General features: G+C 74.1%; 48 protein-coding genes, 2 tRNA genes and 3 pseudogenes (1 of these 53 cut by a window edge). 22 read left to right on the forward strand and 31 right to left on the reverse strand.

Annotated features, from left to right (window positions below):
- Positions 1–938, forward strand: a 938-nt coding sequence (locus ACWDVG_RS18330) for a beta-galactosidase (protein ID WP_451700285.1), incomplete at its 5' end; no start/stop codon positions are given.
- A gap of 78 nt (positions 939–1,016) precedes the next feature.
- Here ACWDVG_RS18330 and ACWDVG_RS18335 read toward each other — a convergent pair.
- The 3 genes and pseudogenes from ACWDVG_RS18335 to ACWDVG_RS18345 form a co-directional block, all read right to left on the reverse strand.
- The gene (locus ACWDVG_RS18335; protein WP_451700286.1) at positions 1,017–1,463 is read right to left on the reverse strand and encodes an SSI family serine proteinase inhibitor; all 447 of its coding nucleotides are present in this window, start codon (positions 1,461–1,463) and stop codon (positions 1,017–1,019) included.
- A 278-nt stretch (positions 1,464–1,741) separates the two neighbouring features.
- Positions 1,742–3,112: pseudogene (locus tag ACWDVG_RS18340) on the reverse strand (DHA2 family efflux MFS transporter permease subunit); the annotation flags it as partial.
- Positions 3,113–3,328: 216 nt separating this feature from the next.
- The gene (locus tag ACWDVG_RS18345) at positions 3,329–3,799 is read right to left on the reverse strand and encodes a MarR family winged helix-turn-helix transcriptional regulator (protein WP_451700287.1); all 471 of its coding nucleotides are present in this window, start codon (positions 3,797–3,799) and stop codon (positions 3,329–3,331) included.
- Between the two features lie 153 nt (positions 3,800–3,952).
- Between ACWDVG_RS18345 and ACWDVG_RS18350 the strand changes: the two genes are divergently transcribed.
- The 3 genes from ACWDVG_RS18350 to ACWDVG_RS18360 are packed head-to-tail and all read left to right on the forward strand — an operon-like array spanning position 3,953 to position 6,839.
- Positions 3,953–4,708 (forward strand): (Fe-S)-binding protein, encoded by a 756-nt coding sequence (locus ACWDVG_RS18350; protein WP_451700288.1) that lies wholly within the window; start codon positions 3,953–3,955, stop codon positions 4,706–4,708.
- On the forward strand, positions 4,705–6,201 hold the full coding sequence (locus ACWDVG_RS18355; protein WP_451700289.1) for a lactate utilization protein B: 1,497 nt from the start codon (positions 4,705–4,707) through the stop codon (positions 6,199–6,201). The genes ACWDVG_RS18350 and ACWDVG_RS18355 overlap by 4 nt, the downstream gene beginning before the upstream one ends.
- Positions 6,198–6,839, forward strand: a complete 642-nt coding sequence (locus tag ACWDVG_RS18360) for a LutC/YkgG family protein (protein WP_451700290.1) — start codon at positions 6,198–6,200, stop codon at positions 6,837–6,839. Before ACWDVG_RS18355 ends, ACWDVG_RS18360 begins: the two co-directional genes overlap by 4 nt.
- A gap of 73 nt (positions 6,840–6,912) precedes the next feature.
- Here ACWDVG_RS18360 and ACWDVG_RS18365 read toward each other — a convergent pair whose 3' ends face one another.
- Positions 6,913–8,346: a serine/threonine-protein kinase gene (locus tag ACWDVG_RS18365; RefSeq protein WP_451700291.1), complete on the reverse strand. Its 1,434-nt coding sequence runs from the start codon at positions 8,344–8,346 to the stop codon at positions 6,913–6,915.
- A 251-nt stretch (positions 8,347–8,597) separates the two neighbouring features.
- Between ACWDVG_RS18365 and ACWDVG_RS18370 the strand changes: the two genes are divergently transcribed.
- Together ACWDVG_RS18370 and ACWDVG_RS18375 are read left to right on the forward strand one after the other, a co-directional pair.
- Positions 8,598–9,062: a DUF6003 family protein gene (locus ACWDVG_RS18370; RefSeq protein ID WP_451700292.1), complete on the forward strand. Its 465-nt coding sequence runs from the start codon at positions 8,598–8,600 to the stop codon at positions 9,060–9,062.
- Between the two features lie 11 nt (positions 9,063–9,073).
- Positions 9,074–9,247 (forward strand): hypothetical protein, encoded by a 174-nt coding sequence (locus ACWDVG_RS18375; RefSeq protein ID WP_451700293.1) that lies wholly within the window; start codon positions 9,074–9,076, stop codon positions 9,245–9,247.
- A 144-nt stretch (positions 9,248–9,391) separates the two neighbouring features.
- Here ACWDVG_RS18375 and ACWDVG_RS18380 read toward each other — a convergent pair whose 3' ends face one another.
- Complete coding sequence (locus tag ACWDVG_RS18380; protein WP_451700294.1) at positions 9,392–10,243, reverse strand: DUF72 domain-containing protein; 852 nt, start codon at positions 10,241–10,243, stop codon at positions 9,392–9,394.
- Positions 10,244–10,472: 229 nt separating this feature from the next.
- Positions 10,473–10,546: transfer RNA gene (locus ACWDVG_RS18385), tRNA-Pro, on the reverse strand.
- A 72-nt stretch (positions 10,547–10,618) separates the two neighbouring features.
- On the opposite strand from ACWDVG_RS18385, the gene ACWDVG_RS18390 reads away from it, so the two are divergent.
- Positions 10,619–11,191 carry a DUF309 domain-containing protein gene (locus tag ACWDVG_RS18390; protein ID WP_451700295.1) on the forward strand — a complete coding sequence of 191 codons (573 nt, stop codon included), beginning with the start codon at positions 10,619–10,621 and terminating at the stop codon, positions 11,189–11,191.
- Positions 11,192–11,215: 24 nt separating this feature from the next.
- Here ACWDVG_RS18390 and ACWDVG_RS18395 read toward each other — a convergent pair whose 3' ends face one another.
- Together ACWDVG_RS18395 and ACWDVG_RS18400 are read right to left on the reverse strand one after the other, a co-directional pair.
- The gene (locus tag ACWDVG_RS18395; protein ID WP_451700296.1) at positions 11,216–11,605 is read right to left on the reverse strand and encodes a DUF488 domain-containing protein; all 390 of its coding nucleotides are present in this window, start codon (positions 11,603–11,605) and stop codon (positions 11,216–11,218) included.
- Between the two features lie 29 nt (positions 11,606–11,634).
- Entirely contained in the window at positions 11,635–12,237 is a 603-nt protein-coding gene (locus ACWDVG_RS18400; protein ID WP_451700297.1) for a TetR/AcrR family transcriptional regulator, read from the reverse strand.
- Positions 12,238–12,412: 175 nt separating this feature from the next.
- Between ACWDVG_RS18400 and ACWDVG_RS18405 the strand changes: the two genes are divergently transcribed.
- The 6 genes from ACWDVG_RS18405 to ACWDVG_RS18430 all read left to right on the forward strand — a co-directional run bounded on the left by ACWDVG_RS18405 (position 12,413) and on the right by ACWDVG_RS18430 (position 21,950).
- Complete coding sequence (locus tag ACWDVG_RS18405; RefSeq protein WP_451700298.1) at positions 12,413–13,309, forward strand: phosphatase PAP2 family protein; 897 nt, start codon at positions 12,413–12,415, stop codon at positions 13,307–13,309.
- Positions 13,306–14,349 carry a DMT family transporter gene (locus tag ACWDVG_RS18410; RefSeq protein WP_451700299.1) on the forward strand — a complete coding sequence of 348 codons (1,044 nt, stop codon included), beginning with the start codon at positions 13,306–13,308 and terminating at the stop codon, positions 14,347–14,349. Before ACWDVG_RS18405 ends, ACWDVG_RS18410 begins: the two co-directional genes overlap by 4 nt.
- Before the next feature lie 100 nt (positions 14,350–14,449).
- Entirely contained in the window at positions 14,450–15,466 is a 1,017-nt protein-coding gene (locus tag ACWDVG_RS18415; protein ID WP_451700300.1) for an SPFH domain-containing protein, read from the forward strand.
- On the forward strand, positions 15,463–16,386 hold the full coding sequence (locus ACWDVG_RS18420) for a hypothetical protein (RefSeq protein WP_451700301.1): 924 nt from the start codon (positions 15,463–15,465) through the stop codon (positions 16,384–16,386). The genes ACWDVG_RS18415 and ACWDVG_RS18420 overlap by 4 nt, the downstream gene beginning before the upstream one ends.
- Positions 16,387–17,016: 630 nt before the next feature.
- Positions 17,017–18,714 carry a S8 family serine peptidase gene (locus tag ACWDVG_RS18425; protein ID WP_451700366.1) on the forward strand — a complete coding sequence of 566 codons (1,698 nt, stop codon included), beginning with the start codon at positions 17,017–17,019 and terminating at the stop codon, positions 18,712–18,714.
- Between the two features lie 212 nt (positions 18,715–18,926).
- Positions 18,927–21,950: an AAA family ATPase gene (locus ACWDVG_RS18430; RefSeq protein WP_451700303.1), complete on the forward strand. Its 3,024-nt coding sequence runs from the start codon at positions 18,927–18,929 to the stop codon at positions 21,948–21,950.
- 48 nt (positions 21,951–21,998) lie between these two features.
- On the opposite strand, the gene ACWDVG_RS18435 is transcribed toward ACWDVG_RS18430, so the two are convergent.
- Positions 21,999–22,817 (reverse strand): caspase family protein, encoded by an 819-nt coding sequence (locus ACWDVG_RS18435; RefSeq protein WP_451700304.1) that lies wholly within the window; start codon positions 22,815–22,817, stop codon positions 21,999–22,001.
- Between the two features lie 114 nt (positions 22,818–22,931).
- On the opposite strand from ACWDVG_RS18435, the gene ACWDVG_RS18440 reads away from it, so the two are divergent.
- The 3 genes from ACWDVG_RS18440 to ACWDVG_RS18450 all read left to right on the forward strand — a co-directional run bounded on the left by ACWDVG_RS18440 (position 22,932) and on the right by ACWDVG_RS18450 (position 30,754).
- On the forward strand, positions 22,932–23,891 hold the full coding sequence (locus ACWDVG_RS18440) for a DNA/RNA non-specific endonuclease (protein ID WP_451700305.1): 960 nt from the start codon (positions 22,932–22,934) through the stop codon (positions 23,889–23,891).
- A 231-nt stretch (positions 23,892–24,122) separates the two neighbouring features.
- Entirely contained in the window at positions 24,123–29,618 is a 5,496-nt protein-coding gene (locus ACWDVG_RS18445; RefSeq protein ID WP_451700307.1) for a trypsin-like peptidase domain-containing protein, read from the forward strand.
- A gap of 2 nt (positions 29,619–29,620) precedes the next feature.
- Positions 29,621–30,754 (forward strand): trypsin-like serine peptidase, encoded by a 1,134-nt coding sequence (locus ACWDVG_RS18450; protein ID WP_451700308.1) that lies wholly within the window; start codon positions 29,621–29,623, stop codon positions 30,752–30,754.
- Here ACWDVG_RS18450 and ACWDVG_RS18455 read toward each other — a convergent pair.
- From ACWDVG_RS18455 to ACWDVG_RS18465, 3 genes are all read right to left on the reverse strand, one after another.
- Positions 30,741–31,427, reverse strand: a complete 687-nt coding sequence (locus tag ACWDVG_RS18455) for a maltokinase N-terminal cap-like domain-containing protein (RefSeq protein WP_451700309.1) — start codon at positions 31,425–31,427, stop codon at positions 30,741–30,743. The two genes, ACWDVG_RS18450 and ACWDVG_RS18455, sit on opposite strands and share 14 nt — an antisense overlap.
- A gap of 150 nt (positions 31,428–31,577) precedes the next feature.
- On the reverse strand, positions 31,578–32,090 hold the full coding sequence (locus ACWDVG_RS18460) for an AMIN-like domain-containing (lipo)protein (RefSeq protein ID WP_451700310.1): 513 nt from the start codon (positions 32,088–32,090) through the stop codon (positions 31,578–31,580).
- Positions 32,091–32,525: 435 nt separating this feature from the next.
- Entirely contained in the window at positions 32,526–32,756 is a 231-nt protein-coding gene (locus ACWDVG_RS18465; protein ID WP_451700312.1) for a hypothetical protein, read from the reverse strand.
- Positions 32,757–33,124: 368 nt separating this feature from the next.
- Here ACWDVG_RS18465 and ACWDVG_RS18470 point away from each other — a divergent pair, with 368 nt between their 5' ends.
- On the forward strand, positions 33,125–33,937 hold the full coding sequence (locus ACWDVG_RS18470) for a hypothetical protein (protein ID WP_451700313.1): 813 nt from the start codon (positions 33,125–33,127) through the stop codon (positions 33,935–33,937).
- 30 nt (positions 33,938–33,967) lie between these two features.
- Here ACWDVG_RS18470 and ACWDVG_RS18475 read toward each other — a convergent pair whose 3' ends face one another.
- The 6 genes and pseudogenes from ACWDVG_RS18475 to ACWDVG_RS18500 form a co-directional block, all read right to left on the reverse strand.
- Positions 33,968–35,224 (reverse strand): vWA domain-containing protein, encoded by a 1,257-nt coding sequence (locus tag ACWDVG_RS18475; RefSeq protein WP_451700314.1) that lies wholly within the window; start codon positions 35,222–35,224, stop codon positions 33,968–33,970.
- Positions 35,225–35,238: 14 nt separating this feature from the next.
- Positions 35,239–36,456 (reverse strand): AAA family ATPase, encoded by a 1,218-nt coding sequence (locus tag ACWDVG_RS18480; RefSeq protein ID WP_451700316.1) that lies wholly within the window; start codon positions 36,454–36,456, stop codon positions 35,239–35,241.
- Positions 36,453–36,836, reverse strand: a complete 384-nt coding sequence (locus ACWDVG_RS18485) for a hypothetical protein (RefSeq protein ID WP_451700317.1) — start codon at positions 36,834–36,836, stop codon at positions 36,453–36,455. Before ACWDVG_RS18485 ends, ACWDVG_RS18480 begins: the two co-directional genes overlap by 4 nt.
- Before the next feature lie 71 nt (positions 36,837–36,907).
- Positions 36,908–38,356, reverse strand: coding sequence for an ankyrin repeat domain-containing protein (locus tag ACWDVG_RS18490; protein ID WP_451700318.1), 1,449 nt, complete (start codon positions 38,354–38,356; stop codon positions 36,908–36,910).
- The gene (locus ACWDVG_RS18495) at positions 38,353–39,522 is read right to left on the reverse strand and encodes a gala protein (RefSeq protein WP_451700319.1); all 1,170 of its coding nucleotides are present in this window, start codon (positions 39,520–39,522) and stop codon (positions 38,353–38,355) included. Before ACWDVG_RS18495 ends, ACWDVG_RS18490 begins: the two co-directional genes overlap by 4 nt.
- A 56-nt stretch (positions 39,523–39,578) precedes the next feature.
- Positions 39,579–39,651: pseudogene (locus tag ACWDVG_RS18500) on the reverse strand.
- Between the two features lie 119 nt (positions 39,652–39,770).
- Between ACWDVG_RS18500 and ACWDVG_RS18505 the strand changes: the two are divergent.
- Genes ACWDVG_RS18505 through ACWDVG_RS18515 form a run of 3 tightly spaced genes read left to right on the forward strand, consistent with a single transcriptional unit; the run spans position 39,771 to position 41,280 of the window.
- Positions 39,771–40,091, forward strand: a complete 321-nt coding sequence (locus tag ACWDVG_RS18505) for an ArsR/SmtB family transcription factor (RefSeq protein ID WP_451700320.1) — start codon at positions 39,771–39,773, stop codon at positions 40,089–40,091.
- Positions 40,088–40,474, forward strand: a complete 387-nt coding sequence (locus tag ACWDVG_RS18510) for a VOC family protein (RefSeq protein WP_451700321.1) — start codon at positions 40,088–40,090, stop codon at positions 40,472–40,474. The genes ACWDVG_RS18505 and ACWDVG_RS18510 overlap by 4 nt, the downstream gene beginning before the upstream one ends.
- Entirely contained in the window at positions 40,471–41,280 is an 810-nt protein-coding gene (locus ACWDVG_RS18515) for an NUDIX hydrolase (RefSeq protein WP_451700322.1), read from the forward strand. Before ACWDVG_RS18510 ends, ACWDVG_RS18515 begins: the two co-directional genes overlap by 4 nt.
- A 109-nt stretch (positions 41,281–41,389) precedes the next feature.
- Here the strand turns inward: ACWDVG_RS18515 and ACWDVG_RS18520 are convergent, their stop codons facing one another.
- Entirely contained in the window at positions 41,390–43,240 is a 1,851-nt protein-coding gene (locus ACWDVG_RS18520) for an ABC transporter ATP-binding protein (protein ID WP_451700323.1), read from the reverse strand.
- 132 nt (positions 43,241–43,372) lie between these two features.
- Here ACWDVG_RS18520 and ACWDVG_RS18525 point away from each other — a divergent pair, with 132 nt between their 5' ends.
- Positions 43,373–44,488 carry a hypothetical protein gene (locus ACWDVG_RS18525; RefSeq protein ID WP_451700324.1) on the forward strand — a complete coding sequence of 372 codons (1,116 nt, stop codon included), beginning with the start codon at positions 43,373–43,375 and terminating at the stop codon, positions 44,486–44,488.
- 104 nt (positions 44,489–44,592) lie between these two features.
- Here ACWDVG_RS18525 and ACWDVG_RS18530 read toward each other — a convergent pair whose 3' ends face one another.
- The 6 genes from ACWDVG_RS18530 to ACWDVG_RS18555 all read right to left on the reverse strand — a co-directional run bounded on the left by ACWDVG_RS18530 (position 44,593) and on the right by ACWDVG_RS18555 (position 49,302).
- Positions 44,593–46,185 carry a CAP domain-containing protein gene (locus ACWDVG_RS18530; protein ID WP_451700325.1) on the reverse strand — a complete coding sequence of 531 codons (1,593 nt, stop codon included), beginning with the start codon at positions 46,183–46,185 and terminating at the stop codon, positions 44,593–44,595.
- A gap of 148 nt (positions 46,186–46,333) precedes the next feature.
- Positions 46,334–47,056: an SAVMC3_10250 family protein gene (locus ACWDVG_RS18535; protein ID WP_451700326.1), complete on the reverse strand. Its 723-nt coding sequence runs from the start codon at positions 47,054–47,056 to the stop codon at positions 46,334–46,336.
- A 158-nt stretch (positions 47,057–47,214) separates the two neighbouring features.
- A complete protein-coding gene (locus tag ACWDVG_RS18540; RefSeq protein ID WP_451700327.1) occupies positions 47,215–47,886 on the reverse strand; it encodes a DUF3618 domain-containing protein in 672 nt (223 codons plus the stop codon).
- Complete coding sequence (locus ACWDVG_RS18545; protein WP_451700328.1) at positions 47,862–48,296, reverse strand: phage holin family protein; 435 nt, start codon at positions 48,294–48,296, stop codon at positions 47,862–47,864. The genes ACWDVG_RS18540 and ACWDVG_RS18545 overlap by 25 nt, the downstream gene beginning before the upstream one ends.
- 3 nt (positions 48,297–48,299) lie before the next feature.
- Complete coding sequence (locus ACWDVG_RS18550; RefSeq protein WP_451700329.1) at positions 48,300–49,034, reverse strand: hypothetical protein; 735 nt, start codon at positions 49,032–49,034, stop codon at positions 48,300–48,302.
- Between the two features lie 191 nt (positions 49,035–49,225).
- Positions 49,226–49,302: transfer RNA gene (locus ACWDVG_RS18555), tRNA-Pro, on the reverse strand.
- Positions 49,303–49,892: 590 nt separating this feature from the next.
- On the opposite strand from ACWDVG_RS18555, the gene ACWDVG_RS18560 reads away from it, so the two are divergent.
- Positions 49,893–51,101, forward strand: coding sequence for an acyl-CoA dehydrogenase family protein (locus ACWDVG_RS18560; RefSeq protein ID WP_451700330.1), 1,209 nt, complete (start codon positions 49,893–49,895; stop codon positions 51,099–51,101).
- 94 nt (positions 51,102–51,195) lie between these two features.
- On the opposite strand, the gene ACWDVG_RS18565 is transcribed toward ACWDVG_RS18560, so the two are convergent.
- The 6 genes and pseudogenes from ACWDVG_RS18565 to ACWDVG_RS18590 form a co-directional block, all read right to left on the reverse strand.
- Positions 51,196–51,768, reverse strand: coding sequence for a GAF domain-containing protein (locus ACWDVG_RS18565; RefSeq protein WP_451700331.1), 573 nt, complete (start codon positions 51,766–51,768; stop codon positions 51,196–51,198).
- Entirely contained in the window at positions 51,765–52,388 is a 624-nt protein-coding gene (locus ACWDVG_RS18570) for a GTP-binding protein (RefSeq protein WP_451700332.1), read from the reverse strand. Before ACWDVG_RS18570 ends, ACWDVG_RS18565 begins: the two co-directional genes overlap by 4 nt.
- The gene (locus ACWDVG_RS18575; RefSeq protein ID WP_451700333.1) at positions 52,366–52,743 is read right to left on the reverse strand and encodes a DUF742 domain-containing protein; all 378 of its coding nucleotides are present in this window, start codon (positions 52,741–52,743) and stop codon (positions 52,366–52,368) included. Before ACWDVG_RS18575 ends, ACWDVG_RS18570 begins: the two co-directional genes overlap by 23 nt.
- Positions 52,740–53,174, reverse strand: a complete 435-nt coding sequence (locus tag ACWDVG_RS18580; protein ID WP_451700334.1) for a roadblock/LC7 domain-containing protein — start codon at positions 53,172–53,174, stop codon at positions 52,740–52,742. Before ACWDVG_RS18580 ends, ACWDVG_RS18575 begins: the two co-directional genes overlap by 4 nt.
- 7 nt (positions 53,175–53,181) lie before the next feature.
- A complete protein-coding gene (locus tag ACWDVG_RS18585; RefSeq protein ID WP_451700335.1) occupies positions 53,182–55,107 on the reverse strand; it encodes an ATP-binding protein in 1,926 nt (641 codons plus the stop codon).
- A 414-nt stretch (positions 55,108–55,521) separates the two neighbouring features.
- Positions 55,522–55,897, reverse strand: a pseudogene (locus ACWDVG_RS18590) (MBL fold metallo-hydrolase); its annotated part runs 41 nt beyond the window's last position; the annotation flags it as partial.

Raw genomic sequence — 55,897 nt, forward strand, 5'->3', positions numbered from 1 at the left:
TCCACGGCGGCACCAACTTCGGCTTCACCAACGGCGCCAACGACAAACACACCTACCGCCCCACCATCACCTCCTACGACTACGACGCCCCCCTCGACGAAGCCGGCGACCCCACCGACAAATACACCGCCTTCCGCAACACCATCGCCACATACGCCCCCGTCCCCGACGAACCCGCCCCCGCACCCGCCCCGAAGCTCTCCCTCCCGCCCCTCCGCCTCACCCACAGCGCGAGCCTCCTCGACCACGCCGACCTCCTCGGCACTCCCGTCACCGCACAGCGCCCCCTGACCATGGAGGAACTCGGCCAGGACTTCGGCTTCGTCCTCTACGAGACGACCCTCCCCCTCCACGGCCCCTGCCACCTCGACATCGAGCACGTCCGCGACCGCGCCCAGGCCTTCGTCGACGGGCAGCCCGTCGGCACCCTCGAACGCGAGCACCACGAGCACGCCCTCGCCTTCACCAGCCCCCGCTCCGGCGCCACCCTCACCCTCCTCGTCGAGAACCAGGGCCGCGTCAACTACGGCCCCGGCATCCACGACCGCAAGGGCCTCCTCGGCACCATCCGCATCAACGGCACCCCACCCACCACCTGGACCAGCCGCCCCCTCCCCCTCACCGACCCCGACGTCCTCCCCTACACCCCCACGGTCACGCCCCCGACCGGGCCCACCTTCCACACCGCCACCCTCCACGTCGCCACTCCCGCCGACACCCACCTCCACCTCGACGGCTGGACCAAGGGCAACGCCTGGATCAACGGCTTCAACCTCGGCCGCTACTGGTCCCGCGGCCCCCAACGATCCCTCTACGTCCCCGCGCCGGTCCTCCGCCCCGGCGCCAACACCCTCACCCTCCTCGAACTCCACGCCGGCCCCCACACCCCCACCGTCACCCTCCACGGCACCCCCGACCTCGGCCCCACCGAGGAATAACCGGCCCCTGACACCCGTCGAAGAGCCGGGCTCGGGTGCACCTCCGTGCACCCGAGCCCGGCTCTCGCGTCCGCCTCGTCAGAACGCGAACACCGCGCCGTCCGCCGTCCGGGCCCGCAGTTCGCACGGGTTGCCGTAGGTCGCCGACCAGGTGACGCGTCGGCCCTGCCAGACGCCGTCTCCGGTGAGCGTGACCGGGTTCCACTCGCGCGTGCACGGGCGGCCCTGCCGTAAGTCCGTGAGGCTCGCGAAGTCACCGCCCGCGGCGGCGAGTTCCGCGCAGGCGGCCTCCGGCGCGGGGTGGCTGCCGGCCGGTGCGGGGGCGCAGGTCAGGGTGACGGCGCGGACGACGGCGGCCGTCTCCGGGTCCGTACCGTGCCCGAGGGTGAGCACGAGCGCGGAGGGGGCGTAGAGGCTCGCGGGCGCCGCCTCGGCGGTGCCGGTGCCGGTGAAGGCGGTGCCGACGAGCGCGAGACCGGTCGCGGTGGCGAGCGCGGTGGCGCCGAGGGTGCGGAAGTAGCGCACGGAGATGTCCTTTCACGGGGTGACAGGAGGGGAGCGGGCCGATCGGCCGCAGAACGGAGTCTTCTCGATGCGGAGGGTGATCGCACATGCGGTCGCACTTTTCCGGCCGCGCGGCTCGCGGGCCCCCTACCGATTGGTCGTTCGGCCCGCTGGGCGGCCGTCGACGGCCCTTCCGGGCGCCTCTCCGAGAACGGACTCCCCTGGCTCGTACAAGCTCGAACGACCCGCTGACCTGCGCCGCAGCGGAAATGGTTCACCCTTGGACCGCGCACAAGGCTTCATGATCGTCCGGAATCCGTGCGACGGCCGTGCTGGACGTGGCCGGGGGCCCGCCGGACGCCGATGACGGCCAGGACGGCACCTGCCACGCAGAGGACACCTGCGGTCAGGACGGCGGTGTGGACGCCGTTCGTGAAGGCGTGGTGACTGCCCTCGACGATCGCCGACGCGAGCTGCGCGGGTGTGCCGGTGGCGATGGGCGCGACGCCCATGGCCACCGCGTCCTTCGCCTCCAGCAGCGCGGTCGCCGCGGGGGCGGGCACGCCCGCCGAGGTGAGCTCGCCGGTGAGGGTGGTGCCGACGCGGCCGGCGATGAGGGAGACGAGGACCGAGGTGCCGAGGGCGCCTCCGATCTGGAGGGCCGTGGCCTGCAGGCCGCCGGCGACACCCGCGTCCCTGACGGGGGCGTTGCCGACGATGGCGTCGGACGAGGAGGCCATCACCGTGCCGACGCCCAGGCCGAGGGCGATGAAGGGCGGCCACATGAGGCCGTAGGCGCTGTCCGCCTCCCAGGTGAGCATGGCGAAGCACGCGACGGCCTGCAGCACCATGCCGAGGGGCATGGTGAGACGCGGTCCGAACCGGTCCGTGAGCGCGGCGCCGAGCGGGGAGGCGACGACGGAGGCGAGACTGAGGGGAAGGGTGCGGACGCCCGCCTCGACCGGGGTGAAGCCGCGGACGTTCTGCAGGTAGATCATGACGAAGAAGATCACGCCGAGCAGGACGAAGAAGTTCAGCGCGGTGATGACCGTGCCGATGGTGAGGGCCGGGTTGCGGAACAGGCGCATCGGCAGCAGGGGCGAGGGGACCCGGCTCTGCCACCGGCCGAAGAGCACCAGGATCAGCAGTCCGGCGCCGATGGAACCGAGGGTGCCGCCGGAGGTCCAGCCCCAGGTCTCGCCCTTGACCACGCCGAAGACGAGTGCGAGGAGCCCTGCGGCGAGCAGGACGACACCGAGGACGTCGAACCTCTCCTTCGCGGCGTGTTCGTTCCTGCTCTGCGGGAGCACGGCCGCGCTGAAGGCGAGGGCGGCGACGCCGATGGGGGCGTTGACGTAGAAGACGGACTCCCAGCTGACGTGCTGGACGAGGAAGCCGCCGACGATGGGGCCCAGAGCGGTGGAGACCGAGGAGACCATGGCCCAGACGCCGACGGCCATGCCGAACTTCTTCGGCGGGAAGACGGCGCGCAGGAGGCCGAGGGTGTTGGGCATCAGCAGGGCGCCGAAGAAGCCCTGGAGGGCACGGAACGCGATGACGCCCTCGATGGAGCCGGCCAGGCCGATGGCGACCGAGGCGAGGGTGAAGCCCGCGACGCCCACCAGGTAGAAGGTGCGGCGGCCGAAGCGGTCTCCGAGCTTGCCGCCGATCCGATGCGGCGGGAGGGGAGTGGGACGGTTCGGCCAGGGTGCCGGCGGAGGCCATGGGTGTGTGTTCTTTCGTCGGGAGGAAACGCCGAGCCGGCGCACGGCGTCGTCGGACGCTCGGCTGCGACGGGCGGGGAGGAAGGGGTACGCAGGCCCGGCAGGTTCATCGGGCACACCGAGGTGTGGGCCCGACGAACCTGCCGGGAACACCGAAGGGCTTCAGCGTGCGGTGTGCAGGTGCTCCGTGAGTGACTGGAGGGAGCCCAGGGCGGAGCCGAGGGCGTCGAGCTCGCCGTCGGTCATCGTCCGCAGGAAGTGCGCGGCGTGCTCTCCCATGAGCTGCGTGACCTCCCCGAGCCGCTGCCGCGCGGCCGGGGTGAGGTGCAGGTGGGCGATCCGCTTGTCGGCGCCGTCCTGGCGGCGTTCGAGGAGTCCCTGCTCGGTGAGCTGGGTGACCAGCGCGCTGACGTTGTTCGGCTTCATCCGCACCGCCGCGGCGGCCTCACGGACCGTGGTGCCGCCGTGGGTCTCGACGTACCGCAGCAGGGTGAGCTGGGCGTCGGAGGGCTTGGGATGAGGGTAGTGCCGGTCGACGTGCCGTTCGAGGGCCCGGGCCAGCGCGGGCAGGCAACCCGCGAGGCCGAGGGCCAGGCGGGTGATGTCCTGTTCGGACGCGGCGGACGACGGCATGCCCCCCACATTAGATATGCCGAGATACCTATGCCAAAAGACAGCGATGTCGCCTCGGCCCGGCCGCTGCCGCACTACACTCCCCGGGGCGACGGCGCCGCCCGGCCGGGACGCGGCCGCCGCCCGACTCGACCCCGCCCCGAGGAACTGCCGATGCGCGTCGCCCTCTTCGCCACCTGCGTCAACGACGCGGTGTACCCGTCCACGGCCGTCGCCACCGTCCGGCTCCTCGAACGGCTCGGCGTGGACGTCGACTTCCCCGCCGGGCAGACCTGCTGCGGCCAGCCGCAGTACAACACCGGCTACCGGCGGGAGACGGAACCCCTGGTGCGTCGTACGGCCCGGGTCTTCGAGGGCTACGACCACGTCGTCTCCCCCTCCGGCTCCTGCGTCGCCATGATCCGCGACGCCTACCCCCGGATCGGCGGCAAGGCCCGGGCCGAAGGACGCGGGGAGACCCTCACCCGGGCGTCCGAGTCCCTTGCGCCCAGGACGTACGAGCTGACGGAGTTCCTCGTCGACGTCCTCGGCGTGACGGACGTCGGCGCGTACTTTCCCCACACCGTGACCTACCACCCGTCCTGCCACGGCCTGCGCGTGCTCGGCCTCGGCGATCGCCCACGGCGGCTCCTGGCGGCGGTGAAGGGGTTGGAGCTGGTGGAGCTGCCGGGCGCGGAGGAGTGCTGCGGCTTCGGCGGCACCTTCGCGGTGAAGAACCCCGCCGTGTCGACCGCCATGGGCGCCGACAAGATCCGCAACTCCCTGGCCACCGGCGCCGAGGTGCTGTGCGGGGCGGACAACTCCTGCCTGATGCACCTCGGCGGGATGCTGCGCCGCCAGGACGCCCCGCAGCGCACCCTGCACCTCGCCGAGATCCTCGCGAGCACGGAAGAGGAGCCCTGCGCATGAGCAGGACCTTCATCGGCATGCCGGCCTTCCCGAAGGCCGCGCACGAGGCCGTACGGAACCACACCCTGCGGGCGAACCTGCGCCACGCCACCCACACCATCCGCGACAAGCGGGCGGTCGCCGTGGCCGAACTCGACGACTGGGCGGAGCTGCGCGAGGCGGGGAAGCAGATCAAGGACCGGACGCTCCGTCACCTCGACGCTCACCTGGTGCAGTTGGAAAGAGCGGTGACCGCGGCGGGCGGCAGCGTGCACTGGGCGGCGGACGCGGCCGAGGCCAACCGGATCGTCACCGAGCTGGTGCAGGCGACCGGCCGGAGCGAGGTCGTCAAGGTCAAGTCGATGGCCACGCAGGAGATCGGGCTCAACGAGCACCTGGAGGCCGAGGGCATCCGCGCCTACGAGACCGATCTCGCCGAGCTGATCGTGCAGTTGGGGGAAGACCGGCCCTCGCACATCCTCGTCCCCGCCATCCACCGCAACCGCGGCGAGATCCGCGACATCTTCCGCGACCGCATGGGGACATGGGGCCGCCCGGCCCCGGACGGACTCTCCGACTCCCCTGCCGAACTGGCGGAGGCGGCCCGGCTGCACCTGCGGGAGAAGTTCCTCCGCGCCAAGGTCGGCATCTCCGGCGCCAACTTCATGGTCGCCGAGACCGGCACCCTCGTCGTCGTCGAGTCCGAGGGCAACGGCCGCATGTGCCTCACCCTCCCCGACACGCTGATCTCCGTCGTCGGCATCGAGAAGGTGGTCCCCACCTGGCGGGACCTGGAGGTCTTCCTCCAGACCCTCCCCCGCTCCTCGACGGCCGAGCGGATGAACCCGTACACGAGCATGTGGACGGGGACGACGGACGGCGACGGTCCGAGCACCTTCCACCTGGTCCTCCTCGACAACGGGCGCACCGGCGCCCTCGCCGACGAGGTCGGCCGACAGGTGCTGCGCTGCATCCGCTGCTCCGCCTGCCTCAACGTCTGCCCGGTGTACGAGCGGGCGGGCGGCCACGCGTACGGCTCCGTCTACCCGGGCCCGATCGGTGCCGTCCTCACCCCCCAACTCCGCGGCGCGCAGAGCGAGATCGATGCCTCGCTGCCGTACGCCTCCTCCCTCTGCGGCGCCTGCTACGACGTCTGCCCCGTCGCCATCGACATCCCGGAAGTCCTCGTCCACCTCCGCGAGAAGGTCGCCGGCCAGGGCGGAAAGGGACACCTTCTGGAGAAGGCCGCCGTCAGGACGGCCACCTGGGTGCTCGACCACCCCGCCGCCCTCGCAGCGGCCGAGCGCGCGGTCTCGAAGACCCGTGCCCTCCACCCGAGGAAGCTGCCCGGTCCCGGTGCGCGGCAGTGGACGGAGAGCCGCGACCTGCCGGAGCTGCCCGCCGAACCGTTCCGCGACTGGTGGAGGAGGAACCGCACGGAAGGCCGTCCGGAAGGCCGTCCGGAAGGCCGCACAGAAGATCGCAGCAAAGGTCACACAGGGGATCCCGCATGAGCCAGAACTCCCGCGACCGGATTCTCGGCCGCATCCGGCACGCTCTCGCCGACGCGCCCCCGGCGGCGGAACCCGCGCGCGACTACCTCGTTTCCCACGTGTCCGACGACCCTGCCGCGCTCCTGGACCTGCTGCACGAGAATCTCACCGACTACCGCGCCACGGTGCACCGCACCACCGAGCCCGAACTCGCCGCCGTGCTTGCGCAGTTGCTCGACCGTCATGACGTTCGTACGCTCGCGGTCCCCCCGGGCCTGCCCGCGGACTGGCTGTCCGCGACGACGGCGGAGCAACGACCTTACGAGCACGCCGTCCTGACCCTGGACGAGCTCGACGCCACGGACGCCGTCGTCACCACCTGCGCTCTGGCGATCGCCGAAACGGGCACGATCGTTCTGGACGCCGGCCCCGGCCAGGGTCCCCGCGTCCTGACCCTCGTCCCGGACCTGCACATCTGTGTCGTCCGTGCCGACCAGGTCGTCGCCTCCGTCCCGCAGGCCGTGTCCCGGCTCGATCCCGTCCGTCCGCTCACCTGGATCTCGGGCCCGTCCGCCACGAGCGACATCGAACTCGACCGCGTCGAGGGCGTCCACGGCCCGAGACGACTGGATGTGGTGCTCGTCGGCCACGGGGAATGAACCGGCTGGTGCGGGTGCGGCGACGGTGATCGCGAGCCGGCAGGACGGCCGTTGTCCAGGGGCCGCGGCGGTGTCACCGCGCGTGTCTGCCCATGGGCGGCTTCTGCTTCCCTTTTCGCTCCTCACCCTTCCCGGGGGCCGGCCCTGCTGCTCCCGGACCGGTCGCCCGGTCGCGGTGCCGCTCCGCGAGGCCAGGAGCCGACGGTGCCCGGCTGTCGCCCGCCGCGCCCCTGGAGTCGGCGGTCCGCCGGTCCCCGGTGGACGCGGGGGACCGGGACGGGGTCGCGGCGGCGGCTTCGGTCGGCGGAGCGGGCGAGGCGGTCGCTCCGGTCGGGGAGGACGGCTGGGTCGTGGCGGGACGCGAGGGAACGGGCACGGCGTTCTCCGCCTCGGCGGACGGCCCGCCCACCGAACCGGACAGTCCGACGCCGAAGACGGTCAGTGCCGCACCGGCGGTCACCAGGATCCGGGCGGCCCGGCGTTGGGCGGGCCGGTCGGAAGCGGATCGCGCGGGCACCGGCTCACCGTGTGCGGGGACGGCGATGGCCCCCACAGCCGCGCCTGCCCCGTGCGACCGCAGCGTGTCCGCATCCCGTTCGTCGGCGCCGTCCTCGCCCGTCAGGGGCGGAGCCGCTCGTACGGAGGATCCCGCGGCCACGTCGACCTCTCTCGCGAAGTCCTCCGCCGCCAGGGCGGCCAGGGCACGCTCACAGGCCCGGGCGTCCGGTCGGCGGCTCTCGTCCGCGTCGGTCATGGCCGCCAGGAGTTCCACGACGGCCGCCGGTATGTCCGGCGGCATGACCGGGGGACGGTTCAGGCGAGCCATGGCGGCCTCCAGCGGCGCCCCGTCGTACTCCAGTTCACCCTTGATCGACTCGATGAGCACCAGCCCCAGGCTGTAGATGTCCGCGGCCGACCCGGCGCCCCGGCCCAGCACCTGCTCCGGGGCCATGTACGCGGCGGTGCCCACCAGCGCGCCCGTCACGGTCTGAGCCGTGGTGCCGAGCAGCCGGGAGATGCCGAAGTCCGTCAGGCGGGGGGCGCCCGCCTCGTCCAGCAGGATGTTGGCGGGCTTGACGTCCCGGTGGACGACTCCGGCCTCGTGCACATGGGCCAGCGCCGAGGCCAGCGCGGCTCCGATGCGGCACGCCTCGACGGGCGCCAGCGCGGCCGCCGCGATCCGTCGGCGCAGCGTCGTACCCCTGACCAGTTCCATCACCAGGTAGGGCGTTCCGTCGTCCCGGCCGCTGTCGTACACGGTGATCAGGCCGGGGTGCTGCAGCTGCGCCAGCAGTCGGCCCTCGCCGTCGAACCGCTCCTCCGTGTCGGCCGTACCGCCCGGGCGGAAGACCTTCACGGCGACCGGCCGCCGCAGCCGCAGGTCCACGCCCTCGTACACGTCGGCGGCGCCGCCGCGGCCGAGCAGGTCGTCGAGCCGGTAACGTCCCGCCACCACCTGGGCGGTGAGCCGGAGGTCCGGTCGGTTCGGCCACGAGCGGACTTTCATCACTGCGCTCCCTGCGTCCCGTTGTCACCCGCCGTCCTCCGCCCGCCCACGTGTGCGCTGCCGAGGGCACGCCCGACCGCGTGGTGGCGAGCACCAGGTGCACGTGTGCCCCCTCAGCCGCCGGTCATCCCCCGGTCCCGCACATGGGGTCGTGGACGGAGGGACGAACGCCGTTTCGGCCGTGATGGCTTGCGCAGGAGGGGGTAGGCGAGGTCGGACACACGACCATCGCGTCTGCGAAGGAGACGAACATGACCGACGACGCCTACCTGTTCCTCGTGGACGACCCGGCGACCCCGCTGGGCGCCCCCGTCACCGCGGTGGGTGACCTGGAGTGCCTGGAGACGCCCGCCGTACGGGCCTGGCTCGACGCGCACGGTGTCGCTGCCGCTTCCCCGGCCGTCCGACTGCTGCCGCCGGAGGAGACGGGCGCCATCCCCGAGGGGGCGGAGAAGGTGCCCGTCCCGTTGAGCGACGACGAGTTGAACCGGCTGCGCCACGCACTGATGCCGGGCGCCCTGGCCCGCGTGGAGGAGGAGCTGCTGGCCTACCGCGACTGCGCGGGCGAGCGGGACGCCCTCCTGGCGCGGGCCACGGCCGCCGGGGTCCCGCCGCACCGCATCGTCGAACTCACCGGCGAGGACGCCCGGACCGTGGCATCGGCGGCGGCCCAGGGGCAGGACCGTCCGTCGGGTCCCGGGCCGCGACAGCGGTGAGGGGGAGCAACATGACGACCGAGGAGACGCGCACGAAGCTCCAACAGCTGGAGAACCGGCTCACCGAGCGCACCCCGCCCCCGATCGAGGGCCAGACCCGCCTCCCCCTCCCCCCGTCCGCCCGGCCGGACGACCCCTGCGCCCACCAGCCCCGGACGCACGCAAGGCCGCCCTCTCACGGATGAGAGAACGGCCTCCGACCTGCGTTTCCGCCCAGTCGGGACGACAGGATGTGGAGCTGCGCCCCTTTGACCCCCGGATGTGCAGGTGACCCGGATTGTCCGGCGGTTCCGCAGGCAGCGTGCCCACCGCCGGGCCGGAGGCCCGCTTCAGGAACCCGCCAATAGACCGAGCAGCGTCTCGGAGGCTCGTACGGCGGCGTCTCCGCAGCAGTTGTTGAACAGCACGTGCACTTGCTCGGCCCGGTCCGCCAGGAAGCGTAGGCGCGGCAGCCATGCGGCCAGTTCCTCCCGCGTGTAGGTGTGGCGGAAGCGATCCTCCTTGCTTCCGGTCCCCCAGGCGGCGCTGCGACCATGAAAGCGGACCACGGCGAGCCTTGGGGACGTGACGGGGGTGACGCGGGGCATCGAGGTGGGCAGGCCTTGGGCAGTGTCCACGGCCACCGCGGTGGCGTCCAGGTCCCTCAACAGGGCGGCTGTTCGCTCCCGCCGGTCCTCGCGCCACCAGTCGGGATGGCGGAACTCCACGGCCATCGGCCAGTGGTACGCCCGTTTCCTGGTCGCATGGAGCACGTTCTCGGCCCGCGCGCCCGGCGCGAACCACGGAGGGAACTGAAACAGTACGGCGCCCAGTCGGCCGGTCTCGCGCAGCGGCCGCAGGGCCGCACCGAAACGGTGCCAGACCTCGTCGAGCAGCTCCGGGTCCCCGAGGTCGTGGCCGCGAAGGTCCGGGGGCAGGGCCTCCTTGCGAGTCGGATGGCCGGTGAGGAGGGAGAACGCCTTGACGTCGAACCGGAAACCCGGCGGCGTACGTTCGGTCCAGAGCACGCTGTTGCGCACGCTGGGGAGAGCGTAGTAGCCGGCATCGACCTCCACGACGGAGAAGCGCTCGGCGTAGTGCCGCAGCCTCCCCTCCGCATCACGCCGCCCGGCCGGATACCATCCGCTGGCGACCAGCGCCTTGTCCGTCCATGAACACGTCCCGATCAGCAGCTCGCCCATACCGGCCGTCCCTTCGTCACGGCCCGTTTACCCCATGAGCCGGGCTTGGCGCTCCACTGCGCCGGCTCCCCGAGGTTCCCGTCGGGACGAGTGCCCGTTCCTCTCATCGAGCAGCGGACCAGCCCCGGCCCGAACGTGCGACCACACTGCGACCACCACATCCCCGGACACACCAAAGGCCGCCCTCTCATTGTTGAGAGAACGGCCTCCGACCTGCGTTTCCGCACAGTCGGGACGACAGGATTTGAACCTGCGACCCCTTGACCCCCAGTCAAGTGCGCTACCAAGCTGCGCCACGTCCCGGTGCTCGTCCCCCTCCGGCGTCTCCCCCGGCGGCGGCGTGCAAGAGAACATTACCTCACTCCGCGGGCCGTCATGACACACGGGTTGTCACGCGTCGCAGGTGGTGGGCGTGCGGGTGGGGAGAATGGAGGGGTGGAGCGGACATCGAGGGAGAGCGGCAGGGATCGTGACGCGGAGGGGCGTGCGCGGAGCGCGCGGCCGCGGGACGGGTTGGGGCGGCCGTTGCCGTACGGGGCGGAGGGGGTGCCTCGACAGCCCGAGGGGGTCGTGCGCGGGCCCGGCGAGACGGTGCGGGAGGCGCAGCGGCTGCTGGACGCCGGGATGCCGTTCCACGCGCACGAGGTCTTCGAGGACGCCTGGAAGTCGGGACCCGGGGAGGAGCGGGACCTGTGGCAGGGGCTCGCGCAGCTGTGCGTCGGACTGACGCACGCCGCCCGGGGCAATGCCGGAGGCGGGGCGCGGTTGTTGCGGCGCGGGGCCGACCGGGTCGCGGGGCTGGGGGCCGGGGTCCCTTCGTACGGGATCGATGTCGACGGTCTCGTCGGGTGGGCGCGGCGGCTCGCGGAGCGGCTGGAGGTGCCGGGGGCCGAGGTGCCGGACGCGGCGGCGGAGGCCCCGCGGCTGCGCCCGGCGGGCGTCGGCTGAAGGTCCCCGAGGGCCCCGTCGGCCTCAGGAAAGTTCCCGCTCCAGTACGGAGGTGTGGCTGGCGGCCGGGTCCTTCGCGGCGGTCAGCAGGGTCACCGTGCCGCGGGCGGCGAGGGCGCGGAGGGCGTCGAGGGCCGCGGCGGCCTCCGGGGCGGCGAGCTCGGCCTCGTACCGGCGGCAGAACTCCTCGTACGCGCCCTCCGTGCCGTGGTACCAGCGGCGCAGCTCGGTGGAGGGGGTCAGCGCCTTGGGCCACTCGTCGACGCGGGCGTCGGTCTTCTTGAGGCCGCGCGGCCAGAGCCGGTCGACGAGGACGCGGACGCCGTCGTCAGGTGCGGGGTCGTCGTAGACGCGGCGGACGCGGACGCGGGAGGTGTCGGGGGTACCGGAGGTCCCGGTGGCGCGGGCGGACATGGTTCCAGGGTGCCGGACGGCGCCCGCGCTCACCCGTCGACGCGCAGCGCCGGCAGGAGGACGGCGTCGACGAAGGTGCGCATGGTGGAGGCCTCTGCGAAGCGTTCCTCGAAGAGGCGCTCGACGCGGAGCATCCCGAGGAAGCTGGGCGCGACGCAGGCGATGGCGGGGTTGTCGGCCTCCAGCTCGCCGCGCTCGACGGCGCGGGCGAGCACCGCGTCGATGGCGGCGACCTCGGGGGCGATGACGGTCTCGCGGAGCGCGGCCCGCAGGTCGGGGTGCTGGACGTACGCCTGCGCGACGGCCTCCATGAGTTCGGCGTCGGGCTCGCGGTGCGAGGCGGCGATGCGGGCGGCCTCCCGGAGGTCACCGGCGAGGCTGCCGGTGTCGATCCCGGCGAAGACGGTGCAGCGGCGGCTGGCCAGGGCGGCGGTGACGAGCTGCGGCTTGGTGCCCCACTGGCGGTAGAGGGTGGCCTTGCCGCACTTGGTGCGGGCGGCGACGCCCTCCATGGTCACGGAGTCGTAGCCACCCTCGCGGAGGAGGCGGATCACCGCGTCGTACAGCTCCGCCTCGCGCTCGGGCGTGATCTTGCTGCGACGGGCTGCGGCGGTCGCGGCCTGCGTGGACATCGATTCCTCCCGGTCACCCCGGACTCCGGACACCTCTGCACATACGAGAGTAGGGGGCGCACAATCGAGACGCAAACGTATCGAGACGTTTGCGTCTCGATGAATTCGGATCTACGCTTCCTCCGTTTGTTGCGATGTGACGGATTTACTGACGACGGATCAGAGGGGCCGCGCGATGGCTGCCGGGATACGCGGGATACGAGGACCACGTCCTGCAGGACCGGGGGCGACGGCTACCCCCGACGAGGGGGCGCCGGCCGAGCACGGGGATCCCGAGCCACCACCGGACGGGGGCGGGGCCGCTCGGCCGCCGCTCCTGCGCGAGCTGCTCCTCGTCACGGCCCTCTTCCTCGTCTACAAGCTCGGCCGGCTGTTCGCGAACGGCCACGAGGCCCGCGCCTTCGACAACGCCGACCACGTCTGGGCCGCCGAGCGCGCCGTGCGCCTGCCCGGCGAGGAGGCCGTGCAGCAGCTGCTGCTGCACGGCGAGCCGCTGATCCGCGCGGCGAACACGTACTACGCGGCCGTGCACTTTCCGGCCACCCTCGCCTTCCTCGCCTGGCTCTACTGGCGCCGCCCCGCCCATTACGTGTGGTCGCGCCGGGTCCTCGCCCTCCTCACCGGGGCCGCGCTCGCCCTGCACCTGCTGATGCCGCTCGCGCCGCCGCGGATGCTGGCCGCCACCGGTCTCGTCGACACGGCCCGCGTCTACGGCCCCTCCGTCTACGGGGCGACCCCCGAGACGGACTCGATGGCCAACCAGTTCGCGGCGATGCCGTCCCTGCACTTCGGCTGGGCGCTGATGGTCGCGATCGGCCTGATCGCCGCCACCCGCTCCCGGTGGCGGGTGCTCTGGCTGCTGCACCCGCTGGTCACCCTGCTCGTGATCGTGGGCACGGCCAACCACTACTGGTTCGACGCGCTGGCCGCCGCCGCCCTCCTCGGCCTCGCACTGCTCGCCGTCCGTGCTCCGCGCGACCACGCGACGGCTCCGGCCCGCGCCGCCGCCTCGGCTCTCCCTCAGGGACCTGCCCCGACCCCCGCCTTCGTCCCGACCGGAGCGCGGCGATGAGCCACACCGTCGGCACCCTGCTCGCGGTGCTGCTGTCCCTCGTCTCCGCCGCGGGGTACGCGCTCGCCGCCGTCGCCCAGTCCCGGCTCGCGGCCTCCGCCTCCTCGGCCTCCGCCACGCCGTCGCGCGACGGACGGGGAGCGCTGCGCGCGCTGCTCCGCCGCGGCCAGTGGTGGTGGGCGGTCGGCCTCAACGCCGCCGGAGCCCTGGCCCACGTCGCGGCCCTCCACTACGGGCCGCTGACGCTGGTCCAGCCGCTCGGCGCGCTGACGCTGGTGGCGGCCCTGCCGCTGGGCGCCGCCTCCGCGCGGCGGCGGGTGACGAGGACCGAGTGGCGCGGCGCCCTGCTCACGCTCGCCGGTCTCGTCGGCCTCGTCGCGGTGACCGGCCCGGCGGAGCCCGGCGAGGCGCTGACCCCGGCCGAGTCCCTGGTCGTCGCCGCGGTGACGGCGCTCCTGATCGCCGCCCTCGCCTCCGGGCGCGGCCACGCCCCCACCTCCGGGCTCGGTCACGCCACCGCATCCGGGATCGCGTCCGGGGTCGGATCGGCGCTGACGCAGACGCTCACGGCCGCCCTGGCGCTCACCCTGCCCGGCGGGCCGCCGACGTGGTGGCAGACCGCGCTGCTCGCGGTGCTGATCTCCGGCTTCGCGGTGGGCGGGCTGCTGCTGTCCCAGGCGGCGTACCGGGGCGGGCTCGCGGCCCCGCTGGCGGTCGTCAACCTCTCCAATCCGGCCGCCGCCGCGGTGATCGGCGTGGCCCTGCTCGGCGAGACCTTCCGCGCGGGCGCGTGGGGCTGGCTGGTGGCGGCCGCCGCCGCGCTGGTCGCGGCACGCGGGGTGGTGCTCCTGACGAAGGGGGGCGCGCCCGGTCCCGTACGGGAGGAGGCCTCCGCCGTACGGGACGCGGGAGGCGCCGGAGAGGGCCGGCAGGCCGCACGCGCACCGGCCACACGTCGGCAGGAGGAGGCGGTGCCGTTGGTGGCCGTGGCCCGCGTGGGCGACCTCGCGGCGGCGACGGAGGCGGAGCTCGTGCGCTGATCCCGGCCGCCCGGAGCACCCAGGGACCGGACCCATAGTGTCACCTTGACGAAAATACGCACCACCACCTAGTGTCAAGGTGACGACAAGGGGGTTCTCCATGGCCGACATCACCCGGCGGGCCGGCTGGCGCCATCTGCGTTCCGCGCCCACGGCCCACATCCGCCACCAGCGCCGCGGCAGGCTCGTCCACGACGGCGAGGGGCTCAGCTTCTGGTTCCGGCCGCTGACGGCCGCGCTGTCCGAGGTGCCGGTGAACGACCGGGAACTCGCCATGGCCTTCCACGCCAGGACCGCCGACTTCCAGGACGTGAGCGTCCAGTCCACCGTCACGTACCGGATCGGCGACCCGGCCGCCGCCGCCACCCGGCTCGACTTCTCCATCGACCCGGACACCGGCGCCTGGCGCGGCACCCCGCTGGAGCAGATCGCCACGCTGCTGACCGAGACCGCGCAGCAGCACGCCCTCGACGTCCTGGCCCGCACGGCGCTCGCCGCCGCGCTCGTCGACGGGGTGGCGGCCGTACGGGACCGGATCGCGGACGGCCTCGCCGCCGAACCGCGCCTGCCCGCCACCGGCATCGAGGTGGTCGCCGTCCGGGTCGTCGCCATCCGGCCCGAACCCGAGGTCGAGCGCGCGCTGCGGACCCCGGCCCGCGAGCAGATCCAGCAGGAGGCCGACCGGGCCACGTACGAGCGGCGGGCCGTCGCCGTCGAACGGGAACGCGCCATCGCCGAGAACGAGCTCGCCAGCAAGATCGAGCTCGCCCGCCAGGAGGAGCGGCTCGTCGAGCAGCGCGGCACCAACGCGCGCCGCGAGGCCGAGGAGTCCGCCGCGGCCGACGCCGTACGCGCCGAGGCCGAGGCCGTACGGAAGGTCCGCCTTGCGCGGGCCGAGGCGGAGGCGGCGCGGGAGATCGGCGCGGCGCGCGCCGGGGCTCAGACCGCGTGGCTGCAGGCCCATGCCGAGGCCGACCCGGCGGTCCTGCACGCCCTCGCGGTCACCCGCGCCGCGGAGAACCTGCCGCGCATCGAGCACCTCACCCTCACCCCCGACGTCCTGACCGGACTGCTCGCCAGGCTGGGCGGCGGCGAGGGCGGCGGGGCCCGGCCGTGAGCCTCGCCCCCCGCGCGGTGCTCGTGCACCGGACGACGGAGTACGAGGAGCTGCTCGCCCGGCACGGGACGCACGGACAGGCCGCGTTCTTCCTGTCGGCGCGCGGCCGCTCCGTCGACGAGGTGCGCGAGCGGCACGAGCGCGCCCACCGGGCACTCGCCGCGGTCGCGGCGGCGGTGCCGCTCGCCTGGCGCCGCACGCGGGTGGAGCGGGCGGATCTGGACCGGTTCCTGTTCGGGCCCGAGGACGTCGTGGTCGTGGTCGGCCAGGACGGGCTGGTGGCGAACGCGGCGAAATACCTGACGGGACAGCCGGTCGTCGGCATCGACGCCGACCCGGGGCGCAATCCGGGCGTCCTCGTCCGCCACCGGGCGGCGGACGCCCGGCGGCTCCTGCCGCACGCGGCGGGGGCGGACGCGGCGGCCGACGAGCTGACGATGGTGGCGGCCGCCACCGACGACGGACAGCGACTGCTGGCCCTCAACGAGATCTACGTCGGCCCGCCCGGCCATCAGACCGCGCGCTACACGCTCGCCTCGGGTGGTACGGAGCCGGGCACGCGTGCCGGTACGGGCTCCGCGCCCGAGGCGCAGGCCTCCTCAGGGGTGCTCGTGGGCACCGGCACGGGCGCGACGGGGTGGCTGCGCTCCCTGTGGGAGCAGCGTTCCAGCACGCTCGCCCTACCGGCTCCGGCCGACCGGCGGCTCGCCTGGTTCGTCCGGGAGGCGTGGCCCTCGCCGGCCACCGGAACCAGCCGGGTCGAGGGCCTGCTCGGACCGGACGAGTCCCTGCGGCTCACCGTGGAGTCGGACCACCTCGTCGCCTTCGGGGACGGCATCGAATCGGACGCCCTGCGGCTGACGTGGGGCCAGACCGTCCGCCTCGCGGTGGCGGAGGACCGGCTGCGGCTCGTGGGCTGAGGGGCGCCGGGGGGGGAGCCCACCGGGCAGTCGGCTCGCGGTGCTGGGGACGGTACAGGGGCGACGGCGGGGGGGGCGGCGCGGTGGTGCGCGGCTCCTGCCCCGGCACCCCTCCCCCGGAGAAAGCGCAGGCAGACGGGCCGGAGTGCCCTCAGGGGCGGCTCCCGCGGAGCCCTCGCGCCACCCCCGTCACATGCCCCTCACCGCACCCCCGCCCGCCGGTGAGGGGTGACAAGGGTTTTCCCCGTATCGGGTTCACCTGCCCGTTGCCTACTGTCCTCCGCACCGGCAGATATCATCCCCCGGACCGCACCCTGACAGGTGCATGCGGAGGGTGGTGTCCGCCGGTGGCGGCCTTGACCCGGGCCGTCGCGCCGGTGGCGGCGCACGGGCCCCCCAAGCCCAGGGAACGACGGACGCGACCCCACTACGCCCCGTGGCTCCCGCGCCGCCGCCACTGCTCCGCAGCTACGTCGTACTCGAAAGGGCCACACCTTGAACGGTTCCAGGCGGAGAGTCATATCCGTGGTCGCGAGCGCCGCGATCATCGGCGCCGCTGTCACCACCTCCGGGGCGTTCGCCGCCGCCCCGGGCGCTGCCACCCCGAAGCCGGTTCCGGCTTCCCAGGCGATGACCGCGCTTCCCAGCGCTCCGGTGGAGAAGGTCATCGTCACCTACAAGAGCCAGGCCGCCGAGGCCGGCTCCAACACCGCCGCGAAGTCCGACGCGGCCGAGAAGGCCGCGAAGACGGGCGAGCAGCTCTCCTTCGAGCGCCGCCTCGCCGGCGGTGCCGCCCTGGTCGACCTGGGCGACAGCGCCACCAAGCAGGACGTGACGGAGGTCATGGACGCGTTCCGCGCCGACCCGTCCGTCGCCTCGGTCGAGGCCGACATCCGTGCCTACGCGATGGCGGTCACCCCGAACGACACCGACTACGCCAAGCAGTGGGACCTCTTCGAGGCCACCGGCGGCATGAACGTTCCCGCGGCCTGGGACAAGACGACCGGCTCCGGCGTGACCGTCGCCGTCATCGACACCGGCTACGCCGCACACAGCGACCTCGCGGCCAACACCGTCGCCGGTTACGACTTCATCTCCACCTCCTCCGACGCCCGCGACGGCAACGGCCGCGACGCGGACGCGAAGGACGAGGGCGACTGGAACGCCACGGACGGCGAGTGCGGCACCGGTTCCCGCGCCTCCAACTCCTCCTGGCACGGCACCCACGTGGCCGGCACCATCGGCGCCGTCACGAACAACACCAAGGGCATCGCGGGCATCGCCTACGGCTCGAAGGTCCAGCACGTCCGCGTGCTCGGCAAGTGCGGCGGCTCGTCCTCGGACATCGCCGACGCCATCACCTGGGCATCCGGCGGCTCCGTCCCGGGCGTCCCGGCCAACGCGACCCCGGCGAAGGTCATCAACCTGAGCCTCGGCGGCGCCAGCGCCTCCTGCCCGAGCGTCTACCAGACCGCGATCAACGGCGCCGTCTCGCGCGGTACCACCGTCGTCGTCGCCGCAGGCAACAGCAACGCCAACACCTCCGGCTTCACGCCCGCGAACTGCTCGAACGTCATCACCGTGGCGTCGACCAGCCGCGAGGGCAACCGGTCGTACTACTCCAACTACGGCACCCTGGTGGACGTGGCCGCTCCCGGTGGCGAGACCCGCCGCGCGACCGACACGCCCGGCACCGTCACCACCCCCGAGAACGGCATCTACTCCACGCTGAACTCGGGCACGACGACCCAGTCGGCCGAGAACTACAAGCCCTACCAGGGCACCTCGATGGCCGCGCCGCACATCGCCGGCCTCGCCGCGCTGCTCAAGTCGGCCAAGAGCACCCTCACCCCGGCCGAGATCGAGTCCGCGATCAAGACCAACGCCCGTCCGCTCCCCGGCACCTGCACCGGCGGCTGCGGCACCGGCATCGCCGACGCGGCGAAGACCGTGAACGCCGTCACCGGCACCACCCCGCCGACCGGCACCGTCTTCACCAACGACACCGACGTCACGATCTCGGACAACACCACCGTGTCGTCCTCGATCGCCGTCACCGGCCGCACCGGCAACGCGCCCGCCGCCCTCAAGGTCGGCGTGGACATCAAGCACACCTGGCGCGGGGACCTGGTCATCGACCTCGTCGCCCCCGACGGCACCGTGCGCAACCTGAAGGCGTCCTCCTCCTCGGACAGCGCCGACAACGTCCTCACGACGTACACGGTCGACGCGTCCAGCGAGGTCGCGAACGGCACCTGGAAGCTTCAGGTCCGCGATGTGGCCTCGGGTGACACCGGCTACATCAATTCCTGGAGCCTCACCTTCTGATCCACCGCTCAACCACCCCCCACATCAGCATCATTGCTGGTCAGCGACGCGCTCGTGGTCTACACCACGGGCGCGTTCTGGCGTGTGGGAGCGCGTCCGCGCGGGGCCCCGTGTCCGTATGCCGGACAAGGGGCCTGGACTCGGGCGGTGGTCTCCGTATTCTCTGCGCACGGGGCTCATGGGCGGGACCCGAGGGCCGGAGGTGGTGGACAGTGACGACAGCGCCGCACCGGCCTGCGCCGGTGGGCCGGGAGGAACTCCTCGCCCGCCTGGAACGCGTCCTCCACAACCGGGGGCGCGCCCTGCTCACGGGGCCCGCGGGCGTCGGCAAGACCGAGGTCGCCCTCGCCGAGGCCGCACGCGCCGAGGCCCGCGGCGAGACCGTGCTCTGGCTGGCGACCCTCCCCTCCGACCGCGAGATACCCGGCGCGGCGGCGGCCGCCCTGGTCGCCTCGGTCGCCTCCGCGGCGACGTTCGTGGCGCCGACCGCTCCGCCCGCGGGCGGGCTCGGCTGCGAGCACACCGAGGCGCCGGCCGAGCCCGCTCTCGGCGGCTTCGGTGCCGCCGTCCCCGGCGTGCTCACCTCCCAGGTCTTCGACGAACTGCCGGGGCCGCAGCGCACCGCCGTCGCGATGCTCTGCCGCGAGGCCCCGATCGACGCGGGCGGCTGGGACCCCATCGCGCTCCGGCTCGGCATCGCGCGCATCCTGCGCAACCTCACCTGCCACGGCCCCGTGCTCGTCGTCGTCGACGGCGTGCAGCACATCGACGCGGACAGCGCGGACCTGCTCCGCTTCGCGCTCCACCTGGCGCCCCCGGCCCTCCGGGTGGTCGCCGTCGAGACCCCGGAGCCGTACGGGGAGGTCGTCGACCCGCCGCGGGAGCAGGCCCCCGCTGCGTACGGCAAGCCCTACGGGGAGGCCCACCGCGCTCCGCACGGCCGCTCGCACGCCGCCCCGTACCGCGAGGCGCACCGGCCCGAGGACCCGCGCGCCACCCACCTCTGGGTGCCGTCGGAGGCCGACGTGCTGCTCGTGCCGCCGCTCCAGGCCGACGAGATCGCCGAACTCCTCATCCACCACCGGCTGCCGTCCCGGATGGCCGGCCGCATCCACCGCGCCAGCGGCGGCAACCCGCGGCTGGCGCTCGCCGTCGGCCGTTCCCTCGCCGACGCGCGGACGCCCGTCCACCACGCCGAGGCGCTGACGCTCTCCGGGCGCGCCCGCGACCTGGCCCGCCAGCTGCTGGGCGCGGCGCCCCCGCCCGTACGCGAGACGCTGCTGCTCGCCGCGCTGGCGCTGCGGCCCTCGGCGACGCTGGTCCGGCGGGCCGGGCGGGCGAACGCCGAGGCGGACCTCGCGGCGGCCGAGCGGGCCGGTCTGGTGTCGCTCGCCGAGGACGGTTCGGTGACGTTCACCGCCGGGCTGCTGCCCTCCACGCTGGTGCACGACGCCTGTTGGGCCGAGCGCAGCGCCGGGCACGCGGCCCTGGCGGCGGTCGTGGACGACCCGGTCGAGGCCGTACGCCACCGGGCGCTCGCCACCGACAGCCCGGACGAGGACCTGGCGGCGGAGGTCGCGGCGGCCGCCGAACTCGCCCGGCGGCGCGGGAACAGCGCGCTCGCCGCCGAACTCGCGCTGCTCGCCGCGGAGTCGACGCCCGGGCGGAACGGGACGCGGCGGATCGCGCGGCTCGCCGACGCTGCCGAGGAGGCCGCCCGCGCGGCCCGCGCCGACCTCGCGATGCGGGCCGCCACCGATCTGCTGGCCCGCGACGCGGAGCCCGCCGACCGGGTGCGGGCGCGGCTCGCCGTGCTCGACACCGCCGGGCAGGGCCTGACGGGCCTCGACGAGATGTACGTCCACGCCATGGAGGACTCCGAGGGCGACACCGCGCTGCGGGCCGCCGTGCAGCTCCGGCTGGCCGTCAAGTACGTCCTGGCGGACGGCGATCCGCACCGCTCGCGCGCCGCCGCCGTCGAGTCGGCCGCCCTGGCCGCCTCGATGGGCGACCCCCGGACGGCCGCGCAGGCACTGACCGTACAGGCGCGGATGGAGCGGGCGCTCGGCTCCCCGGACGCGGAGACCGTCCTCGCGCAGGCCCGCGCCCTGGAGCTGGCCGAGCGGCCCCTGGGCATCCGCAACGCGGCCCAGATCCTGACGATCCGTCACGCCCTCTTCGACGACCGGCTCTCGGACGCCAGGGACGAACTGAACGCGCTGCTGCCGCTGGTGCAGCGGCGGGGCTCGGTGGAGGACACGATCGAGCTGTTCTCGACGCTCGCCGCGATCGAGTCGCGCCGGGGCGCGTGCGCCGCCGCCCTCGCCCACGCGGGCCAGGCGCTCGCCCTGACCCTGGAGGCGGGCCTCTCGCCCGGTCCTGCCTGGTACACGCTGGCGCTCGCGGAGACCGCGGGCGGCAGCTTCGGCCGGGCCGCGAGCTACGCCCGCCGCAGCGTCCAGGCCTCGGAGGAGGAGGGCGACCGGGTCTTCCTCTCCCGCAGCCTGTACGCGCTGGGCCGCGTCCAGCTGATCAACGGTGACGTGGCCGCCGCCCTGGAGACCCTGCGCCGGGTGCAGGCCGACGAGCGGGCCCAGTCGACCGTGGACCCGTCGATGCTGCGCTGGCACGAGGAGCTGGCCGAGGCCCTGCTCGCCAACGACGCGGGCGACGAGGCCCTCGCGCTGCTCGACGAGGTGCGGCCGGTGGCCCGGCGGCTCGGGCGCGACACGGTGCTCCTCGGCTGCGACCGCGCGCACGCCCTGTGCCTGGCCGCGGACGGGCGGACGGACGAGGCGGCGGAGCTGCTGACCCGCACGGCCGAGAGCTTCGGGCAGGCGGGGCTGCCGCTGGAGCGGGGCCGGGCACTGATCGCGCTGGCCCGGGTGGAGCGGCGCAGACGGCGCCGTTCGGCCGCGCAGAGCGCCCTGCACACGGCGGCCTCGGTCTTCGAGCGGGCGGGGGCGGCGCCCTGGCTGGCCCTGGCGAGCGAGACCCCGGCGGTGGAGGTCGGGCCCGGGCCGGTCGCCGGGAGCGAGGAGGCGCCGTCCGCGCTCTCCTCGCTGACGGAGGCGGAGCTGCGGCTCGCGCGGCTCGTGGGGCAGGGGGCGAGCAACCAGGAGGCGGCGGCGAAGCTGTACCTGAGCGTGAAGACGGTCGAGGCGCGCCTCACCCGCATCTACCAGAAGCTCGACGTCCGCTCCCGGGCGCAGCTGGCGACGGCGCTCCGGCCCTAGGCCGTCTCTTCCGGATCTTGCCGGGCTCCCGACGCCCGGCGGTGCGGGTCAGACGGTGAACGGCCGCTGGTTCAGGAACTCCTCCGACGGCGAGCCCGTCACGTACAGGTTGGGGCTCTGGGTCGGGGGCAGCCTGCGCTGGATCGCGCGGTGGAAGGCGCGGTAGCCGCCCCGGAACGCGCCGCCGTCCCAGACCTTGAGGAGGGCTCCGGTGAAGGCGCCGTTGACCGGGCCGTCGAGGGCGACCTGGTTGTCCTGGCAGGCGGAGACGAGGAGCGAGGCGGGCCCGGTGCCGCGCCGCCCTTCCTCCGCCGCGGCCTTCTCCAGGGCGCGCCGGACGTCGTCGTAGCGGTCCCGGTCGCGGTCGGCGAGCGCGCGGGCGAGGTGCTCGGGGAGGTACCGGCCGGCGGGGCCGTCCCGCTGCACGTCGGGGATCTCGATGCTGCTGCCGCTGTGGCAGCAGTCGAAGACGGCGACGATCCGTACGTCGTCGGCGAAGGCGCGGAAGGCGTGCTGGACCTCGTCGTCGAGGAACTGGCGGTCGTGGAGGACGAGGGTCTCGTCGAGCGCGTCGGGCTCGACGTCGGGGCCGGCGGTGTCGGGGAGCTGGCCGCCGTGGCCCGAGTAGGTGAACAGCAGGACGTCCCCGGCACGGAGCCGGCCGGCGGCGTCATGGAGGGCGTCCGCCAGACGGGCGGAGGTGCCGTCCGCGGTGAGCAGGGTCGTGGGGGCGAATCCGGCGGCGCCGGCGAGCGCCGCCATGTCACGGGCGTCGTTCTCGCAGGCGAGGAGGGCGCCGTCCCAGCCGTCGTACTGGTCGGGGTCGACCGCGTTCAGGCCGAGGTGGAGCGAGAGTCCGGTGGTCATGAGGGCCTCCTTGGGGGGAGGGGAGGGAGGCCGGGGCGTCTGCCGGGGGCGGCTGATCGAGTGGCCTGCGGTCCGGCGCCGAGCGCGACCCTCTCCACGCGGTACTTACATCGTATGAACCCTTCCGACCGTCCGCCTTCTCCGCCGCCCGCGTCGCCCGGCTCGTCCCCCGGCGCCCCGCACGGCTCGCCGTCGGCCTCCGGGGCGCCCCCGGAGCCGTCCCGGCAGGCCCGCGCATCCTCGCTCGCCGACCGCACCGGTTACGACGAGGGCTTCCTCGGGCCCGTCGTGCCCCTGCCCCTCCCGGTCCGGCCGACGGTCCGGACGGTGATCCTGCCGTACACGCACTTCACCGTCGCCTTCCGGCCCGACCGGCGCCTCGCCGCCTCGACCGCCGTCTGCATCGAGGGCCGCGAGCTCCTGGAGGACGTACCCCGCGACGACGTCTGGGAGTTCGACCCCCGGCTGCCGGAGGAGGAGCAGGCCGGGAACGAGATCTACCGGAACAACAGCCTGGACCGGGGGCATCTGGTCCGGCGGCTCGATCCGGTGTGGGGTCCGGCCGCGACGGCCCGGCAGGCCAACACCGACACCTTCCACTACACCAATTCGGCACCGCAGTCGGACGTGTTCAACCAGGGCAAGCAGCTCTGGCAGGGCCTGGAGAACTACCTCCTCGACCACGCGGCCGAGTTCGACCGGAAGCTGACGGTGCTGACCGGCCCGGTGCTCCAGGACTCCGACCCTCCCTACCGGGGCATCCAGGTGCCGCTGCGGTTCTGGAAGGTGGCCGCGTTCATGCAGGACGGGGCGCTCGCGGCGAGCGCGTACGTCCTCGACCAGAGCCCCGATCTGAGCCGGGAAGCGGAGGGGGCGCTCACCGGGGCGACGGCGGGCGCGCCGCCGCCGCTGGGGCCGTTCCGCACGTACCAGGTGCCGGTCTCGGACGTCGCCGAGATCACAGAGCTGGAGTTCGGGCCGCTGCCGGACGTGGACGTGATGCCGCTGCCCCGCGCCCCCGAGGAGCGATGGCGCCGCCTGGAGTCGTTCGACGACATGGTGCTGCACCCCTGACGCGGTGGCCGCGCCGCCGACGCGCGGCCACGCGCCCGACACCCGCGGCCGCACCGCTGACGCCGCGGCCCCGCGCCTGACACCGCGGCCACGCCCCCGACACCCGCGGCCACCGATTGCGACCGTTCCCGGCCGGTGAAACGATGGAGATCGTCAGACAGTTCGCCTGATGTCATGACGTCCGGCGCCGGCGCGTCCGGCGCTGCGCGAGGAGCGCCGGGCAGGTGATCCATGCCGCTCACCGAGACCGAGTGGGGCCTCGTCACCGACTGGGTGCGGGTCCATCTCGTCGACACCCCCGAGCCCCGCGGCCGGCTGCTCGGTTCGGGGCTGCCCGCGGATTTCGTGGAGGACCTCCCGCTCACCTCGGACCCGCACCGCAACGCCTTCGTGGTGGTGGACGGGGCCCGCCGGGACATCGCCCACCAGCGGCGGCTGCTCTCCGTCCTCGCCTCGCTCGACGGGCTCGGCGCCATCGACTACCCGCACGCCTTCGAGCAGGGCGCCGAGGCGCGGAACCTGCTCACCCGGCTGAGGGAGGACGAGCGGATCCGGCGCTCGCCGCGCGATCCGTTCCTCAGCACCCTCCTCAAGCGGGGCACCACGGCGTTTCTCGACCGCGCCGAGCTGCGCGAGAAGCTCCGCGGCTTCGTGTCCGACCCGGAGCAGACGGTCCTGGTGGTCGACGGGCCGCCGGACAGCGGCCGCTCCTACACGTACGAGTTCATCCGCCACCTCGGCCAGCACTGCGGTTTCCGGCCGGTACGGGTGGTCCTGACGCGTACGACGACGGCGGCCCGGCTGGTGGAGCGGCTCGCCGCCTTCGTGGCGGGGCCCGGACACGACGGGATCGCGGTGAACCCGACCCGGTTGAACGATCCCCTGCCGTCGTACGAGGACGCCGTGCACCGCGTCGTGGCCCGGGCGACGGCCGCCGACGAGCGGTTCTGGCTGGTCCTGGACGACTGCGACCGGCTCGACCCGAACTCCGACGTCTGGGACTGCGTCGGGGTCCTCGCTCGGGCGATCTACGAGCACACGCCGGTACGGACCGAGACCGCGCCCCGGCTCGTACTCCTCGGCTACGCGACGTCGGCCCGCCAACTCCCTTACGAGGTGCGGAACAACGAGTGCCGGGACGTCACGCGTCTCCTGGACGCGGACGATCTTCGGGCGTTCTTCCGGGAGTTCTTCACCGAGGAACGGCAGGGCCCGGTCGACGAGGCGACCGTCCGCGCGCTCACCGACACCGCCGTGACCGAGGTGCTGCACGCCGCCGACCGCCGGGGCGGCGAGCAGAGCTGGATGCGCCGGGTCTGCACGGCGGTCGAGGACGTCGTACGGTTCCACCGGGTCTTCGCGTCGGTGCCGCCCGGACCCGGGGAGGCCGGGCACCAGCTGCGGGACGCCCTGCGCACCGGTCTCGCCGACGCCGCGCCCGCGCTGTCGGAGCCCCGGCGCCGCTACCGCGAGGCCGCCTGCCTGCTCCAGGATTTCGACCCGGCGCTGCTGCGGCTGCCGGACGAGGACGCGCCGACCGGACGCGCCGTGCTGGAGCTCGTCGACGACTGCACGGCGCTCCCCTCCCCCGAGGCCACCGTGTGGACGCTCACGCCGGAGGCGAGGGAGGCGGCCCTGGCCGGTCTCGACGGGCCGGGGGCCGCGCTGCGCGCGCTGCGGGCGGGCCTCGGCGCGGCGTGCGCGGCGGCCGGCGACGGGTCGGGGCCGGAGGCGGCGGCTCTCGCGCTGCTCGGGGGCGGGGACGTGCCGCGGCCGTCCGCGGGCGCCCGGGACGAGGCGGAGGAACTCACGGACACCCTCCAGGCGGTCCTGTGGCTGCGCCGGGTGCCGGGCGTGACGGGGCTGCCGTCCGTGGACGAGGTGCAGCACCGCCTGGAGAAGGCCCGGGTGCTCCAGCCGCTGCGCCGCCTCGTGCGGGACTCGTTCCACGGACGCCTGGCCGAACGGGAGGCGCTGCGCACCTACATCGAACTTCCGGAGGAGCCGGCCGAGCCCCCGGTCCTCCTCCACGGCGTGGGCGGCATCGGGAAGAGCACCCTCCTGGCCAGGTTCCTGCTCGACGCGCTGGCGGACGCAGAGCCCACCGGATTCCCCTTCGCCTACATCGACTTCGAGCGGCCGACGCTCTCCATCCACGAACCGGCCACGGTCATCGCCGAGATGGCCCGGCAGCTCGGCATCCACCATCCGACCCGGCGCCGGGAGTTCGACGCGCTCGCCGACGCCTGCGAGCGCACGGCAGCCTCCCAGCGCGGCGAGCGCAACGAACTCGACTCGCTCCACCAGGTGTCCACGACCCGGGCGACGTTCGGCCGGGACTACTCGGCCGACTTCCACGTGCGAGCGAGCGCCCGCGAACAGGAACTCGCCCACCAGCTGGCCACCCTGGTCGCCGAGGCCGTCCGGGAGCGGCCACCGGAGCCCTCCGGAGCCGCCGCGCCCCCGGAACCCTCCGGAGCCGCTGCGCCTTCGGAGGCCCTGTCGTGGGACGGCGCCCCGGCCGGCCGGGGGCCGCACGGGGCGGCCCCCATGCCGCCGCCGTTCGTCGTCGTCCTCGACTCCTTCGAGGAGGCGCAGTACCGGGGCTCGCCCGTCATGGGCCGCATGTGGGCCATCTGGACCGCGCTCCGGGCCGCCTATCCGCGCCTGCGGTTCATCGTGTCCGGGCGGGCGCCCATCGACCACCCCGCCCGGGTGCTCACACCCCGCACCCGCGAGCTGACCGAGCTGGACCACCAGGCCGCCGTGGACCTGCTCCTCACCTCCGGGGTCGAGGACGAGGTGCTGGCCGAGGACCTGGTCGACCGGATCGGCGGCCATCCGCTGAGCCTCAAGCTGGCCGCCCGTACGGCGGTCGCCGCGGAGGCCGCGGCCGGCGGGCCGGGCGGGGCGGGGTCGACGGGTGAGCTGCTGCGCGGACTGCCCTCGCGGCGCCGCTACTTCGACCGTCAGGTCGACCAGATGCTCATCCAGGGCACGCTGTACGAGCGCCTCCTCAACCACATCGTGGAGGACGACGTCCGGGTGCTCGTCCAGGCCGGGCTCGCCCTGCGGTTCCTCACTCCGGAGCTGGTCCGGGAGGTGCTCGCGGAGCCTGCGGGCCTGCGGGTCGACAGCAACGAGGAGGCGCGCCGCCTCTTCGGGCTGCTCACCTCGCGGGTCGATCTGATGGAGCCGGCGGGCCCCGGCGCGATCAGGCACCGGGCCGACCTGAGGGCCATCATGCTGCGCCTCTCCGACAGCGCCCGCACCGATCTGATGCGGGGCGTGGACCGGCGCGCGGTGGCCTACTACGCGGCGCGCGAGGGCCCGGCGGCGCGGGCGGAGGAGATCTACCACCGGCTGCGGCTCGGCGAGAACCCCCGTACGGTCGAGGCGCGTTGGGAGCCTGGGGTGGCCGCCCACCTGGGGGGTGCGACCCACCGCGAGATGGCTCCGCGCTCGGCGGCCTTCCTCCTCGGCAGGATCGGCGGACACGTGCCCGACCAGATCATGGCCGAGGCCGCCCAGGAGGACTGGGAGCGCATCGCCGCCCGCGAGGTCGAGGACCTCCTCACCCAGGGGTACGTGGAGGCGGCGGCGCAGCGGCTCGCCGAGCGGCGGCCGTGGACGCCGTGCAGCCGTCTGCACGCGCTGCTCGGCGAGACGCTGGCCCGCTCCGGGCGGGCCCCCGAGGCGCGGGAGGCCGTCGAGCACGCCGTGCAGGACGCGGCGGACGCGGGCTGCGCGGAGACCCGTCTCGAACTGCTGCAGCTGTCGGCGCGGCTCGCGCAGGACGCGGGCGACTTCGCGGAGGCGGGCCGGGCGCTGGAGGAGGCGGAGGAGGTCGCCGAGGGCCTGGGGCTGCGCTTCGAGTCGCTGGGTGTCCTCGTGGCCCGCTCCCGCCTCGCGGCCCTCGCGGACGACGACTCCGCCCCGGCGACCCGGGAGCGGCTGGCCCGGACGCTGCGGGGCATGCGGGACGAGGAACTGGCCCGGCAGCCGTCCCTGGCGCGTACGGCGGCGGCCACCGCGGGCCGGGCCGATCCGCAGCTCCTGGAGCACACGCTGCGCCTGGTCGGCCTCCCGGCGGACGAGGAGGCGGTGGTGACGGAGCTGGCCCACTGGATCGACGTCACGATGGACGACGAACCGCGCCTGCGGGAGCCGCTCGCCCGGATCCTGGAGTCGGCGGCGGACGGGGCCGTACGGGACCGGGCCTCGGCGATCGGAGCCGTACGGGACCGGCGGGCAGAGGACGGAGCCGTACGGGACCGGCCGGGAGCGAACGGCGGCGGCTTCGGGGCGGACGGGGCGCCGCCCCGCATGGCCCGGGGCACGATCGAGCGGGCGCTGCGCGAGGCCCGGCGGCGGGGCACGCTCGACGGGGTGGCGCGGCAGGCCCTGGCGCTGCGGGACGGGAGCGGCGACCTGCTGCTCGGGGTGGCGTCGGCGATGGACGCCGAGGCGTCGGGGGCGGGGGCCCTTCAGGGGCGGTCCGGCACGGGGCGGTGGACGCGGCCGGCACCGACCGCCGCCGGGGCCGCGCTGCGCGCGGAGCCCCATCTGCCGCCGGAGGAGCTGGTGCGAGTCCGCAACGCCGTCACGGAGGCGGGACTCGCCGATCACCTGCTGCGCCCGGTGCTGCTCAAGGGCATTCCGGTGAACTTCACGGCGACCCTCGCACCGCACGGCGACCCCAGGGAGCAGACGGACGCCGACCTCGCCGCCATGAACCGGGTCGAGCGGCTGATGTCCGGTCTGGTGCCGCTGGAGGTCTGGCTCCACAACGCGCTGGAGAAGACCCACGAGCCGGGGCCGCGCGCCGTCCTGGAGGGCGCGCTCGACGCCGTGGCCCGCACGACGGGCGGCGAGGCGGAGCTGCCGGACGAGTCGATGCCGACGGAGCTGAAGGAGGAGATCATCCTCCAGGACGACACGGTGCCCTACGAGTTCCTGCGGGACGGCATCCGGGCCGGGGCCTCCGTCGCGCTGCTGCGGATTCCGCCGTACGAGGCGGGCGCGCCGCTGCTGCCGAACTACCCGCACGGCGGGACGGGGTGGATGATCGCGCCGGGCCTGCTCATCACCAACCACCACGTGGTCATGGCCCGTTCGTGGGAGCGCGGGGTGCGGCCCTACGTGAGCGACGAGGACCTGCGGCTGCAGGCGCTGATGTCCCGGTCGCGGTTCGACTTCGTCGAGAACACCGTGGACCCGCCGGAGGCGACGGCCGGTGAGCTGGCCGCCTGGGACGCGGCGCTCGACTACGCGGTCGTGCGGCTCGCGCCGGGACAGCCGGAGCGGCCGATGCTGCGGATCGCGACCCGCCCCCTGCTGGTGCGCGAGCGGCAGCGCGTACCGGTGAACATCATCCAGCACCCGGGCGGGCTGCCGAAGCGGGTGGCGCTGCGCAACAACCTGGTCTACCGGGCGGACGAGCACGACCTGCTGTACTTCACCGACACCCGGGGCGGCTCCTCCGGTTCACCGGTCTGTCTGGACGACTGGACGGTGGTGGGGCTGCACCGGGGGACGCGGAAGATCGACGAGGTCGAGTTCCAGGGCGGGAAGACCCGGTTCGTGAACGTCGGCACCCAGATGAGCGGGATCCTCGGCCATCTCAGGGAGCAGCGGCCGGAGTTGTACGAGGAGATCATGGCGGCCCAGCGGGGGCGGCCGGTCCCGGGGAGCGATCCCCACGACGCGCCAAGCCGAGGTGAGTGACGATGCCGAACGGAACAGGGACGCCTTCGCCGGTCGCGACCGGTGCGGAGCGGATCTTCGGTGATCTGCGGGCGGTCGCCGACCGGGTGCGGGCCGGCCTGGAGGCGGAGATCGCCGAGTCGTCGTGGGAGCTGCCCGCTGCGGCGGCGCCGGGCGTCGAGATCTCGCGCTTCGCCCGTGAGGAGCGGGCGCGGGTCCTGGAGGCGGGGGTCAGCGGCCTGGAGAAGCTGGCGGCGCACCGGGAGGACGAGATCCGCGAGGACGAGGCCTTCGGGGTGGAGGCGATCGTGCTCCTGGAGGGGCGTCCGGCGATTCTGGTGCAGGGGCAGGACTTCGCGTCGCAGCGGGACGAGTGGGCGGTGCTGGACGGCGAACGGCTTGCCATACGCGACTCGTTGGCGCGGGTGGGCCGGGTGGAGGTGAGCGGGCATCCGAGTCTGGACTGGATCGGGACGGCGTTCCTCGTCGGACCGCGCACGGTGATGACGAACCGTCATGTGGCGGTGGAGTTCGCCCGGTCGGAGGGTGACCGGTGGGTCTTCGGCTTCGCCATGTCGGCGCGGGTGGACCCGGCGGAGGAGCTGCCGCCCGCCGGGGCGCCCTTCGCGGGCGTGCCGGACGTCGGGGCGCCGGTGCCGGGCGGGCCGGACGTCGGGGCGCCCGGCGCGCCTCCGGCGCCGTACGAGGTCACGGAGATCATCGGGATCCACCCGGACGTCGACATGGCGCTGCTGCGGGTCGAGCCCGCGGGCGACGGGGGGCTGCCGACGCCGCTCGCCGTGGCCGCGGACGCCCCGGCGAGCCTACCGGGGCGTCCGGTGTACGTGATCGGCTACCCGGCGTGGGACGGACGGCGCAACGAGCCGGAGTCGATGCGCCGGATCTTCATGGACGTCTACAACGTGAAGCGGCTGCAGCCCGGGGCGGCGACCGACTTCACCCCCGGCGGCCTGGTCATGAAGCACGACTGCTCGACGCTGGGCGGGAACAGCGGCTCGCCCGTGCTCGACCTCGCCGACCACCGGGTCCTCGGTCTCCACTTCGGCGGCCGCTACCGGACGGGGAACTTCGCGGTGCCGCTGTGGGAGCTGGTGGAGGACCCGCTGCTCGCCCGTGCCGAGATCAACTGGGTGTGACGGGGAGGACGAGGACGAACGGCTCGCGGGCGGTCGTGCCGTCGGCGCGCCGCCACTCGGCGACGACCCGGCCCACGGCCTCCGGCTCGGTCACGTCGCCCGGGGTGCGCCGCAGGCGCAGGACGAGCGGGGCCGCGGCGCCCGGCGTCCGTACCTCGATGTCGGTGCGGCCGGGTCCGTCGGTGACCCGGACGATCTCCGCGTCGCCCCCGGAGCCCTCGAAACCCTTGGAGTCGGCGAGGCCGTCGAGGCCGTCGACGGAGGCGGCGACCGTCGGGTCCGGGGTGTCGGTCAGGGACTGGGCCTGCGGCACCGCGCGGCCGGTGAGCAGCGCGTACGACTGGGCGACGAAGACGGGGTCGTGGGCGCCGTCGTACACCCACCGCTTCCCCAGGACGCCGTGCTCGGTCGTGCCGATGAGGCCGTCCTCGGCGCCGTCCAGCGGCCCGGCCCGGTAGGTCATGGGGACGAGGTACGCGACGGCGTCCGGGGCCTCCCCGTCGGTGACGACCATGAACTCGATGCCCACCTCGCCCTCCGGGTCGTCGAGGCGGAAACCCCCCGCCTTGACCGGCCGCGGCTCCCCGCCCGCGTACCACTCCCGGGTGGGGAGCCAGGCGGCGAGGAGTTCCAGCTTGGTGGGGCGCAGGGTGGTGCGGTGGATGACGGCCATCGTGCGGGTCCTCTCGTCCGTGCTCCGGTCGTCCTTGATCCGGAACTCCGCAACGTAACAGAGCGGATGCCGGAGCCGGCCGGGGGCGCCCCTCCGGCCGGCTCTCAGGGGATCGCACGTCGTGCCGGGCCCGGGCGGGCCCGCCCCCGACTAGCGGTAGACGTCGACGACCACCCGGTTGGGGGCGGTCAGCGTGAAGACGCGGTAGCTGGTCGACGGGCCGAGGGAGATGCCGAACTCGCCCCTGGCCGCGTGGAAGTTCGTCAGCTGGACCGCTTTGACGGTGGGCAGCCCGAAGGACTTGTTGAAGGTCAGGCCGCTCGCCAGGTGGACGGGGTCCATGGTGACGAACAGGTAGGAGTCGCCCTTGACGTCCAGGTACTCGGTCTGGCCGCTCATGGGCATGTAGGCGCCCGTGGTGTTCGTGTAGGTGTTTGTGACGGCGGTCCCCGCGGTGAGGTCGAAGACGAGGCGGTCGTAGTCCGCGTGCGTCGCGGCGCGTATGCCCGTGATGCAGGGGTGGTCGTAGCACGTCAGGGCGGAGGTGCCGGTGTCGGTGGTCGGCGCCGCGGTGGCCGCCGGAGCGGCGAGGAGCGTGGTGAGGGCGGCGGCGGCGAGCGGAACGGCGATTCGGGTCCAGCGGGACCGCAGGGCACGCGTCATGTCGGCAATCCTTTGTATGGATTCGGCTGCCCCGGCGGGAGGTCGGGCTTTCCCCCGGTGCGCCGAACGCGATCTTCGGACGTCAAACGGGATGCAGCCTAGACCGACCCCCCGCCGCCCTGACCAGAGCATTCGCCAGAGGTGGCCGAAAGAGGTGCCCATGCGGCCGGTTGGCGAATTGCGTGTCGAGACCGGGCACAGACAGTCGATAACAAGCCAACTGCCGCTCGCGCTCCCGTACCCCCGGGGGTTCCTTGTTACTGTCGCCCGGCGGTTGACAGGGGTGGGCTTCCGCCGCTTTCGCCTGCCCTCAATCGTTATGAGACGCAAGGGATTTGACGTACGCACCTTGCTGAAGGAGAGCGAACCTTGGCACAGCGGACAGCATGACATCCCGGCCGGGCGGGAGCCCGGGTCAGTCGGGTGGGAGCCCGCTCAGTCGGGTGGGGCGCATCCGGTGCGGCGTTCGGCGAGTGCGGCCGCCGCCGTGTCCGCGTCGATCCGGACACCGAACTCCTCGTAGGCGACGCGCCCTACGTCGTCGGCGGTCGCGGCCAGGTCGCGATGGAGGGCCAGCTCGGCCGCCCCGAGTGCGAGGACCTCCTCGCGCCCGGACGCGCGGGGGTCGGTGAGCGCGGAAAGAACGTTTCGCCATAACGCGGCCATCAGCGTCGTACACCTCTCGTCCGAACGTGCTCGTGACGCGGGTCCGCCCCTCCCGGCCCCACGGAACCTCCCGTGCGCCTCGGCGCCCCGCGTCACGCCCGCCAGCCTGCTCCGCGCCGGGGCCGTCACGCCCGCGCCGTCCGGGCTCCGCTCGAACGGGCGACGCGGCCGGGGCCAAACTCGTTCGCCCCCGAGTCGCGCCGAGCCGTGCGTTTCCGCCACGGAACGCGCCGCGACGCCCCGGCCCTGTGGTTCCGTGTTCGATACGGCTCCGGCGGGGCCGCCCTTCGGACCGGTCCGGGTCCGTCCCCACGGACCGGGATCCGCGAGGGGTGACCGGTGCCACGCCCCGCTCTACGATCATGCTCATGTCGATTTCCCTCTCCTCCCTCCCGGTGCTCCGAGGCCGGGGCGGGGCCGTCCTGTCCGCCGAGGACCTCGGGCTGGTCCTCGACCTCCCGCGCGAGCAGGTCACCTTCACCCCCGACGGGCTGGGCCGGATACGCGCCGAGGGCCGTTCGGTCCTGATCGAACTGCGGGCGAGGGCCGGGACGACGCCCCGCGTCCACCGCGTCGACGACGTGGACGAGGCGGCGGCCGCCGCCTTCGCCGACGGGGTCAACGCGATCCTGGCGAACCGGACGGACAGCGACGACGTCGACGGGACCCCGTTCGCCGTGGTCCGCTCGCTCGCCCCCACCTGGCGGTCGAGGTTCCACCGCCGGATCCTGCGGGGCGCGCTCGGGCACCTGCTGGCGCTGGTCGTCCTGTGCGTGGTGGCGGGCGGGCTGGACGAGTGGGACCTGGTGCTCCTCACGGTCCCGGTCGGCGGCTTCGCCTGGACGGGCCTGTGGCTCGGCCTGTACGGGGTGATGCGCGCGCGGCGGGAACGCCTGCTGTACCGGCACGGCGTCCTGGTGACCGCCACCCGCGCCACCATGACCCGCGGGGGGTACGTCTACCCGGACGCGACCGGGACGTACCGCGGCTTCCTGCACGGCGAGGCCGGTCCCACGATCACCGTCGCCCACCCCCCGGAGGACCCGGCGGACGTGCTGGTGCCCTCCTCGCCGTTCACGCACCTGGTGAACACCTACGCGGGCGCCGTCCTGGTCTTCTGCTGCGGCGTCCTGATCGTCCTCCACGCCGTGATGGCCGTGACCCTCTTCCTCGACGGCTAGGCCGCCACCTGCGGGGGTGAACCCGGGCGGTCAGGACGCCGGGGGGACCCGTACGGTCTCGACCCACGACGGGGGCGCGGGGGCCTCCGGGCCGATCAGGGCGGCGATCAGGCGGCAGGAGACCGGCTCGTCCGGCCACGGGGTGAAGCCGTCCGTCAGGACGACGACGATGTGCGGCCGGTCCTGCGCGGCGAGCGCCGCCCGGATGCCGACGGTCATGTCCGTACCGCCGCCACCGGCCAGTTCGACCTGCTCGACCCCGGTGACCCGGGCGACGGCGTGCACGTCGGCGTCGCAGGCGAGGACGGCGACGCGGTTGCCGCCGACTCCCACCTCGCGCAGTACCCCCGACACCTCGGCGAGCGCGGCGGCCAGCTCGTCCTCGCCCATGGAGCCCGAGGTGTCCACGACGATCGCCACGCGTGGCAGCGGACGGCGCAGGCTCGGCAGCACCACGCGGCCGCCGAGGGCGGAGGTGCGGCGGGAGGGGCGCCGGTAGGAGTAGTCGACCGCGCCGCTAGCCCAGGCGACGGCCTCGCGCACGGCGCCCGTCAGGGCCGCGCGCCAGTCGACGGTGGGTTCGAGGACCTCCTCCGCCCAGCGCTGCCAGCCCGCCGGGACGGTCCCGCGGGAGCGCTGTCGCGCATGGGCGCGGATCGCCCGGGCGGTCTGCCGACGCAGCGCCTCCGCCTCCACCGGGCCCAGCCGGGCGACCCCCGCACCGCTCTCCCCCAGGTCCCAGGGCGACGGACGGCCGTGCGCGCCGGAGCCGCAGTCGACCGGATGCCGGGGGGTGGCCGGGACGCCCGGCAGGTAGCCCTCGAAGAGCACGCCCGTGGGGAGCCCGAAGAGGCCGGGCTCCATCCGGCCCTCCGGCAGCTTCAGCCGGTCGGCGAGGAGGTCGTCGTTGATCTCGCAGTCCTGCGCGACGTTGACGCGCACGGGGTCGCGCTGGTCGGCCGCCGGAAGCCGGTCGGCCCGTCCGTGGTGGTCCCGCAGCAGGTGCGCGACCTCGTGGATCCAGACCCCGGCGAGCTCCTCGATGCCGGTCTCCTCGACGAACCCGGCGGCGACGTAGCACCGCCAGAAGCGGTCGACGGCCATGGTCGGCACCCGCGCGGAGGGCACGACGGTCAGCGCGTAGAGCGCGGAGGCGAGGTACGGGCGCACCTCGGCCGCCTTGTACCGCGCGGCCAGCAGCTTGGCCCGGTCGAGCACGGGGGCGGGGCCGGGATCGGGGCCGGGATCGGGGCCGGGATCGGGCGCGGGGCCGCTCGGGGGCGTCATCGCGGGGGCGTCCGTCAGCGGGCGGCCGGGAGGGCGCCGGCGAGGTGGAGGAGTTCCAGGAAGGCGTCGATCCCGGGCGGGACCGGCCAGTCAGGCTCGCGGAGGGCGGCGAGGTCCCCGGCGGCGCGCGCCGCGACGTCCGGCACCCCCGCGTCGACGGCCTTGGCCAGGACCTCCCAGCCCGCCTCCCAGCGGATGCGCGTGGGCTCGCTCTGCACGGCGGCGACCACGGCGATGAGGAACGCCAGTTGGCGGTCACCGCGCTCGGGCAGGGCGAAGGCGTCCGGGTCGGCGAGGACCCGGTCGGGGTCGGGCAGGTCGAGGTTCTCCAGGTACGACACCAGCTCGATCCCGGCCGCCTCGCCGACCGCGCCGATGACGGCGGCGGACCGCGCCTCGCGCCCGGCACCGGAGGCGTACCCGGCGGCGAGCAGCCGCAGCGCCATCTCCCAGGTGCGGGGCGACGGCCAGGCGCGCCCGCGGCCCTCGGCGGCGGCCGGCATGTGGTGGGCGAGGCCGGGCCGTGCGGTCAGGAAGCCGGAGATCACACCGCGGGCGCGGGCGACCGCACCGGGGATCCGCGCGGGGTCCACGGCGGGAAGCGCGGTCTCGGGCCAGGTGCCGGCCATCCCGCGGGCGACGGTGCGCGGGTCGTGCGTCCAGTCGAGGTGGACGAAGCGGTTGGCGAGGGGCGGGGTGAGGTGCCAGCCGTCGGCGGCGCTGGAGGGCGGGTTGGCCGCCGCCACGATGCGGACCGAGGGGGGCAGGGCCAGGCTGCCGACCTTGCGTTCGAGGACGACGCGCAGCAGCGCGGCCTGCACGGCGGGCGGCGCGGAGGAGAGCTCGTCGAGGAAGAGCAGCCCGTGGCCGGTGGTCGCGAGCCGGACGGCCCAGTCCGGTGGGGCCATCGGTACGCCGGTGGTGGCGGGGTCGTCCCCGACGACGGGCAGCCCGGCGAAGTCGGAGGGCTCGTGGACGCTGGCGACGACCGTCTCCAGGTGCACGCCGAGGGCGGCGGCGAGCTGCTCCATGCCGGCCGACTTGCCGATGCCGGGCTCGCCCCAGAGGAGAACGGGCTGATTGGCCGTCACGGCGAGGGCGAGCGCCTCCAGTTGGGGGCTGGCGGCGGGCTCGGTGCGGGTGGCGTCGAGGCGTGCGCCCAGCGCGTCGGCGGCCGCGAGGGCGGCGGGTACGGGGGTGGGCGCGGCTCCGTCCGGCGGGGAGTTCGTCATGCTCCGGTCACCACGTCCCGGTCGTCGCCGTGCCGGTCCTCGGACAACTCCTCGTCCCCGTCCGGCTCCTCGTCCCCGTCGGGCTCGTCGTCCCAGTCCGGCTCGTCGTCCCGCTCGTCGGCGTATTCGTCGTACCACTCGGAGCCGATCCCCGGGTGCTCCGCCAGGACGCGGCGGCGGAGGAACATCAGGTCGGTGCGGACGTACCGGCGGATGATCTGGGCGAGCGAGAGCTCCGTCGCGTCGGTCGCGTCGATGCGGGCGCCCGCGTCGACGAGGTCCCGGACGAGCTCGAGGGAACCCCCGTTGGCGACGGCGACGACCAGCGGCGTCTCCCCGTTCCTGTCGACGGCCTCCAGGTCGAGCCCGGCGGCCAGCAACCGCGGCAGCAGCGCCCGGTGGTCGAGCAGGTGGAGCAGGTGCAGGAGGCTCCGGCGGTCGCCGTCGCGGATCAGGGTTCGGTCCCCGCGTCGAGGAGGGCCAGGACGCCCGGGGTGTCCCCGTGCCGGACGTGCAGGAAGAACGCGCGCCGCTCGTCCCGCAGGGCGCGCGGCAGCCGTCCGTCACCGCCCGTCCAGGCGTGGCGGGTCGCGAAGCAGCCGGACACGGCGCCGCCGAAGGCGCGCAGGGCGAGTTCGCGCTGTTGCTCCTGCTCGGTGTGCGGGACGTCGAGGGTGCCGTTCCGCGAGACGACCTGGTGCCACTCCCCCCGGCAGCGCACGCGCACGGGGGCGGGCGGCGTCGGCCCGTCCGGACCGGCGGCGGGGCCGAGCCGGGGGAACAGTGCGGCGGCGACCAGCGGGTGCAGGGCCTCCGGACGGATGCGTCCGGCGCGCAGGAGGCCGATGTCGGGCAGGCGTTGCCACGCGTACGAGGGGAGGTACGCGACGCCGTCCAGCGGGCGCGCCAGGGCCGACACCCGCGCCGGGGCCGCGTCCGGGTCGAGGTCGAACCGCACGTGGCCGCGCCAGCTCACGGGGACGCGGAAGCTCGTACCGCGTCCGTCCGCCTGGAGGAGACGGATCTCGGGGACGATCCGGGTGAGGTCGAAGGCGGTGCGGCCGATCATGTCGTGGACGTCGAGCGGCCGTTGGGTGGGACGGTCCGTCGGCGGGGCCGTCAGGTCGAGGTCGAGGCCCGCGGCCGCGAACGCCCCGACGTGGTCGCCCCGGGACTGGAGCACGGCCACCCATTCGGCGCGGGCCGCCGGGTCGTCGTGTCCGGGGTCCTCGGTGGGCAGCTCCTCCGGGGCGAGCGGCGTGCCGTCGAGGTGGAGGAACGGCAGCCGCTCGGAGCCGGGGCCACCGGCGCAGTGGCGCAGCTCGGCGGCGCGGCGGGCGTCCCAGAAGCGGCGGGCGACCGTCCAGTCCTCGGTGGTATAGGTGAGGCCGTACAGCGTGTCCCGCCCCGGTTCGACGGCCGGGCCGAAGCGCAGGGCGAGCTTCTGCGGTCCCGCCAGCATGGGCGAGGTGGTCACCGAGAGGACGGGTCCCCCGGAGCCGTACGCGGCGAGGACGACGCGTCGGCACGGGGCCAGGGTGGTGTGGCCGCCGAGGGCGCGCGGCAGGTGCCAGCGCAGCAGGTCGGGTGCCAGGTGGCGGAGGTCGTCGGCGACCCGGGCGGCCACGTCGGAGCCGTACCGCTCGGCGATCCGCTCCGGGTCGAGGTCGGCGGGCACGTCGACCGCGGCGACGGCGCAGGCGGCCCGCCAGTCCCCGGCGAGCCGGGCCTCGGTGGCCCGCTCGATCATCCAGCGGGGGACGGCGTGGCGGCGGACGCGGGTCCAGGCGGCGGCGTCCTCGGGGGACAGACCGGCCGGCTGTGCGGCGCGGGGGCCGGACCGCCGCCCCGGACCCGACGGCGATATCGCGCTCGTGGTCGCGCCGGCGCTCGCGCTCACCGGTACACGCTGCCGATCGCGCGCAGGTCCTGGTGGGCCGGCCGGGCGGGGCGCAGGCGCTCGGTGAAGGACCGCTTGACGCGGCGGGGCAGTCCGGGGCCGAGGCCCACGTACTCCAGGTGGTGTCCGTCGGGGAGCGCGGCGAGCAGGGTCTTGGCGCCGCGCCCGGTGATGCCGGTGTGGCGCAGTTCGAGGCGGCGGAGCGGGCTGCCGGGGAGGGCGGCGGCCAGGGCGTGCGCGCCGTCGTCGCCGGTGGCGTTGCCGGGGGAGCCGAGGCTCCGCTCGGACATGGCACGCCCGAGGTCGAGGGACTCGATGCCGTCGAGCGCGTCGGCGAGGGCGCGGGCGCCCGCGGGCCCGATGCCGTTGCCGCCGAGGCCGAGCCGTACGGGCCGGGCGGGGTCGGCGGCCGCGGCGAGGACGGCGGTGCCGGCGTCGCCGAGGTGGTTGGCCGGGAGGTACAGCTCGCGCACGCCCGCGTCGCGGACGAGGGCGGCGAGGAGCGGGGCGTCGGTGGAGGTGAGGCCGTTGCCGCCGAGGAAGAGGCGTTCGAGCGGGGCGGCGCGGTCGAGGAGCGCGTCGAGGAGGAGGCGTACGCCCTCGGGGCCGATGCCCGAGTTGACCAGGTCCATGGTGCGCAGGGCGGTGTTGCGGCGCAGCAGCCCGGCGAGGGTGCGGGCTCCGGCGGCGTGGACGGGGTTCCGCTTGAGCCAGAGGGCGCGGACCGCGGTGTCGTCGGCGAGGGCTTCGGCGAGGGCGGTCACGCCGTCGGGGCCGATGCGGTTGCAGCCGAGGTAGAGGGTGCGGACGCCGTGCCCGGCGCCCGTACCGCCGGCCGCCGCCTCGCTCGTACGGGTGAGGGCGGCGGCCACGGACCGGGCGCCGTCGTCGCCGAGGGCGTTGGTGCCGAGGAGCAGGTGGGCGGCGTGCGGGGAGGCGGCGGCGACGGGGAGCAGCCGGGCGGCCCCGTCGGGGCCGAGGCCCTGCTTGCACAGGTCGACGCGGCCGTCGGCGCGCAGGGTGCCGAGCGGGAATGCCTCGTCGGCGGCGACGGTCCGCTCGTCGGCGAGGCGGTCGAGCAGGGGGCCGAGCGCGGCCGGGTCGGCGAGCGGCAGCTCCGGATGCTCGATCGCCGGGCAGCGTACGGGCGTTGTCGGCTGGGTCATCACCACTCCACCGGTCCTTCGCCGGGGCCCGGCGTCCGCGTCGACACAAGAAGACGCAAGACCGGTCGGATTCGAACCGACGTCCTCCAGCTCGATGCGTGGGCGCGACGACCTCTGCGCTACGGCCTTGCTGCGGGTGATCATAGCCATCCGCACCGACGATTTCGGTCACCAGTGTGAGGGCCGGACGGAGCAGGGCACCGCCCCCCGACTTGATAGGCAAGTGATTGCTTGCTTATCGTGGCGGGGTGACGGACGACGACCTGTTCAAGGCCCTGGCCGACCCGACCCGGCGCCGCATACTCGACGAGCTGGCCGAACGCGACGGCCAGTCCCTCTTCGAGATCTGCGCCCGGCTCACCACCCGGCACCGGCTGGGCCTCTCGCGCCAGGCCGTCAGCCAGCACCTCGCCCTGCTGGAGAACGCCGACCTCGTCCGCACCCGGCGCGAGGGCCGTTACAAGTTCCACGACCTGAACCGGGAGCCGCTGCGCCGCATCGCGGCCCGCTGGCTCCCCGCCGGCCCCCCGCCCCCCACCCGCCCCGAGAACACGGAGAGCACTCCATGAGGATCCATCTGGCCAGCGTCTTCGTCGACGACCAGGACAAGGCGCTCCGCTTCTACACCGAGGTCCTGGGCTTCGTGAAGAAGCACGAGGTACCGCTCGGCGAGCACAAGTGGCTGACGGTGGTCTCCCCGGAGAACCCCGACGGCACCGAACTCGTTCTCGAACCCTCCGCGCACCCCGCCGTCGGCCCCTACCGGACCGCCCTGGTCGAGGACGGCATCCCGCTCACCTCCTTCGACGTGGACGACGTCCACGCCGAGTTCCGCCGCCTCTCCGACCTCGGCGTCCGCTTCACCCAGGAGCCCGTCGACATGGGCCCGGTGACGGCGGCCGTCTTCGACGACACCTGCGGCAACCTCATCCAGATCACCCACATGCGGTGACCCATCGCCCCGCCCCACCGGACAGATCCGATCCGGCCGCGTCCCGCCCCCGACCGCCGCACCCGGCCGCGGCGGTCGAGTTCCTGGACCCCGAGGCGGTCACCTTCGTCGAGGGGCCGGCACCCGCGCTCACCCCGTGGGAGCGGGCCGAGGTGGACCGGCTCTGGGAGGAGACCCGCACGCGCAACCCGGCCACGTTCGACGGGCCGCTCGTCGCCGCCCTCGGCGTCGAACGGCGCCCCTCCGGCGCGACGGTGGTCCACTGGGCCCCGATGACGTACCGCCACCGCGCCCTGCGCCGGCTCCGCCCGGCCGACCGGGTGCCGGGCTCCCTCTACGTCACCGCGCTGCTGCCCACCGACGAGGGGCTCGTCGTGGGGCGCGGCGCGGCCACCACGGCGGCGCCCGGCCGCTGGACCCTCCCCGGCGGGGCCGCCGAGCCGCCCGCGGCCGGTGAACCCCTGGACCTGGAGGTCCTGCGGTGGCACGCGGCCCGCGAGCTGGCCGAGGAGACCGGGCTCCGGGTCGACCCCGCGGAGCTGCGGCCGTGGGCACTCACCCGGGGCCGCCGCTTCGGCAGCCTCGGGTTCCACTTCCTCGCGCCGCCCGCCTCGGAGGCGCGCGTCCGTGCCGCGCACGCGCGGCTCGCGGCCGACGGCGGCGACCCCGCGGCGCGGGAACTGGACGCGCTCGCCTTCCTCCCGTCGCGGGCGGGCGTCGAGCCGCCGGGGCCCTGCGCCGACTACCTGCCGCAGGTGCTCGGCCGGTACGTCACGGGGCGTCCGACGGGCGACGGGACGGAGTGACCGGCGTGGCGGGGCGTCCGGCGGGCGGCAGGACGGCGTGCCCAACGTCACGGGGCGTCCGACGGGACGGCGGGACGGAGTGACCTGCGCCGCCCCCGCCGGGCCCCCGCTACACCACCTCGGCGCCGGCGGGGGTGCCGTCGAGGAAACCGCCCGACTGGTGCTGCCACAGCTTCGCGTACGCTCCCTCCGCCGCGAGCAGTTCGTGGTGCGTGCCCTGCTCGACGATGCGGCCGCTGTCGAGGACGACGAGCTGGTCCATGGTGGCGACCGTGCTCAGCCGGTGAGCCACCACCAGCGCCGTCCGCCCGTCCATGAGGCGCCACAGCGCGTCCTGGACGAGGATCTCGCTCTCCGAGTCCAGCGCGCTCGTCGCCTCGTCGAGCAGCAGGATCGGTGCGTCGCGGAGGATCGCCCGCGCGAGGGCGACGCGCTGGCGCTGGCCGCCGGAGAGCTTCACCCCGCGCTCGCCCACCATCGTGGCGAAGCCGTCCGGGAGACCGTCGACGAACTCCGTGACGTGCGCGGCCTCCGCCGCCCGGCGGATCTCGGCGTCGGTGGCACCCGGCCGGGCGAACGCGATGTTGTCGCGCAGCGTGCGGTGGAACATCGCAGGGTCCTGCGGCACGTACGCGATGAGGCTGCGCAGGTCGGCCTGGCGAAGCCTGCTGATGTCCTGCCCGCCGATCGTGATCCGGCCGCCGTCGATGTCCGTCATCCGGAGCAGCAACCGGGTGAGGGTCGTCTTGCCGCCGCCCGAGCGGCCGACGAAACCGACCTTCGCCCCGCCCGGCACGGTCAGGTCGAGCCCCTCGAAGAGCGGCTTCCCCGCCGTGTGCGCGAAGGTCACCTTCTCGAAGCTCACGCCGGCGTCCCGGGGCGCGAGCGGCTCGGGCACCTCCGGGTCCCGTACCGTCGGCCGGGTGAGCAGCAGCTCCGTGAACTGCGCGGCCTCCGTCATCGAGCTCTCCAGACGGCGGTAGATCTGGTTGAACTCGAACATGATCCGCGTGGCGTTGGAGTAGTAGGTGAAGGCGACCACGACCGCCTCCACGCCGTGCTCCCCCGCGCCGAGCGAGAGGGCGAGCAGGAGGCCCAGCACATTGGTGAGGACGGACATGGGCGCGACCAGCGTGTCGATGCGCAGGTTGCCGTAGTCCCACGAGCGGAGCGTGAGGCGGCGCGACTCCGCGACGCGGAACCGGTGTTCGGCGGCCTCGCGCTCCTCGGCGGCGAACGCCCGGACGGTGTCCATGTTCATCAGGCTGTCGGCGACGTGTCCCGAGACCCGGGCGATCGCCTCCTCGCGCTGGTCGACGAGCGCCTGACGGCGCCGGATCAGCGGCCGGACGATCAGGGCCGTCACCGCGATCATCACCAACAGGCCGACGACGAGCAGGGGTTCGTACGTCCAGAGCACGACGGAGGCGAACGCCAGCGGCACGAAGCTGCCCATGACGGAGAAGGTGAGGGTGTCGACGAACTCCTCGAACCGGGAGGCGAAGCTCAGGACCCGCTTGGTGAGGGAGCCGGCGAAGTTGTCGTGGAAGAAGGCGGCGTCCTTGGCGAACAGCTCGTCCATGCCGATGGCGTAGAGGTTCTCGATGCCGTTGGCGTCGAGGCGGTTCAGGCAGTGCAGCCCGACGCGCCACAGCGTCTCGGCGAGCAGCAGGACTCCGGCGAAGCCGAGGACGTACGGCAGCATCGACTCCGCATCAGCCGCCCCGCCCGCGCCCCCGCTCCGGTCTCCGCCTCCTTCGCCGTCCCCCGCGATCTCGCCGACGAGCTTGGCGACGAGCAGCGGCACGACGTAGAAGATGCCGATGTTGCCCAGCGCCGGCAGCAGCATCGCCGGCACCGTCAGCCGTTTGAGTCGGGTCAACTCCCTTCCGTAGTAGCGAAGTGCGAGGAGCACCGGACCCCTGTCCGGCGAACCTTTGCGCGATTCCGTCTTTACCATCCCAACCCTGCCTTGTCGGAGCGAAGTGGACAGGATGGGCAGTGTTCCGTGGCTGGACGCGCACCGTCCAAGGGTTTTATCCGGCCGCTTGGCCGGACGTCCTCGGGGGTGTCTCCCCCTAGGCTGACGGCCGTGGAAGGCATAGATCTTGGAAACGGAATCGTCGGCGCGATCCTCGGCGTCGTCTTCGCGACGCTGTTCCAGCAGTGGACGCAGGACGCCTGGTTCCGGGTACGGCGCCGCTCGGCCGGTGCGGTGCGGAGCTTCGTCCACCGTCGGCGCCAGGACGGCGCCCCGGTGGCCTGGTCCGGGTTCTCGCTCGGTCCGCTGCACACCTCCGCGCTGATCGTGGAGGGTGACGGCGACCGGGCCGTCGCCCCCGAGTCGGTCCACGTCCAGGTCCTCGAAGGCGAGGTCGCTCTGCCCGAGGAGATGGCCCGGTGGCGCGCCGAGATCGAGGCGGAGGAGGCCCGCGCCGCCGAGACCGGCGACCGCGCGCCGGTGTGGAACGGGCCCCGGTACGCCGTCGAGGCTGTGGAGGTCTCCCGTACGGCGCTCGACGAACGGTCCGAGGTGCACCTGCGGCTGCGGCCCACCGACTACTTCACCTTCCTCGCCGCCCAGCAGCTCGACCGCCGGTTCACCGACGGCACCACCCCGCGCGGCCGTTACCTCGACCCCTCCGATCCGCTGGCCGCGCCCGCGTTCCTCCAGTGCAGCTTCGGCGCCAACGTCGCCGTCGTGACCGCCGACGACCTGCTCGTCGTGACGCGCCGCAGCGACCGGGTGCGGGTCGGCGCCGGCTTCTGGAACTCCTCGGTGAACGAAGGGCTTTCGCGGCACATCGACTCGGCCGGCCGCAACGCGCCCGATCTGCACGCCCTGGCCCGCCGCGGCATGCGCGAGGAGCTGGCGCTCGAACCGCACGAGTACACGCTGGAGTTGCTGGCCTTCGTTCTCGACGTGGACCGACGGCAGTGGGCCGCCCAGTTCTACGCGCGCCTGAACGAGCTGACCGGCGACGGGCTGCGCGAGCGGATGAGCCGGGGCGTGGCCGACCGGTGGGAGCACCAGGCGATCGAGTACGTGCCGTTCCGGACCGCCGACGTGACCCGTTTCCTCCTGGCACCCGAGCGGCTGCACCGCTGGGCGCCCGTCGCCCCGGCCCTGTTCCACCTGGCGCTCGTGCACGTCCACGGCCGGGCCTCGGTGGAGCGGACCCAGGCCCAGGTCGTCCGCCGCCTCTGACGGCGTGCCGACGGCGGGCCGACGACGGGCCGGCCGCGGGCCCGGGCCACCCGGGCAGCCCGTCGCGGGCAGGCCGTCGGCGGGAGCGCGTCAGCGGGAAGGCGTCAGCGTGCCCCGAACACCTGGGTCCAGTACGGACCGCCGTCGGTGTGGATGCCGACGCCGATCTCCTTGAAGTCGCAGTTGAGGATGTTCGCGCGGTGGCCGGGGCTGTTCATCCAGGACTCCATGACCTGCTCCGGCGTGCTCTGCCCCATCGCGATGTTCTCGCCGTACGTCGACCACGGGTAGCCCGCGGCCGTGACCCGCTCCCCCGGGCCGTCCCCGTCCGGGTTGGTGTGGTCGAAGAAGTCCCGGGCCGCCATGTCCTCGGAGTGGCCCTGGGCCGCCCTCGTCAGGGTCGCGTTGGCGGTGAGGGCGCCGCAACCGGCCTTGGCGCGCTCGGCGTTGACCAGCGCGATCACCTGGTCCGCCGCCGACGACGGGCCGTTGTCCTGCTGGGGTCCGGCGCTCGGTCCGGTGTCCGTGCCGCCCGTGGGGGCGGCCGTCCTCGGGGGCGTGGGGGCCGGGGCGGCGGGGGTGGCGGTGCGCCGGGGGGCGGGCGCCGACGTGGTGGCGGCGGCGGTGGGACGCGGGCTCTTGGTGGGCGTCGCCGTGGCGCGCGCGGGAGCGCCGGGCGTCCTGGTGGCGGAGGCCGAGGGAGAGGCGGAGGCGGACGGGGTGGCGGTCGTGGAGGCGGAGGCGTCCAGGGTGCCGGGCGCGTTCGCCGACGGGAGGTCGAGGAGGGGGGCGGAGGCCCGGTTGGCCTCCAGGAGGCCCTCCTTCCCGTCGCGTCCGGAGGACAGCGAGAAGGCTCCTCCGGTGACCGCGACGACGGCGATCCCGGCCGCGACGGCGGCGCGGCGGCGGGACCGCTCGTCGGCCTGGCGACGGCGCCGCCGGGCCGCACGGGTGCTGCGCCCGCCGGCCGCCGTCACGACGGTGACCTCGCGCTCCGCGGTCACCGGGGCGGCCGCCCGGGCCACTCCCGCCGCGGCTCCCCGCACGGCTCCGGCGGCGGACCCCGTCGCGCAGGCGGCGCACTCGGCGGTGTGCCGGGCCAGGTGGTCGCGCCAGGGGGCGCTCGGGCGGCCGTCCCAGGTCGCGGCCTGCGCGCGGAGACCGGGGCAGCGGGGCGCGCGGGCGAGGGCGGCGGTCACGGACCGGGCCACGCCCAGACGTATGCGTACCGCGTCCATCCGTATCGCGGTGTCGCGCGGGGTCCAGTGGAGCGCGGCGGCCGTCTCGTGGCGCCCCAGGCGCCCCTCCTCCTCCAGGGACGCCAGGGCCGCGAGAAGGGCGTCCTCGACGTCCAGCCAGTGCGCCGGCTCGGTGCCGTCCGCGCCCGGCGCGCCGTGGGCGGCGGCCGCGTGCGCGAGCGTGGTCTCCACGGCGATCGCGACGAGCCAGGGGCGGAAGGCCTCCGGGGAGGGCAGGGTGCCCAGGGCGAACTCGGCCCGGCCGAGGGTGTCCCGTACGACGGCGGGCACGGCCGACTCGGCTCCGGGGCGGCCGTCGAGGGCGCGGGCCGCGAGGGCGTGCACGAGCGGGCGGTGGGCGGCGACGAGCCGCTCCCGGGCCCACGGGTCGCCGTACTGCGCCGCCCGTACCAGCTCCGTGTCGTCCGCCAACCGCTCAAAGCCCGTGGTCTGCTGCACGCCGTCCGTCCTTCGTCAGCCTCGTGTGGAGTTCCCTGCGCAGGGGAGAGCCTCGGGCCGGGGTGCCGACAACGGAAACATGCGGAGCGATTTCGTGACGTGAGTCACACCGGGCCCCACCCGTGGGGAGCGGCCCCCCGGCGGAGCGCTACGACCGGGTGATCTGTACGGTCAGCGGGCTCGCCACCAGGCACCGCGGCCCGTCCTCGCTCTCGGGCACCAGGACGCTGACGCGCGCGTACCCCGTCATCGGCACGGCCGTGTCGAGGTCCCCGTTCTCCATGTCGAGGGCGGCCACGAGTTCCCTGATCCCCCGGCTGCTCAACCGCCTGACCGGCTCCGCGGCCCCCTCGCCCCCGACGGGCCCGTCCTCCGGCCCGTCGAGGGCGCGCACGACCTGACCTGCCCGCGTCACGAAGCTCGGCCCGAAGCTGGCCTCGTTGTCGACCGCCTCCGTTTCCAGGGGGTCGGCCGTCTCGGGGATCCAGCCTCGCAGGTGGCGGACCGACCCGTGGAGCAGCAGCCGGCACCCGCCCCCGTGCCCGGCGCCCCCGGACGGGGGCGGATCGACGAAGAGCACCAGGTTCCGGTGGGCGCCCGGGAGCGTCACCGACCGCAGACGGGCCTCGAACTGCACCCACTCACCCGGCCGCAGGTCGGGTTCCTCGTACCAGCGGGACACCTCCTCCATGTGCCGGGAGACCAGTTCCAGGTGCCGCAACCGGGACTGGTCGCCGTCCGCGGCCGGTGACTCCACGTCGAATCCGCCCACCGGGGTCGTCACCCGCAGTGCGCCCGCGCGGGGAGCCCTCCTCGGCTCGGGCAGGAACTGCTTGAGCTTGCCTTCCGACAGATAGACGATCTCTCGCACCGTTACCCCTCGTGTGGTGTCCAGGGCGGACTTCCGCGCACTGCGCCTCATCGTGCCACCCCGCCGCCGACGTGCGGGAGTTGGCCGACGGCCACACGGAACGGGCGGGCCCCCGAGGAGCCCGCCCGTTCGACGGTGAGGTGGCTGAGCGAGAAGGCTCAGGAAGCCGCCGACCCGGGGGTGCCGGGGGTGCGGCGCACTTCTTCGGCGGCGTCCTGGCCCACCTGGCGCAGACCCTGTGCGGTCTCCTGCCCGGCGCTCTGCGCGTGGTCCCTGGTCGTCTCCGCCGCTTCCTGGGCGGTGCCCTTCACCGATTCCACGGCCTGGGCGGCGGGTTCCCGCATCTCGTCCCTGACCTCCTGGGCCGCTTCGACGACCGTCTGCTTGACGGGGTCGAGGAGTTCGCCGGAGTGCTCGCGCAGCTTCTGTCCCGCGCGTTCCTCCGCCTCCGTGGCCGGGAAGAGGGCGGCGGCCAGCATGCCGGCGCCGAAGGCGATCAGTCCCGCGCCCAGGGGGCTGCCCTGGGTCTGCCGCTTCACCTGCGAAGGCGCCTTCTGGACGGCCTCGTTGACGGTTCCGCCCACCTCCCGGGCGGTCGCCGCCACGCTGTCGGCGGCCTGGCCGAGGCCCTCGGACGCTCCGTGTGCCGTGCCCTGTGCGCTTCCCATCACCCGCTCCTTCACTCCGCTGACCCGGTGGCGCACCGAATCGGCCTTGCGCCGTGCCACCCTGCCGGGGGCCATCCTGTCGGCCAGAGCATCGACGTGGTGCGCCAGGTGCGCGCGCCGGTACTCCGCGTCGGTCCTCAGCTCGTCGGGTGTCGGGCCCATCGTGCGTCCTCCTTCAGCGATTCCACGGCCTGTTCGGGCTTGAGATGGACGTCGCGCCAGCCGGCGCGTCCGCGAACGTAGAGCACCGCGCCCACGACGGCCCACAGGGCGGTGACGATCAGTGCGGCCCACGCGATGTCGAGGACGTGGGCCAGGGCGAACACGGCCGTGAGGCTGCCGAGCAGCAGCACCATGTGGCCCGCGTAGCCCGCGCCGCCCAGCATTCCGGCCGCCTTGCCGGCCTTGGCCGACTCCTGCTTCAGTTCGGCCTTCGCCAGTTCGATCTCGGTGCGGACCAGACCGGTCAGGTCCTGGCCGATCGCACCGACCAGATCACCGATCGACGGCTCCGCGGCCGCCGCCGGCGGCGGTCCCTGACGGGTCGGCCGTTCCTGGTACGAGGTGGCCACGGGTCACCTCCCCTCTCCCGGGCGCGGCGTGCCGCCGTACGGCTCCCCACCGACCGGCGGCGGGTAGGGCGGCGGATTCGGCACCACGTGCGGCGGCTGCGACTGCCCGTAGGTGTCGGTGAAGTCCTCGTACGCGGCGGGCGCGCCGGGACGGCCGGTCGGAGCGGCGACACCGCGCGCGGTCCGGTCCGGGGCGGCGGAGTCGCCGCCTTCGCCACCGCCGCCGCCGGAGGAGGAGGCCGCGCCCACTCCCTTGCCGGCCCGGCCCACCAGGAACCCCGCCACCGCGGCGCCCGCCAGGAAGGCACCCGGGCGGCGGCGGGCGAAGTTCTGCAGGTCGCCGACCAGCCCGTCGGGGCCGCGCTGCTCTATGCGCCCGGCCGCCTGTTCGCCCGAGTCGGCCAACTGACGGGCCACGCCCACCATGGTCGAGTCGGGCTTGCCGCCCTCGCTCATCTCCCGGAGCTCCTGAGCGAGCCGGCGGACGTTCTCCGCCAGGCGCTCGGTCTGGGACTGCGCCTGCCCCTGGAGCTGCCCCCGCAGGTCCTCGACGAGACTGCGCGCCTGAGCGGTGGCCTCGCCGACGACGTTGGCCGCCTGCTCCTTGGCCGTCCCGCCCACCTCGGCGGCCTTCCCGCCGACCAGCGCGGCGCCCTCGCCCGCCTTGTCCTGGGCCGTCTGCGCTACAGCCGCCGTGGTGCTGTCCTGCCGGCGGCCCGATTCCTGGAAGTCACTCAAGGCTCCTCCTGGTCGATCGAAGCATCGTTTTTACCCTCACGCCCGCACTTGCCCAGGTTTCGCTCATTAACCCCTGGTGCGGCATGAAGACGGCGGCCGATCGGCGAGGGCTGCGGTCACCACGACCTCCGGACGCACGAAAGGCCGCTCTCTCATGGATGAGAGAACGGCCTCCGACCTGCGTTTCCGCGTGGTCGGGACGACAGGATTTGAACCTGCGACCCCTTGACCCCCAGTCAAGTGCGCTACCAAGCTGCGCCACGTCCCGATGCCCGTCTGACCTGGGGTTTCCCCCGGCCGAACGCGCAGAAGAACAATACCGCACTTTCCCCGGTGATCACGAACCCCTTTCCGGCGCCCCCGCTCCGGCGCATGCGGCGCGCGCGCCGGAGCGGGGGTGCTCACTCTCTGTCATGCGCCTGCGCGCGGGAGGGCGCGTCCGCGCGCCCCCGGGGGTGGGCGGACGCGGGCGGCGGAGCGCGAGGGGAGCCCGCGCTTCCGGGGGTTTCCGGGTGGGGCGGAAGATCCGGCATGACGGTTGTGTGGGGATGAAGGGGCTCATGGGACGACTCGCGCGCTCTCGCGGCCATATGCCTCGGCGCTCGTTGCCGTTGGCATGTGGCAGAAAGATGCCCAGGGGGAATGGACTCCGGATCGGACCGAGCAGGCCAAGAGCACGCGAAACACAGTCGCATTCAACCGTCAACAGCTCGTGTTTCGGACAAAAATTGTGGCGATATTGATCCGTCCCGTAAAGATCAACACCATGAAGAGGTCGGCCTGTTCGGGACGGGACCACTGCCGATGCACCACCTGCTCGGACCCACCGAGCACGGTTTTCGCAGGGGAGGGACTCGTATGGACAGCTACTTCAGCAGCCGACTCCATCATCGGCTCAGGGAAACAGTCCGTGACTTCGCGGAGCGTGAGGTCCGGCCACGGATAGCCGAGATGGAAGCCTCCCGGACGGTGCACCACGAACTGTCCCGGAAGATCGCGGAGCAGGGCTGGCTGGGCGCGACTATCAGCCAGGAGTACGGCGGCATGGGCGCCGGCCACCTGGCCAAAACCATCATCATCGAGGAGCTCTCGCGGGTCAGCGGCGCCATGGGCGCCATGGTGCAGGCCTCGCAGCTGGGCACCGCCAAGATCGTCCACTTCGGCAGCGACGAGCAGCGCAAGACCTGGCTCCCGGCGGTCGCCGCGGGTGAGTGCCTCCCCACGATCGCGGTCACGGAACCGGAGTCCGGCGGCCATGTCCTCGGCATGTCGGCGAGCGCGGTGCGTGACGGGGACGACTACATCCTGAACGGCAGCAAGGTGTACGTCGGCAACAGCCACGTGGGCGATCTGCACGGCGTCGTGGTCAGGACCGGTCCGGGATCAAAGGGGCTCACGGCCTTTCTGGTCGAATCCGATCGCCCCGGCTTCCGTACGGGGCCCCAGCAGCCCGCCATGGGACTGCACGGCTTCAGCTTCGGCGAGCTCATCTTCGAGAACTGCCGGGTGCCCGCGGCCAACCGCCTCGGCGACGAGGGGGACGGCCTCGCCGTCGCGTACTCCTCCAGCGTCCTCTACGGCCGGGCCAACCTCACCGCCGTCTCGCTCGGCATCCACCGGGCCATCCTGGAGGAGACCACCCGCTTCGCCACCGAGCGCATCCGCTACGGGAAGCCGCTCTCCGAACTCCCCACCGTGAAGCTCAAGCTGGGGCAGATGCAGTCCCGGCTCATGACGGCCCGGCTGGCCGCGTACCACGCCGTGCACCTGCTCGACCAGGGGCTCTCCTGCGACACCGAGCTGATGAACGCGAAGCTCGTGAACGTCGAGTCGGCGATCGACTCCGGCCGCAACGCCATGGAGATCCACGCCGCCGCCGGTCTCTTCACCGACCGGTCCATCGAGCGGTACCTCCGGGACGCGCACCACATCTTCGCCCCGGCCGGCACCTCCGACATCCAGCTGCTGCGGCTGGGCGAGGTGGCCCTCGGACAGGCCAAGGGCAGCTGGTCGGAGCGGCTCTCCGAGGTCGTCCGCACGCCGGACCTCGAACCTCTGCACGCATGACGGACGTGCCGGCGGGTGCCGGCACCTTGCGACGTGAGGGAGCCCCGGCCGCGGTGATCACCGCGGCCGGGGCTCCCTCGTTGCCGTCAGGACGTCAGAACATGCCGTCCTCGCGGCGGTTGATCTGCTCCATCAGCTCCGCCGCCATGGCCTTGATGGTCTCCAGACCGGCGCGGCCCCACGGCCGGACGTCGGTGTCGACCACACAGATCGTGCCGAGGGCGACGCCGGTGCGGTCGATCAGCGGCGCGCCCATGTAGGAGCGGATGCCGATCTCGTCGACGACGGGGTTTCCCGCGAACCGCGGGTAGTCGCAGACGTCCTCCAGGACGAGCGCCTTGCGCCGGACCACGACGTGCGGGCAGTACCCGTGGTCGCGGGCCATGAAGCGGCCGACCCCGCCACTGCCCGCGGCGGCCGCGCCCAGGTCGCTGCCCGAGTGGGTGCCCGCGGGGGTGTGCAGACCGGCGAAGAACTGCCGGTTCTCGTCGATGAAGTTGACCATCGAGAACGGGGCTCCGGTGACGTCCGCGAGCCGGTGGGCGAACTCGTCGAAGGCGGGCTCCGGCCGCTCGCCGAGACCGAGTTCGCGCAGCCGCTGCACGCGGGCCGGCGCCTCCTTGTCGATGGGGGTCAGCAGAAGGTGACCGGTCGGATCGTAGGTCATGGCGTGGCTCCGAAGCTCGGCACGGCGGCCGGGATGTTGGTGAGCAGATGCTGGACGAGGGTCAGCAGGGTGCGGATGCCGGAGCTGGAGATCCGGGCGTCGCACAGGACGACCGGCACCTCCGGCTTGAGGTCGAGCGCGGCCCGCACCTCGTCCGGTTCGTAGCGGTAGGCGCCGTCGAACTCGTTCACCGCGACGACGAATTCGATGCCCCGCCGTTCGAAGAAGTCGACGGCGGAGAAGCATTCCTGGAGCCTGCGGGTGTCGGCGAGGACGACCGCTCCGAGCGCACCCTCGGAGAGCTCGTCCCACATGAACCAGAAGCGTTCCTGGCCCGGGGTGCCGAAGAGGTAGAGGACGTGCCGGTCGTCGAGCGTGATGCGGCCGAAGTCCATGGCGACCGTGGTGGTCGTCTTGGACTCAACGCCCTCCAGGCTGTCGGTGGCCGCGCTGACCGAGGTCAGCAGCTCCTCGGTGCTGAGCGGTTCGATCTCGCTGACGGCGCCCACGAAGGTGGTCTTGCCCACGCCGAATCCGCCCGCCACCAGGATCTTCAGCGCGGTGGGGAACGGGTCGGCCGTGGAACTCGCGTGGCGCTCAGAGCCGTTGTCGTAGGCCATCGAGCACTGCCTCCAGCAGAGAACGGTCGGTGGGATTGGCGTGGAACCGGGGCGCCCTGGCGGTGAGCGCCCCGCAGTCCACGAGGTCGGAGATCAGGACCTTGGTGACGACGGCCGGCAGCCGTAAGTGCGCCGCGATCTCCGCCACCGACGTGGGTCCGTCGCACAGCCCGAGTGCCAGGCTGTGCTCGGGTCCCATGTGCGGCTGCGGGGACGATCCGGTCGCCATCACCATCGAGAGCAGGTCCAGGGCGGTCGTGGGCTTGGTCCGGCCGCCGCTCACGGTGTAGGGGCGGATCAGCCGGCCGGCCGCGTCGTCGAGCCAGGGTCCTTCCTGATGGGACGTCACGTTCACTGTCCGATGCCACCTGCCGCACCGGCCGCCTGCCGGGCAGGAGTGACCAGGTACGGACGGACGCTCTTGACGAGCATGGCCATCTCGTACCCGAGGACGGCGGCGTCCGCCTCGCGTCCGGCGAGGACGGCGAGACACGTTCCGGAGCCCGCCGTGGAGACGAAGAGCAGGGTGGAGTCGAGTTCGACGACCACCTGCCGGACCTCGCCGCCGTCGCCGAACCGGGCGCCCGCGCTGCGTCCGAGCGAGTAGAGCCCGGAGGCGAGGGCCGCCATGTGGTCGGCGGCGTCGGCGTCGAGGCCGTGGACCGATTTCACGAGGCCGTCGGAGGAGAGCAGAACCGCGTTGCGGGTGTAGGGGACCCGCTGGACAAGACCGCTCAGCAGCCAGTCGAGATCCGAGGAATGGCCGGTCGGCACATTGCTCGCCATGGTGCATCTACTCCTTGTGCGCGTCGCCGGGGGGCGGCAGGTCATGGGGGGAGGGCTGGGATTCGGCGAGGCCGATTCCGCGCTGGAAGGCGGCCATGAGGCCGGGGTCGTGCAGGGCGTGCTCCTCGGGCTTGCGGGCCGCGGGCTCGTCGCGCAGCTGCGGGACGAGGTGCTCCTGGGCGCGCCGCTTGGGGAGGCTCGGCCGGCCGGGGGGTTCGGCGCGGTGGGCCGGGGGGGCCGACGCGCCGAGGAGGTCCGGCCCGGGGGACGGGGCCGTTGCCACCGGGGAGCTACCGGCGGGGGCGTGCCCGGCGGGGGTGCCGTGGTCGGCCCGGTCCGCGTAGCCGTTCGACTCCGGGTGCGTACGGGGGTACGCGTGCGGGGTCGCCGCGAACGGGTCGTCGTGGCGCGTGGCCATCGGCTCGGCGCCGGTCCCGGACGGGCGCGCCGGGGCGGGGGCGGCCTGGGCGTGCGCCGGGGTGTGCGCGGGTGCGGCCACGGGCGCGGGGGCGACCGGGGCGGGGGCGTGCGCGGGGGCCTGGGCCGGTGCCGGGCTCTGGAGCTCGGCGGGGGCCTGGGCCGGGACCGCGGGCTGCGGCTGGGGCTGCATCTGCACCTGCTGGGGCGGGATCGCCGAGGAGCCGGCGGCCGCGGCGGCCTGGCGCTCGTGCTGCGCGAGGCCCTCGGGGTCGGCGCCGAGGAGGCCCTGCGGGAGGACGAGGACGGCCTGGACGCCGCCGTAGATGTTGGACTGGAGGCGGACGGCGATGCCGTGCCGGCGGGCCAGCGCCGAGACGACGAAGAGGCCGATGCGGCCGTCCTGGAGCAGATGGGCGACGTTGACCTGGTCCGGGTCGGAGAGCAGGGCGTTCATCTTGTTCTGCTCGGTGACGGGCATGCCGAGTCCGCGGTCCTCGACCTCGATCGCCAGTCCGGCCGTGACGTACTGGGCGCGGAGCAGCACCGTGGTGTGCGGTGCCGAGAACAGCGTCGCGTTCTCGACGAGTTCGGCGAGGAGGTGGATGACGTCGGCCACGGCATGGCCCCGGAGCGTACCGTCGATCGGGGGTACCAGCTTCACGCGCGGGTACTGCTCGACCTCCGCGATCGAGGAGCGGAGCACCTCGGTCATGGTGACGGGGTTCGACCACTGGCGGCGGGAGATGGCGCCGCCGAGCACGGCGAGATTCTCGGCGTGACGGCGGATGCGGGTCGCGAGGTGGTCGACGTGGAACAGGCCCTTGAGCAGCTCCGGGTCCTCGACCTCGTTCTCCAGCTCGTCGAGGAGCTGGATCTCGCGGTGGACGAGGGACTGCAGGCGGCGGGCGAGGTTGACGAAGACCTCGACCTTCTGTTCGTTTCCGACGCTGCTGGAGAGCCGGGACGCCTGGACGACGGCCGCGACGGCGGCCTCGTGCGAGCGGTTGAGCTCCTGGGTGAGCAGGTCGAACTCGTCACCGGACGCGGCCGAGGTGGGCGGCGCGGGGCGGGGCGGGAGGGCCTCGCCGCGGCGCAGCTGCTCGACGACGGTGCGCAGTTCGCTCTGGCCGCGGGCGCTGGTGCGGCGCAGTGCGTTGCAGCGGTCGAGGACCGCCTTGGCGGCGCGGTCGGCGCCGAGGGCGGCGGCGGTCACGGAGGCGACCGTGAGGGCGGCGGCGCCGGTGAGCGCGGCCCAGAGGCCGGGGGTGGGAGTGGCTCCGGTGGAGCGGATGGTGAAGAGGACGGCGGCCGCGCCGCCCAGTGCGACCGCGACGGCGGGGAGCACGGAGGTCCGCAGGAGCTGGGGGCGTATGCGGGCTTCCGTCGGGTGCGGAGCGGGGTTCTGCGTGGGGGGGTTGCTGCTGGTACCGGGGGCGGGGCGGGCGCCTGTCCGGCCGTGCCGCCCGCCCTCGCGGCGTTCGGACCGCGAGGCGGGTGCGCGAAGTTGAGACATGAGTGTCCTTGGTACGTGCCCAGGAATCGGCGTACTGCGGGAGGAGTGCTGCAGGGGGTGGACGTCGGGGGGTTGGTGCGGTGGTGCGGGGGTGGTGCGGGGTACTGCCGGGGGTGGACTGCACGGGTGGACCCCGGGGTCCGATGAGCCTACCGATGATCATCAACCACACACTGTAGTCGTCAACCGTTCATGTGCGGTGCGCAGTTGGCAAACTTACCCGCAGCGCGACCCCATCTGGTATCACCCCTCGCACGACAGGCCGAGAACCAACTGGCCGAAAATGAACGGCGGAACGTGCCGACAGGGGAACGGAAGAGGGCGGAGGCGTTCTTACGCCTCCGCCCTCCACGGAAATCACCGCGGACCGGAATCCCCTCGGAGGGGCGCGATCCGGCCCGGTCCACTCCCCCGTTACGGGGTGTGCGCGGCCTCCTGGGGTCCGCGCTCCGGGTCGGCGCCCGGGTCCCGCGGCGCCGCCCCCGCGGCCGGCGGGGGCTCGACGGCCGTCCGGTCCGGGGCCGGTCCGTGACCGTCGGTGAGAGCGGGCGCTCCCCAGCCACCCGCGGGGACGCGGGCGACCGTACGCCACCAGGGGACGTCCGGGATCCGCTCGGCGCCCGGCTCGAAGGGCTCGCCCGGCCGGGGCAGCGCGATCCGCTGGCCGGCCGCCCCGGCGGCCTCGACGGTGCCCTCGCCGGGCTCGGCCCACGGGTGCGGAGCCAGGTTGAAGGTCGCCCAGTGGATCGGCAGCAGCACGCCGGCCGGTGCGCCGCCCTGGAGGTCGAGG

Source organism: Streptomyces sp. NPDC003327 (assembly GCF_053589515.1).

Bases quoted from the DNA above. Each gene is read 5' to 3' on its own strand.
- ACWDVG_RS18345 (WP_451700287.1), bottom strand. From the start codon at position 3,799: ATGCCGTCGTCCGCCGCGTCCGAACAGGACATCACCCGCCTGGCCCTC.
- ACWDVG_RS18350 (WP_451700288.1), top strand. From the start codon at position 3,953: ATGCGCGTCGCCCTCTTCGCCACCTGCGTCAACGACGCGGTGTACCCG.
- ACWDVG_RS18355 (WP_451700289.1), top strand. From the start codon at position 4,705: ATGAGCAGGACCTTCATCGGCATGCCGGCCTTCCCGAAGGCCGCGCAC.
- ACWDVG_RS18360 (WP_451700290.1), top strand. From the start codon at position 6,198: ATGAGCCAGAACTCCCGCGACCGGATTCTCGGCCGCATCCGGCACGCT.
- ACWDVG_RS18365 (WP_451700291.1), bottom strand. From the start codon at position 8,346: ATGAAAGTCCGCTCGTGGCCGAACCGACCGGACCTCCGGCTCACCGCC.
- ACWDVG_RS18370 (WP_451700292.1), top strand. From the start codon at position 8,598: ATGACCGACGACGCCTACCTGTTCCTCGTGGACGACCCGGCGACCCCG.
- ACWDVG_RS18375 (WP_451700293.1), top strand. From the start codon at position 9,074: ATGACGACCGAGGAGACGCGCACGAAGCTCCAACAGCTGGAGAACCGG.
- ACWDVG_RS18380 (WP_451700294.1), bottom strand. From the start codon at position 10,243: ATGGGCGAGCTGCTGATCGGGACGTGTTCATGGACGGACAAGGCGCTG.
- ACWDVG_RS18390 (WP_451700295.1), top strand. From the start codon at position 10,619: ATGACACACGGGTTGTCACGCGTCGCAGGTGGTGGGCGTGCGGGTGGG.
- ACWDVG_RS18395 (WP_451700296.1), bottom strand. From the start codon at position 11,605: ATGTCCGCCCGCGCCACCGGGACCTCCGGTACCCCCGACACCTCCCGC.
- ACWDVG_RS18400 (WP_451700297.1), bottom strand. From the start codon at position 12,237: ATGTCCACGCAGGCCGCGACCGCCGCAGCCCGTCGCAGCAAGATCACG.
- ACWDVG_RS18405 (WP_451700298.1), top strand. From the start codon at position 12,413: ATGGCTGCCGGGATACGCGGGATACGAGGACCACGTCCTGCAGGACCG.
- ACWDVG_RS18410 (WP_451700299.1), top strand. From the start codon at position 13,306: ATGAGCCACACCGTCGGCACCCTGCTCGCGGTGCTGCTGTCCCTCGTC.
- ACWDVG_RS18415 (WP_451700300.1), top strand. From the start codon at position 14,450: ATGGCCGACATCACCCGGCGGGCCGGCTGGCGCCATCTGCGTTCCGCG.
- ACWDVG_RS18425 (WP_451700366.1), top strand. From the start codon at position 17,017: ATGACCGCGCTTCCCAGCGCTCCGGTGGAGAAGGTCATCGTCACCTAC.
- ACWDVG_RS18435 (WP_451700304.1), bottom strand. From the start codon at position 22,817: ATGACCACCGGACTCTCGCTCCACCTCGGCCTGAACGCGGTCGACCCC.
- ACWDVG_RS18440 (WP_451700305.1), top strand. From the start codon at position 22,932: ATGAACCCTTCCGACCGTCCGCCTTCTCCGCCGCCCGCGTCGCCCGGC.
- ACWDVG_RS18445 (WP_451700307.1), top strand. From the start codon at position 24,123: ATGCCGCTCACCGAGACCGAGTGGGGCCTCGTCACCGACTGGGTGCGG.
- ACWDVG_RS18450 (WP_451700308.1), top strand. From the start codon at position 29,621: ATGCCGAACGGAACAGGGACGCCTTCGCCGGTCGCGACCGGTGCGGAG.
- ACWDVG_RS18455 (WP_451700309.1), bottom strand. From the start codon at position 31,427: ATGGCCGTCATCCACCGCACCACCCTGCGCCCCACCAAGCTGGAACTC.
- ACWDVG_RS18460 (WP_451700310.1), bottom strand. From the start codon at position 32,090: ATGACGCGTGCCCTGCGGTCCCGCTGGACCCGAATCGCCGTTCCGCTC.
- ACWDVG_RS18465 (WP_451700312.1), bottom strand. From the start codon at position 32,756: ATGGCCGCGTTATGGCGAAACGTTCTTTCCGCGCTCACCGACCCCCGC.
- ACWDVG_RS18470 (WP_451700313.1), top strand. From the start codon at position 33,125: ATGTCGATTTCCCTCTCCTCCCTCCCGGTGCTCCGAGGCCGGGGCGGG.
- ACWDVG_RS18475 (WP_451700314.1), bottom strand. From the start codon at position 35,224: ATGACGCCCCCGAGCGGCCCCGCGCCCGATCCCGGCCCCGATCCCGGC.
- ACWDVG_RS18480 (WP_451700316.1), bottom strand. From the start codon at position 36,456: ATGACGAACTCCCCGCCGGACGGAGCCGCGCCCACCCCCGTACCCGCC.
- ACWDVG_RS18495 (WP_451700319.1), bottom strand. From the start codon at position 39,522: ATGACCCAGCCGACAACGCCCGTACGCTGCCCGGCGATCGAGCATCCG.
- ACWDVG_RS18510 (WP_451700321.1), top strand. From the start codon at position 40,088: ATGAGGATCCATCTGGCCAGCGTCTTCGTCGACGACCAGGACAAGGCG.
- ACWDVG_RS18520 (WP_451700323.1), bottom strand. From the start codon at position 43,240: ATGGTAAAGACGGAATCGCGCAAAGGTTCGCCGGACAGGGGTCCGGTG.
- ACWDVG_RS18540 (WP_451700327.1), bottom strand. From the start codon at position 47,886: ATGGGCCCGACACCCGACGAGCTGAGGACCGACGCGGAGTACCGGCGC.
- ACWDVG_RS18560 (WP_451700330.1), top strand. From the start codon at position 49,893: ATGGACAGCTACTTCAGCAGCCGACTCCATCATCGGCTCAGGGAAACA.
- ACWDVG_RS18565 (WP_451700331.1), bottom strand. From the start codon at position 51,768: ATGACCTACGATCCGACCGGTCACCTTCTGCTGACCCCCATCGACAAG.
- ACWDVG_RS18570 (WP_451700332.1), bottom strand. From the start codon at position 52,388: ATGGCCTACGACAACGGCTCTGAGCGCCACGCGAGTTCCACGGCCGAC.
- ACWDVG_RS18580 (WP_451700334.1), bottom strand. From the start codon at position 53,174: ATGGCGAGCAATGTGCCGACCGGCCATTCCTCGGATCTCGACTGGCTG.
- ACWDVG_RS18585 (WP_451700335.1), bottom strand. From the start codon at position 55,107: ATGTCTCAACTTCGCGCACCCGCCTCGCGGTCCGAACGCCGCGAGGGC.